The organism is Metalysinibacillus jejuensis (assembly GCF_003057615.1).
Taxonomy (GTDB): Bacteria; Bacillota; Bacilli; order Bacillales_A; family Planococcaceae; genus Metalysinibacillus; species Metalysinibacillus jejuensis.
The window spans coordinates 57672-100641 of the sequence record NZ_QAFW01000004.1 but is presented as its reverse complement, the minus strand read 5'-3'; the positions used below and the strand labels follow the sequence as shown (position 1 = coordinate 100641).

Sequence of the window (42970 nt, the reverse complement as noted above, 5' to 3'; positions counted from 1 at the left end):
AAATGAAGGCATTCGCCTATTGGCATTAGCATAGAAACAAAAACTCTTGGAACAAGAGGGTTAGCTCGGTCAGTTTTCGTTGGCTAGTAAAAGCAACGATAAGTCGAGAAGCCCCCACTTCAATTAGACCGCAAGGTCAATAAGTGGTGGGTAGTTCACAGATAACGGACTCACTTATGAAGAGCCAACCTTAGTTATTTTTAGTGATAGTGTACAATCAGCATGTGGTGTAGCAGGGGCATCAGTCGGTCCATTTTATTGTCCAGGAGATCATAAATTGTATATTGACCTAAGTTTTTATAAAGAGTTGAAAGAGCGTTTTAAAGCACCTGGTGATTTCGCAATGGCTTATGTCGTAGCGCATGAAGTAGGGCACCACGTACAAACATTATTAGGGACATCACAAAAAGTCCATGCATTGCGCAGTAAAGTGGATGAAACATCTTATAACGCAGCTACAGTAAAATTAGAATTACAAGCAGATTATTATGCGGGTGTTTGGGCACACCACCAAAAAAATGCAGGCTACCTTGATGTAGGAGACCTAAACGAAGCATTAACGGCAGCGAATGCTATTGGTGATGATACATTGCAAATGCAGGCGCGCGGCTACGTTGTACCAGAAAGCTTTACACACGGTACTTCTGAGCAACGTAAGCGCTGGTTTAAAAATGGCTATAAAAACGGTACAATTCAAGGTGGCGATACGTTTAATGCTAAAGAGTTATAAGTTTTTCTTTTACAAAACGTTAGCACTAGTAGTAAAATAAACGACAGAAAATAAGAAAAGTGAGATGACAGACATGGGTCGTAAGTGGAATAATATTAAAGAGAAAAAAGCGGCGAAAGACCAAAGTACTAGCCGTGTAAATGCTAAGTTTGGTCGTGAGATTTACGTAGCAGCAAAATCAGGCGAACCAGATCCGGAAGCCAATCGAGCACTTAAAGTAGTGTTAGAGCGTGCTAAAACGTATTCTGTACCGAAACATATTATTGAGAAAGCTATCGAAAAAGCTAAAGGTGGCGGCGAAGAAAACTTCGATGAATTACGTTATGAGGGCTTTGGACCAGCTGGTACTATGATCATTGTGGATGCCTTAACAAACAATGTTAACCGTACTGCATCGGAAGTGCGTGCGGCTTTCGGTAAAAATAGTGGGAATATGGGTGTAAGTGGTTCAGTTGCTTATATGTTTGATGCAACAGCTGTATTTGGATTAGAAGGCAAATCTGCAGATGAAGTATTAGAAATTTTACTAGAAGCTGACGTAGATGCACGCGATGTCTTTGAAGAAGATGACCACGTCATTGTGTATGCAGAACCAGATCAATTTTTCGCAACACAAGAAGCGTTAAAGGCAGCAGGAATCGCTGATTTTACCGTAGCTGAATTAACAATGCTACCACAAACTGAAGTAGCTTTAGCAGGCGAAGATGCAGAGAAGTTCGAAAAGCTAATTGATGCATTAGAAGATCTTGAAGATGTGCAATCGGTATATCATAACGCAGATTTAGCATAATACAAAAAGCCAACATTTCACTTCAAAGAAATGTTGGCTTTTTCTATGCCGATTTTCTTTATAGTAAAAGATGAAATATGTTTTATCGCTAGAAAAAGTGAATGAACTAGCAAAAAAATCAATAAAAGTATTGCTTATTCATTGTGCTAATGGATAATAGAAGTATATTGCAAAAGTAGTATAAAACATCAGGGGGAGGCGAGGAATATGGGATACATTAATAGTATAAGGGGAAAACTTACGATTTTATGCCTAGCTTTACTCCTCATACCGAGTGCTATTATGGCTATCGTTAGTTATACGCAAGCTAAGAGCAGCTTAAATACATTAGGGGAAACAGTATTGAAAAATAGCGTTGAAACATCTATGCAACTACTATCTAGCGTCAAACGTGATTTTTACGCGGGTAACTTAACGTTAGAAGAAGCACAAGAGGAGGTCAAAACCTTATTGCTAGGTGCAAAACAAAATGATGGTAAGAGAGAAATCACACACCCAGCTGATTTAGGAGAGACAGGTTATTTATATATTGTTGATGCTAATGGTGTGTTACTTATGCACCCGACACGTGAAGGAGAAAGTTTATGGGAAGAGAAGGATACGGACGGTGAATATTTTATTCGAGAAGTTATTGAGCAAGGCGAACAAGGAGGGTTTACAAAATATCACTTTGCACTTCCTTTTTCAACAACGATTGCACAAAAAGTCGTCTACTCTAAGACGGATAGTGAGTGGGGTTGGACGATAGCAGCTGGTACATACATGCAGGATTTTAACGCGCCTGCAAAAAGTATTTTACAAAAAATTATACTGATGCTTGTCATTGCTATCATAGTAGGTATTATCGTTGTCTCCATCGTGGCACGACATATTTCGAGCCCGCTAGCACGTTTAACGGAACGTGTACGAGAAGTTGCGAGAGGCAATTTAACGATGCCACTAGAAGATTTACAAAGAGCAGATGAGGTTGGCTCATTAAATCGTAACTTTAATCAAATGGTAGCTCATTTGAAAGCGTTAATTACGGAGGTCGAAGGTGCAATTTCAGTAATTAAAGACACATCAACGAATTTATCAGCAGTATCTGAAGAAACAACAGCATACGGTGATGAAATCGTGAGAGCAATTACCGAAGTTTCAACGCGTGCTGAACAGCAAGCGGTGAGCGCCGAAAACACCCAAGAGACATCGCAACAATTTGCCAATGAATTGAAAATATTGCAAGATCGCAATACGGTTATGTATGCTTCTTCTAATGAGATGAAGCAGTCCAATGAAAAAGGTGTAACGAGTTTACAAGAGCTAAAAACAAAATCCGACGAGACGTTTACAATTATGGAGCGCATGCGTTTAGTATTTACTCATTTAACAGATAAAATGCAAGAAATTGAGACGATTGTCGGGACAATTAGCGATATTTCTGACCAAACGAACTTGCTAGCATTAAATGCTTCAATCGAAGCAGCGCGCGCGGGTGAACATGGCAAAGGTTTTGCGGTAGTAGCGGAAGAAGTACGTAAGTTAGCTGATCAAACGGTATCCGCTACAGATTCTGTGCGTACGACGCTACGCGGTATTACAGAAGAGACATCTTTAGTCACTAATGAAATGACAAAAACGTATCAAATTGTACAACAACAAAACCAATCTGTGGCATACACAGAGCTAGCTTTTGAAGAATTAGAGCAGGCGGTAACACATATTGTAGAATCTATTGATGCAGTCATTGCGAGTGTCGGTGCCATTGATCAATCTAAAACTATTATGACGAGTGCAATTGCTACAGTAGCTGATATGAGTGAGTTAAATGCAGCAGCCGCAGAAGAAGTGACAGCTTCTGTGGAAGAACAACAACATGCAATTGCTATTGTCACGACTTCGGCAAATGAATTAAGTGATGAAATTATTGCATTAAATGAAGCGATCGCTCGCTTCCGCATACGTTGATAGTAAAGCGCCCTATTTATGAGGGCGTTTTTTTACTGGCGTTAGTGTATGACCCGCTTTTTTATTGCAAGCGCAAGGCTTTCGTATGATAATAGAAAAGTACAAATATTCAAGAAAAGAGAGTGGCAACTATGAAAACCTTCGAACAATTTCCATATGAACGTCCAAATTTAACGCAAATAGCAAGCGAACACAAAGCATTGCTAACACAATTTAACGATGCCGAGACGAAAGAACAACAGAGTGAGGTCATCACAAAGTGGAATGAGATTGCTGCAACGTATCAAACAAATGCAACGCTTGTCTATATTCGTGCAAGTGTTGATACATTAGACGAATTTTACAAAGCAGAGCGTGATTTTTTAGACGAATTTGGCCCACGTTTTGAAGCATTACAAAGCGAGTATTATGCAGCACTTGTGGCTTCTAAATTCCGTAAAGAACTGGAGCAAGAGTGGGGTACGCAATTATTTGCTTTAGCGCAAAATGCAGTAGATGCTTTTTCGCCAGCTATTTTACCACTCTTACAACAAGAAAATAAATTAACGTCGGCTTATCAAGAATTAGTAGCATCTGCTCAAATACCATTTAACGGCGAAACATTAACGTTAGCGCAATTAGGTCCGTTTTTAGAATCTACAGATCGTAGTGTTCGTAAGCAAGCAACGGAGGCACGCTTTGGTTTTTATGCAGAGCATCAACAACAGTTTGATACCATTTATGATGATTTAGTAAAGTTACGTCATGAAATTGCTACAACATTAGGGTATAAAAACTTTGTAGAACTTGGCTATATTCGTATGGATCGTGTCGATTATGATGCGGCAATGGTTAAAAAATTCCGTGATCAAGTGCGTGATGAAATCGTGCCTGTAGCAACTGAGCTTTATAAGCGCCAAGCCCAACGCATTGGAGTAGATAGCCTAAAATTTTATGATGAAGGTTTAAATTTCTTAACAGGCAACGCAACACCTCAAGGAGACGCTGACTGGATTGTTAACAATGCACAAAAAATGTATAGTGAGCTTTCTAAAGAAACAGAGCAATTCTTTACGATGATGATTGAGCGCAATTTAATGGATTTAGTTGCGAAAAAAGGTAAAGAAGGCGGCGGTTATTGTACGTTTATAGAAGACTATGACGTGCCGTTTATTTTCTCTAATTTTAATGGGACTTCTGGTGATATTGATGTATTAACGCATGAAGCGGGTCATGCTTTCCAAGTATACTCAAGCCGTAATGTTGGCATACCTGAATACATTTGGCCAACCCATGAAGCATGTGAAATTCATTCGATGAGTATGGAGTTCTTTACGTGGCCATGGATGGAACTATTCTTTAAAGAACAAACAGAAAAATATAAATTTGGTCATTTAAGTAGTGCATTATTATTTTTACCGTACGGTGTAGCAGTGGATGAGTTCCAACATGCGATTTATGAAAATCCAACGATGACACCTGCACAGCGTAATGCAAAGTGGCGTGAAATCGAAAAAATATATTTACCACATCGTGATTATGATGGGATAGCTTATTTAGAGGAAGGTGCTTTTTGGCAGCGTCAGCAACATATTTATGCCAGCCCATTTTATTATATTGATTACACATTAGCGCAAATCTGTGCACTTCAATTTTGGAAAAAATCACGTGAAGATTTTGCACTTGCTTGGCAAGATTATGTTAAACTATGTAAATTAGGAGGCACGCAGTCCTTTACGCAACTTGTAGCGGCAGCGGATTTAAATTCACCATTTGAAGAAGGTACAGTAGCTGCTGTAATTGAGACAGTTAACGCTTATCTTAATCAAGTTGAGGATGATAAATTGTAAGAAGAAAGAAGGTGGATTGGTGACTAGAAAAGTATGGTTTCAAGTAGGTATTGGTATTTTACTTCTGCTATTAATTATTAAGTACTTTATCGAAGTAAATTGGATTTTCTCTCCACTTGTCACAATTCTTAAAACCATTTTTGTACCCTTATTATTAGGTGGCGTATTATATTATGTAACAGAACCGATGCAACGTTTTCTAGAGAAGCATAAGTTTACACGTGGCTGGAGTACAATTACGATTTTATTAACAATTTTAGCATTTGTTACGGCTTTCTTAATGATTGTTGGGACACCTATTGCAAATCAAGTAAATGAACTTGTAAAAAATGCACCTAAAATTGGTAGACAATTAGAAGACGGTGTAAATTATTATTTGCGTAATAAAGATAACTTACCACCGCAATTGTTAGAAGTCATTGATAATCTTACTAATTCTGTACAAGATATTGCTGTAGTAGCAAGCACATGGTTAGTGAGCTTTTTACAATCGGTCGTACAAGTTTCTTTATTAGCTATTCTTGTACCATTCTTTTTAATTTTTATGCTAAAAGATCACGAGAAATTTGCACCGAGTATTTACGGCTTATTCCAAGGGGAACGTCGCCAATGGGTAAAGAAAACATTAAGTGATACTGATAATGTATTACGAAGCTATATCCAAGGGCAACTATTAATTAGTTTTTTATTGGCGAGCATTATGTTTATCGGTTATTTAATCATAGGGCTAGATTATGCATTGCTACTCGTTATTTTTGCATTTTTTATGAACGTCATACCTTTTATCGGTCCTTGGATCGCTTTCACACCGGCTTTGATTGTTGCTTTAATTCAAGACCCGATGTTAGCCATTTGGGTATCGGTTGTAACGCTCGTAGCACAGCAAACAGACAGCAACTTTATTACGCCTAAAATTATGGGTAAGTCACTCGATATTCATCCGCTGACGGTAATTACCATTATTTTGGCATCAGGCAAAATTGCTGGGTTTGTAGGTATTGTTATCGCTGTACCATTTTATGCAGTGATGAAAGTACTTGTGAAAAATATTTATGATTCGCGTCAAGCAATTAAAAAAGCTGCAACTAAATCAATTTAATGAAAAGATGTTCGAAGTCATATTCGAGCATCTTTTTTTGGGCTATACTGTAGAGAGATTGTAGAAAAGGAGTTGGCAACGTGCTAACATTTGAACAAAAACAAGCGATTATTGAATCGTTTCCTGAATTAACTAAAAAAGAAATTTCATTAAAACGTGTAAATTATCATTTTGAGGAGAGTCTTTACGAAAAGAAAATTGTCGTAGAAAAATTACATCCGAATGGTAATGGCTTTGTCTTTGTAGGAGATATGCCAAAATATAGCGAACAAGCCGTTAAAAGTATGGTAAACATTCGTGACTATGATGAAGAGGCGCTGCGTGAAATTATTGCAGCAGCTATCGCTTATTTGTCAGAAGACACAAATGTCGAGGAAGACTGGGAAAATGTAAGTGGTGATAAAATCAAATTATTATTTGAACAACGCTCATGGGTTGTTTATTATAATGATAACTTTGAAGAAGCTTTCGGTACGTATGAAGAGGCAAAGGCTTATCTTTATGAGGAAGGCTTTAAAAAACAATAAGGAGGCAGCCTTATGAACGGTAAGAAAATGGCATCGATTATCATTACCCTCGCAATTTTAGTAGCGGTTGGTTGTGCATTAAGTATTTATTTATTCTTTAAATATTACGAGCCTAAGCCTGTACAAATTAACACAAGTGCTGATACAACGTATTACATCAGCTCAACACCCTCACATTTATTGTGAAGGTGTTTTTTTATGTAGGTCGATATAAGGAGTAACTGAACTCAAGGGTGTGACAGGATAAAAGTGATTGCTTCTCATCAACAATTTACTGCCAAAATTTAAAGGTCGAGCCTAGCGCTCGACCTTTTTTCTTCAGAGAATCTTAATAATTATCAACAGCTAACATTAAGATTTACCTCGTATAGTAAGTAATGAAAGCGAGGCGTACATACATGATAGAAGTACAAAATATTGCGCATACCTTTTTAATTGGTAAAAAGGGTGCAGAACAACCTATTCACGTATTAAAAGCAATTAGTTTTACGATTAAGCCAAAGGAAATCGTAGCTATAGTTGGTAAGAGTGGCTCTGGTAAGTCCACATTACTGCAAGTGATGGCAGGTTTTATGAAGGCTGATACAGGTAGCGTAAAAATTAATGGTAAGGAAACAACAGGCTTAAATGAGGCGGAGCACGCAGCTTTTCGCTTAACAAACTTTGGTTTTGTTTTTCAAAATTTTCAGCTCATGCCGGGTTTAACTGCGGCTGAAAATATTGAGTTACCCTTAAAACTACAAGGCATACCAGCAAGTGAACGCAAATCCCGTGTTGAAGCGCTTATGCAACGTATCGGATTAGCAGAAGTCGCCGCACATTATCCTAATGAGTTATCAGGGGGTCAGCAGCAACGTGTCAGTATCGGGCGCGCACTCATTACAAACCCGCCAATTATTTTAGCGGATGAGCCGACAGGTAGCCTAGACTCCGAAACCGAACAAGAAATTCTTCAGCTCATTGCAGATTTAAATAAAGCGTTTGGTATTACATTTGTAATTATTACGCATGATGACGAGGTTGCGAGCTTTGCGCATCGCAGATTAAAAATGCATGACGGACAATTAAAGGAGGAAGCCTAATGTTACTGAAAGACCAATTGGACTTTGTGAAACAGCATATTGTAAAAAATAAAATGCGTGTATTTATGACCATTCTTGCGGCAACGATTGGCTGTGCCTTTTTAATTGTGCTTGCCTCTGTTGGTTTTGGGCTTCAACAAACCGTTAAAAATGAAATTTTATCAGACGAAGCTGTGACCCGTATCCAGCTTTATGATGATAGTTTAACAAAAGAGCGAGCAGCATCACTTAAAGACGAAGATAATGTTAAAGCGGTTGTACAAAAAACACATTTGCCAATGGCTTTAAAATCTGAGCTTGATGACCGCGAGGCACATAGTGAAGGCAAGTTTTATGACATGACTGCTTTCCAAAAGGTAAATGGCAAGTTAGCACAAGGTAGTTATCCAAAGGCAGCAGATGAAATTGTCGTTGGCTACCATTATGCACAGCGCTTAATGAATGAGGCAGATCAAGAAGCCTATAACGAAAAAGTAGAAGCGGCGAATAAAAAGCAAGAAAATTATATGGGTGAAGACGAAGGGTTTAAAGGTAATATTGTTGGGCAAACCGTAACACTTACTGTCGAAAATGATGAAGAACAACAAGTGGTTAAACCATTTAAAGTAGTAGGTATACTACAAGCGCCAAGCTATGAGTGGATGATTGATAATCAAGTTATATTTAGCGATAAAGCTATTAACTTCTTTGCAGGCTTACAACCTGATCCTTTCCCAAGTGAGTATATTATTCACATGGACTCAATGGAAAACGTTAAGCCTTTACTAACAAAACTGAAAAAAGAAGGCTTAGGTGTATACTCTGTTATTGAGCAGATGGACCAAATTAATGTGTTCTTTGCCGTATTTAAGGCAGGGCTATTATTTGTCGGCACCATTGCCGTATTAATTGCTTCTATTGGTATTTTTAATACGATGACGATGGCAGTAACTGAGCGTACACGCGAAATTGGTGTATTAAAGGCTATTGGCGCAAGCCCTAAATTAATTCAACGTTTATTTTTAATGGAAAGTGCTTTTATTGGCATTGTTGGCACAGTAATTGCGGTAATTATTTCGTATGTGATTAGCGTTACGGTTAACTTTGCACTACCGATTGTCTTAGAGATGGCAACGGGTGAAGATATCGGCGAGCGTGAAATGATTTTTTCTGCTATTCCGTGGCAACTTGTCGTTATTGCCTCTGCTATTAGTATTGGTGTGGCAATGATTTCTGGTTGGCGTCCTGCACGCAAAGCTACAAAGATTGATGTCATTCAAGCATTGCGTCAAGAAGTATAAAAAAATCGAGCGGCCGCTTATGGTCGCTCGATTTTTAATTCCTTCGCTAGGAAGGGTTGTGCATGTAGTAGTTGAGTGAAACGCTCGTAACGCTCAAATTGCTCAGCACTTGGCTTTTTACCTGTATAGTAAGCACGGATTAAAATGTTCTTAGGTGTATGTGCCATGTCGATAAATTCTAGCAGCTGTGTTTCGTAGCCAACGAGCGATAAAATTTCGGCCCGAATACTGTCTGTCGCTAAGGCAGCAAAGCGTTCCTTAACAAGTCCATGTTGTAACATTATATCTAACGCAGGTGCTTGCAACTGACGATTAAGTTCGTGCTGACAGCAAGGTACACTTAAAATAACACTTGCACCCCAGCGTACAGCGCGCGCTAATGCCATATCCGTTGCTACATCACAGGCATGCAAGGTTACGACCATATCAACAGCGGTTTCGTCGTTATAATCATTAATATCACCAACTAAAAATTCAAGGTGCTCATAGTTTAAATCTCTCGCAATTTGCGCGCATTCTTCGATAACTTCCTTTTTTAAATCAAGCCCGGTAACATGAATGTCTAGGCCTTTTTCAATTTTTAAATAGTGGTAGAGTGCAAAAGTTAAATAGGATTTGCCAGAGCCGAAATCTAAAATACGGATCGTACGGTCTTTAGGTAAATAGCTAAGGCTGTCATCAATCATTTCAACGAAGCGATTAATTTGTTTAAACTTATCAAACTTTGCTTGCTTCACTTTACCATCAGCTGTTTGTACGCCAAGACGTACTAAAAAAGGATAGGCGGTGTTTTCCTCAAGTACATACTGCTTTTTGCGGTTATGTGTAAGGCTGGCATTCGTTACTTGTTCCGCATTTTGTTTCCAAAGTACTTTGTTTTTCTTTGAAAGCTGAATGTGCACACTTTCCTCTGTAAAGCGTAATTGTGCCTGACGGAAATCAGCAAAAATGGCTTCTAGTTTTGCGGGGAAGTCAGCTAATACAATATTATCATGCTTTAAAATACGTTCGTATTGGTATTCAACTTGAATATGATAACGCTCTTTTACCATCACCGGTTTTAACTTGATACGCTTTACTTCATTTGAGCGCATACGTGGCTGGCTAATCGTCGCGTGGATTAATTGTTCATTTAAGATGCGTTCGTTTAATGCCTCAAGCATTTGTGCAAACTCCATAACATGTTCGCCCCTTTCATAATGGGGTTAATTGTAACATATGTTAAGATGAAATTATATTAGAGGGGGGCTGTTAGAATGAAAGACATTGAGACTTTACAAGAGTATGCCATTATCGTAGGTGTACAATTACAAAAAGACCATCACTTTACATATGGCATGCAAGAACTTGAAAATTTAGCACATGCATTAAATGTAGAAGTTGTCGGTGAGGTGACGCAAAACTTAGATCGCATTAATCCTGGTTATTATGTAGGGACAGGTAAAATAGATGAAATTAAAGCTTTATATGAAGAAGCAGGGGCTAATATTGTTATTTTTAATGATGAGTTAACACCGTCTCAAATTCGTAATTTAGAAGAAGCGTTAGCTTGTAAAGTTATCGATCGTACGATGTTAATTTTAGATATTTTTGCGCGTCGTGCACAGACAAAAGAAGCTCAGCTTCAAGTACAACTTGCACAGCTCCAATATATGCTGCCACGGCTTGTTGGTTTGCGTGCATCCCTTAGTCGTCAAGGTGGCGGTACAGGCGGCGGCTTTAAAAACCGTGGTGCTGGGGAAACTAAGTTAGAGCTTGACCGTCGTAAAATTGAAGATCAAATTAGTAAAATAAAAAAAGAGCTAGCGCAAGTCGTAGCCCAGCGAGATACGCAGCGTAAACAACGTACGCGTAATGCTTTACCTGTAGTATCCCTAGTTGGTTATACGAATGCAGGAAAATCTACTGTGATGAATCAATTACTAGCGCTTACAGGTCAACAAACGCATAAACAAGTAATGGAAAAAGATATGCTTTTCGCTACGCTTGAAACTTCGGTTCGCCAAATTGAGCTGGAGGATAAAAAATCTTTTTTATTAACAGATACAGTAGGGTTTGTTAGTAAATTACCTCACCATTTAGTAAAAGCTTTCCGTTCGACATTAGAGGAAGCTCGTAATGCAGATTTGCTCTTACACGTAGTCGATGTTTCTCACGAAGAATACCGTTATATGATGGAAGTAACAGACGACACATTAAAAGCTGTTGGCGTAGAAGGCATTCCTACTGTACATGTTTATAATAAATGTGATTTAACCGATAAACCTTATCCTGTAGTGAGCGGCGATCATATTTGGTTAGCAGCTAAACAAGGCGAAGGTTTAACGGAGCTATTAACGATAATTCGTCAGCATGTTTTTGCGAACTATGTAAAATGTGAAGTAGTAATTCCGTACGATCGTGGTGATTTAGTAGCCTACTTAAACGAAAACGCTGCTGTTACAGCCACAGATTATGAAGAGGCGGGCACGAAGTTACGCGTTGAGCTTAACGAGCAGGATGCGAAACGCTTTAGCGAATATATGAGTTGAAATAGAAAAACGATAATTGCGCATGCGTAGTTATCGTTTTTTATATTTATGAATATAATATAATAAAGAATGAAAAGGAATAAATTTATTGATTTTATTGAATTTAAACGATATTCAGACTAATTTTAAATTATTGCAAAATATCATTTATTCCGATAAAATAAAACTTTATTACACATGTAAGATGGATTGGATGTAGGTATTTTTATGTTGAGCAAAGACGATATTGTCAAAAGTGTGCCGCAAAAAGGCTTTTTAGGCCATCCTAAAGGGTTATCGACACTATTTTTCACAGAGTTTTGGGAACGCTTTTCGTATTATGGAATGCGCGCAATTTTAATTTTCTTTATGTATTACGAATTAAATGAGGGGGGACTAGGTTTAGATAGAGGTACAGCGAACTCTATTATGGCGCTATATGGTTCCCTCGTATACATGTCAGGTATTATTGGAGGTTGGGTAGCTGACCGCTTATTAGGTACACGTAAGACAATTTTTTACGGTGGTATTTTAATTATGATTGGTCATATTCTACTAGCGTTGCCAGGTGGAGTAGAGATGCTATTTACATCAATGGCCTTTATTATTATCGGTACAGGTTTACTAAAGCCTAACGTATCAAGTATTGTTGGTGATATTTATGCAGATGGCGATTATCGTCGTGATGCAGGTTTCTCTATTTTTTACACAGGGATTAACGCGGGTTCGTTTTTAGCCCCATTAATCGTTGGTACAATTGGTCAAACATACAGTTTCCATTTAGGCTTCGGTATCGCAGCTGTCGGTATGTTCTTTGGTCTTGTAATTTTTAAATTAACGGAGAAAAAATACTTAGGCATAGCGGGTACACAAGTGAACAATCCGCTTCAGCCTGAAGAACGTAAAAAAACAGTAATGATGGCACTAGGTGGTACAGTAGTTATTGCCTTAGCTGCATATGCACTTCACACGCAAGGTTTACTAACTGTAAATACATTCGGTTTAGTTGTTACAACGCTCGGTATTTTAATACCTACGATGTTCTTTATTGTAATGTATCGCAGTGAGAAAACGACAAAGGATGAAAAATCACGCGTGCTTGCGTATATCCCGTTATTTATTTCGGCGGTAATTTTTTGGGCTATTCAAGAGCAAGGGGCAACGATACTAGCGACATATGCTAATGATCGAACGAACTTAAACTTCCTAGGCATTACGTTAAAGTCGTCTTGGTTCCAATCACTTAACCCATTATTTATTATTACGCTCGCACCAATGTTTGCGATGCTGTGGGTGAAATGGGGAGAAAAACAACCCTCAACACCTCGTAAGTTTGCGTACGCCTTATTTTTTGCGGGGCTGTCATTTATTATCATGATGATTCCTTCATCATTATCAGGTGGCACAACCTTAGTGAGTCCGATGTGGTTAGTAGTGAGTTTCCTACTCGTTGTTATTGGAGAGTTATTGCTATCACCAGTAGGCTTATCAGCAACGACACAATTAGCGCCTAAAGCCTTTGCTGCTCAGACAATGAGTCTTTGGTTTTTAACAAGCGCTGCTGCACAAGCGATTAACGCACAATTAGCGAAAGTATATGAAGTTGTATCTGAATTTTTATATTTCGGTATTATTGGCGGGATTGCCATCGCTTTCGGGATAATAATTTTAATCATTTCACCTATCGTTTCTAAAGCGATGCGTGGGGTAAAATAAAAAGATGCTTAGCTGGCTCCATGTCGGCTAAGCATTTTTTTTGGCTAAAAAGGGGAATATGACGTGTAACACTAACAAATTGTATATAATAGTCTTACAATTACTTAGAGGGGATTGATTGAATGATAGAACCGTTGACCGAATTGCGTCCAAAGATTATGAAAATATTTGAACACTTACATGCTAACCCTGAAGTTAGCTTTGAAGAATATAATACAACTGTTTATATTGAGCGTGTGTTGCAAGAAGCAGGTTACACGCCTCATCGCTTTAAAAACTGTACCGGCTTATACGTAGATGTAGGAAGCGGGGCGCCATTTATAGGTTTACGTGCGGATATGGATGCCCTTTGGCAAGAAGTAGATGGTGTTTTTAAAGCTAATCACTCCTGCGGCCACGATGGGCATATGACAATGGCTTTAGGCTCTTTGTTATTACTAAAGGAATTGCCGCAAAATTGGCAAGGCACGATTCGCGTTATTTTTCAGCCTGCGGAGGAAAAAGGCTTAGGGGCGCTTGCAGTATTAAAAGAAGGCGTCATTGACGATTTAACTTATTTATTTGGTGTACATGTGCGTCCTGTAGAAGAGTTAAGTGATGGTACTTATTGCGGGGCGTTATACCACGGCGCATCTGTTACGATAGAAGGTAATATTGTAGGGGAGGATGCTCATGCTGCGCGTCCACATCTTGGGCAAAATGCGATAGAAGTAGGCGCGGCCATTATAGAAGACTTACGCTCTACCTATACGAACCCTATGGTGCCTACGTCCGTAAAGATGACGAGATTTCAAGCTGGTGGCACAGCAGCTAATATTATACCTGGTCGTGCTGAATTTACACTAGACGTGCGTGCTCAAGAAAATAGTGTAATGAAGGAACTTAAAAGCAATATCCAGCGCGTGATGGATTCTGAAGAGTTACTCTACCACGTGAAAATTAATACACATATCGCCTCGGATATTGTAGCTGCAGAAGTTAACCCTATTGCTATGCATTTAATGGAACAAGCCATTATTGATAGTGTAGGGGAGGCTAATCTTCGCCCACCTGTGCACACACCAGGCGGAGAAGACTTTCACCATTATGCGGTGCAACGTCCTGCACTAAAAACAACGATGCTTGGCTTAGGTTGTGGGCTAGAGCCAGGCTTGCACCACCCCCACATGAAGTTTAACCAAGCAAGGTTAATTACAGGGATAGAAATTTTAACACGTGTCTTATTAAAGGCATTACAACAAGCAAATCAGGAGGGGTAAGTATGTTACAACAAGTTGAAGTAAAAGAGTTAACGACAGCAGAAGAGCTCGAACAATTACAAGCACTAGATAAAGAGATTTGGGAAGAAGCCGTTTTACCAACGCACCAAACATTAGGCGCCATTCGCAACGGCGGCATTTTACTAGGTGCCTATTATAAAGGCGAGTTAGTAGGCTTTAGTTATAGCTTTATAGGCTTCAACGAAGGACAAATGTATGTGACATCACATAAGCTAGGTGTAAAGCAAGTTTATCGAGAACATGGTATTGGTGAACTATTAAAACATACACAAAAGGAAATTGCGAAAGAGCGTGGCTATGATGAAATTCGTTGGGTGATTGATCCACTCGTTTCTACGAATGCACTGCTCGGCTTTAAAAAGTTAGGTGCCATTAGCCAAACGTATGTGAATGATTATTACGGTGAATTGCATGATTATTTTAACAGTGGCTTACCGTCAGACCGTATTATAGTAGAGTGGTGGGTACAGCGCGAACGTGCAACAGACGTGATAGAAGAATTAACTGAAAATGCTAAGCCTATTGTACCGTGGGAAGTAACGATAGCTGGTTTGCCAGCGATAACACGCTTTGATACAGAGCAACACTATACTGAAGATGCTTATACTGTAGCTATTCCTCACTATTTTCATAAATTAAAAATCGAAAGCCCACAATTAGCGGAAGATTGGCGCTATAAAATACGTGCGATTTTAACAACGTTATTTGCACAAGGTTATGCCATTGTAGATGTGCTACGTGGTGAGCAACATGTTAATCACTATGTAATTGCAAAGCGCTCGCTATTAGCTTTATAAGGAGTAAGTAATAATGAAATTGCAACAAGTTAAAATATATCATTTAAAAATGCCAATGAACTTTACGTTTACTACAAGTTTTGGCTCAATGGATGAAAAGGAACTATTAGTCATCGAAGCGACAGATGAGGACGGCACAGTTGGCTACGGCGAATGTGTCGCCTTTGTCGCGCCTTGGTATACAGAAGAAACTGTTAAAACTAGCCTCCATATGTTAGAAGACTTTTTAATCCCTATGCTTCTTGGCAAAGTATTGCATCATCCTGATGAGGTCAGTGAATTGTTTTCTAGCATTCGCATGAATAATATGGCGAAAGCTAGTATTGAAGGCGCAATATGGGATATTTATTGCCAACAAACAAAGCAGTCTTTAGCTCAAGCGCTCGGTGGTGAAAAAACGTGTATTGATGTAGGTATTGCCATCGGTTTACAACCAACAAAGGAAGCGTTATTGCAAGCGGTCAAACATGCGATTGATCAAGGGTACGGTCGCATTAAAGTTAAAATTAAACCGGGTGCTGATATCGAAGTAATCAAAACGATTCGTCAAGTATACAAAGACGTACCTTTAATGGCCGATGCGAATGCAGCCTACACACTAGATGATATTGAACATTTACAGCAGCTTGATGCTTATCAATTACTTATGATTGAGCAACCATTAGCTTATGACGATATTGTAGAGCATGCTACGTTGCAACGCGCTTTAAAAACACCGATTTGTTTAGATGAAAGTATACATTCTTTAGCGGATGTTAAACGTGCAGTCATGCTCGGAAGTTGCCAAATTATTAATGTGAAAATTGGGCGGGTAGGTGGATTAACAGAAGCGCGTAAAATTCATGACTACTGCTATGAAAAAAATATTCCTATTTGGTGCGGGGGCATGTTAGAAGCGGGTATTGGCCGGGCACATAATGTCGCGCTAACCTCATTACCGCAGTTCACACTACCAGGTGATAATTCAGGTTCAGCTCATTACTGGGCACAAGATATTATTACACCAGAAGTAGAGATGAAGGACGGAAAAATAACGGTGCCAACAACGCCAGGCATAGGTTATCACATTAATAAAGAAGCACTTGCTAAGTATACGATCAGTACGAAAACCTATAAATAAACGGAAATGATTTCATCTACAGTTACGGTTGAGGTATAGCCTTTTCCGTAGGGGCGAAGTCAACCGTCCTCATATACCACCACGCTAAAATAGGAGGTCTGTAAGACCGTTTGCACTATTGGGTAGGTATAAGTGTAAAGGTTGCTTGCGAAGTAAGTAACCCGCCTTTTGAAGTGAGGGTAGTTGACAAAATATCTTACTCAATGCAAAAGAATCATTATTTGTGCAGGGAAATCATTTTTTATTTCACAAAATATGATAATGATTCTCATTTGTTATTGACCTAAGTGAGAAACATGCTATAATTGAAATCGTAAGTAATGATAATCATTTTCACTTGAAGTGTCATTACATACTAAAATGAATCTACCGGGGATTATAATGAAAATAAGATATCTATTACCAATTACGATTGTATTAGCGATTATATCTTTATTTGTCGGTGCTTATGATATTGCACCTAAAGATTTATTAAACTTACAATCAGAAGAAGCACAGATTTTTTATATTAGCCGAATCCCACGCTTAATGGCCATTTTATTAGCGGGTGCAGGTATGAGTATTGCCGGACTCATTATGCAAAGTTTGAGTCGTAATAAGTTCGTATCACCGACAACGGCCGGTACACTTGATGCGACGAGACTAGGTATATTAATGGCAATGATGTTTTTTACCAACGCAACGTATTTCCAAAAAATATCGTTTGCTTTTATTTTTGCATTAGCAGGTACATTTTTATTTATGCAAATATTAAATCGCATTAAATTTAAAGACGCTGTTTTTATTCCGTTAATCGGTTTAATGTTTGGTAATATTTTGTCATCTATTACGACGTTCTTCGCTTATCGCGCGGATATTATTCAAAATATTTCTGCTTGGTTAATGGGAGATTTCTCGTTAATTATGCAAGGACGTTACGAATTGCTTTACATTAGTTTGCCTGTAATTATTTTGTCATACATTTATGCACAACGTTTTACAGTAGCAGGCATGGGTGAAGATTTTGCTAAGAACTTAGGGTTATCGTATAAGAGCATTGTCAATCTTGGGTTAACACTAGTAGCGTTAGTATCGACTACAGTAGTGCTAACTGTAGGTATGATACCTTTCTTAGGCTTAATTATTCCTAACATTGTTTCAATTTTTAAAGGGGATAACTTAAGTAAAACGATTCCGCATACTGCACTACTCGGTATGTCGTTCTTACTTGCATGTGATATTTTAGGGCGCGTCATTAAGTACCCTTACGAGATACCAATCAATTTAACGGTTGGGGTTATCGGAAGTGCTATCTTCCTAATTATGTTGTTTAGGGGGAGAGCTTATGCGTAATCGAGATAAAGCAAATCAACTACGAATGGTAGCATTAATTGCTTTAGCCATCATCTCTATCTTATTGTATATTTTTTATGGCTTGAATGGCAGCTATGATTATGCATTGCCACGACGCACAATAAAAGTAGTAGCTATGGCCTTTACGGGCGTAGCGATTGCGTATTCGACGGTTATTTTCCAAACGATTACACATAACCGTATTTTAACGCCGAGCGTTATGGGATTAGACTCCTTGTATATGCTTATCCAAACATGTATTTATTTCTTCTTTGGCGGCGTTTCGATGTTCGTCATGAATAAATACTTAAACTTTACAATAGCGGTAGTAGCAATGGTTGTCTTTGCCTTATTATTTTACCGATTATTATTTAAAGAAGGAAAACGTCCTATCTACTTCTTATTATTAGTAGGTATGATCACAGGTACGTTTTTAGGTAGCATTACAACATTTATGCAAGTCATCATTGATCCTAACGAATATTTAAGCTTACAAAATAAAATGTTTGCAAGCTTTAATAACGTAAATGGGGATCTTGTATGGTTTGCTGGTGCGATTATTGTAGTGACGCTAATTTATGGCTGGCGCTTAATGAACTCACTAGATGTCATGACGCTCGGGCGTGAAAATGCAATTAACCTCGGTGTTCAGTATGACAAGCTCGTTAAGACGATGCTTGTACTATCATCAGTATTAATTGCCGTTTCTACAGCCTTAGTTGGTCCAATTACATTTTTCGGTTTAATTGTAGCCAACTTATCGTATCAATTTTTTGAAACGTATAAGCATAAAACATTAATCGTAGGTGCTGGGCTAATGAGTATTGTAGCGCTTGTAGGCGGCCAGTTTATCGTAGAGCGTCTCTTCACATTTAATACAACACTTAGCGTTATTATTAACTTTATCGGTGGTATTTACTTTATTTACTTATTATTGAAAGAAAGTAGGTCAGCAAAATGATTCAAGTAAAAGAGCTTACGAAAAAATACGGTAGCAAATCTGTAGTAGAGAACGTTACAGTAGATATTCAACCGGGCATGATTACATCTTTTATTGGCCCAAACGGCGCTGGTAAATCTACATTACTATCAATGGTGAGTAGACTGCTTAACGCAGATACAGGTGAAGTATTACTAGATAAGGCGGATGTTCGTCGTTGGAAATCTGATGAATTTGCTAAACGTGTTTCGATTTTAAAACAATCTAACTATATGAATGTGCGTTTAACGATTCGTGAGTTAGTAGCATTCGGTCGTTTTCCTTATACGAAGGGACGTCTTAATGACGAAGATAATGTTAAAGTAGATGAAGCGCTCGCATATATGAACTTAGAAGATTTACAACATAACTTTTTAGATGAGTTATCAGGCGGTCAACGACAACGTGCATTTATTGCGATGGTTATTGCGCAAGATACAGAGTATATTTTACTCGACGAACCACTAAACAACTTAGATATGAAACACTCTGTACAAATTATGAAAATTTTACGTAAGCTCGTAGATGAGTTAGGTAAAACAGTCGTTATTGTTTTACATGACATTAACTTTGCCTCTGTCTATTCAGATCGCATCGTAGCACTAAAAGATGGGCGCGTTGTAAAAGATGGTCCTACACATGACATCATTAACTCAGAGGCACTAAAGGATATTTACGACATGGATATCCCTGTGCAAGAGCAAAATGGTTGTCGTATCTGTGTATACTTTAATTCTTAACTTAAAAGGAGATTATATTTACAATGAAAAATTGGAAGATTTTAACGCTATTAATGGCGATGATGGTATTAGTACTAGCAGCTTGTGGTAATAAAGAAGAAAAAGCAGCAGAAGATACTTCAAAGGAAGCTGACAAACCAGCAGCAGAAACAACAGAAGAAGACGCAGGCGTTTACCCATTAACAATTGCACAACCAGAAGGATTTAAAGAAGTAACATTAGACAAAATGCCAGAAAAAGTAGCGGTATTTGATTACGGTTTCCTTGATACATTAGATACATTAGGTGTTGAAGTAGCAGCTGTTTCTAAAAAAGTATTACCTGCTTATTTAAACAAATATGCGGATGATAAATACGAAGATTTAGGTGCTTTAAAAGAACCAGACTTCGAAAAAATTGCAATTATGAAACCAGACGTAATCTTTATCTCAGGTCGTCAAGGTGATGCATACGAAGAATTAAGCAAAATTGCACCAACAGTTTACATTGGTTTAGACAATACAGACTACGTTAACTCTTTCAAAGCTAACTCTGAATTAGCAGGTAAAATCTTTGGTAAAGAAGATATCGTAACTGAAAAATTAGCAGAGTTTGACGAAGCAGTAGCAGCATTACAAGAAAAAGCAAAAGCAACAGACAAAAAAGCATTAGTAACATTAGGTTCAGCTGGTGAATTATTCGCTTACGGTCCTGGCGGTCGTTTTGGTGTAGTACATGATGTTTACGGTGTACCAGCAGTAGACGAAAACATTAAAGTAGAAGGTCATGGTGACTCAGTATCATTTGAGTACATTTTAGATAAAAACCCAGATATTTTATTCGTTATCGACCGTGATGCAGCGATTGGTGAAGAATCAAAAACTGCAGAAGCAATCGAGAATAAAATTGTCAGCAAAACAACAGCTGCACAAAACGAAGACATTTATTACTTAGACCCAACAATCTGGTACTTATCAGGTGGCGGTTTAGTATCTGAATTAGAAAAGGTAAAATCAATCGATCAAGCATTTTAATTAAAACGTTAGGCATTCCTCTTTTGGGAATGCCTATTTTTGTAGTAAAAAAACAGGTATACTAAAAAGGAGTAAGGAGGTAATCGGATGAAGCGACTAGCTTATGCAGGCGGTATAGTAGGTATCATACTCTTTCTTTTAGTATGGTTAAATTTACAAAGTGATTTTATAAATACATTAGATCAATTGGCTTCTTCTTGGTTTAAAGATAATGCGGTATTAGGGGTATTTCATTATATTGGAGAGCCAGCATTTGTAGTAGTGGTAGTAGCTTTATTAATGTTATTTTTATGGTTAAAGCGAGATTATCGTGCGATGCTTTTTGTATTGTTGGCGAATGCTGGTGGCATGGTTGCTAATCAAGGCTTTAAATTTCTAATTGCACGTCCACGCCCTGAACGGTTAGAGCAACTTACTTCATTTAGTTTTCCTTCTGGGCATTCAATGGGAGGTATTATTTATTTATTTACGTTAGCGTATGTTTTTTCACACTATACAACCTCTCAAAAACGTGCCTATATAGTATGGTTAGGTGCAGCAGTGCTTAGCCTATTAATAGGGCTGTCGCGTATTGCAGAGAGTCGTCATTTCGGCTCAGATGTCATAGGTGGCTTTAGCTTAGGATTTGCTTGGTTTATGCTAAGTGTATTTTGGTACGAGTACCGTGAGCGTGTAATTAAACGTCAATAAAAAATGAGGCATTGCGAATTTACGCAATGCCTCATTTTTTTAGTTTACACGAATACCGTGTTCATCTGCTTTTGTTAAAATTACTTGATGCTTAGGGAAAGCTTGTTGCATTTTTTCAGCAAACGCTTCTGCACCTTCTGTTGGCACTAAAGAAATCATGGTCGGTCCTGCACCGCTTAGGGCAGTACCGTAAGCACCGTATTCTTTAGCCGTCTTTTTAATAGCAGCAAAGTTAGGAATTAAAGTAGCGCGGTAAGGCTCGTGAAATTTATCAAGCTCCATATAGCGTCCTGCACGCTCAAAATCTTTTGCCATTAAGGAAGCTGCTAGCATATTTGCATTAGCACTCGCCGTAACAGCATAGCTACGCGCAAGTTTTTCAGGCAGTACAGAGCGAGCATCGGCTGTTTTTAACTCCACATCAGGAATATACACAACGAAAGCTGCGTCAATACCATTAATATGAAGGGTATCTGTCGTATCTTCAGTTTGCATACTAGAAATGGTTAAGCCACCTAATACAGAGGCTGTAGCATTATCAGGATGACCTTCTATAGCTGAAGAGAGGTCAAGTTTGTCTTGTGTGCTTAACTGTAGTTCACATACTTGGTTAGCGAGCTCAATACCTGCTACGATTACAGCTGCGCTACTACCTAGCCCGCGCGCTAACGGTAACTCGCTTGCCATTTCTACACGACAAGCAGGCAAAGTGGCTTGGTATAACTCAGCCGTTTTTTTAGCAATTTTATAGAGCAGATGTTCATCAATTGTAAAGTCTGAAGGACCATTACTGTCGAGATGAATAATTTCCCACTCATCTTGCAAGCTTACGTCCAGCGTTAAATACAATGCTAACCCAAGCCCAATTGAATCAAAACCGGGGCCTAAGTTAGCCGTACTACCTGGCACAGTGATGCGCCATTTACTCATAGTACACCCTCAATGTAAGCACGAATTTCAGCTTCATCGTTTTTCAATGATTTAACCTCAACTGTTGATACGTCCATTGCTGTGTCAGGATCTTTTAAGCCGTTACCTGTAAAGACTGTAACAACTTGTGCGCCTTTTTCGATTTTACCTGCTTTAACAGATTTAATCACGCCTGCTAATGATGCTGCTGAACCTGGCTCTACGAAGATACCTTCTTTACCAGCGATCATTTTATAAGCTTCAATGATTTCTGCGTCTGTTACTGAATCAATAATACCGCCAGACTCGTCACGAGCAGCTTCAGCTAATGACCAGCTCGCTGGGTTACCGATACGGATGGCTGTAGCTACAGTTTCAGGTTGTGCAATCGGTTGACCTGTTACGATAGCAGCAGCACCTTCAGCCTCAAAGCCATACATTTTTGGAGTGCCACATTGTTTAGCTTCATTATATTCTTTAAAGCCCTTCCAATAAGCTGTGATATTACCAGCGTTACCAACAGGGATACACAAATAGTCTGGTGCTTTACCAAGTGCATCAACAATTTCAAATGATGCGGTTTTTTGACCTTCAATACGGTAAGGGTTTACTGAGTTAACAAGTGCAACAGGTGATGTTTCACTTACTTGACGTACGATGTTAAGTGCATCGTCAAAGTTGCCATCAATCTCAATAATTTTAGCGCCATACATTGCAGCTTGTGCTAATTTACCAAGCGCTACTTTACCTTTAGGGATAACGACGATTGATTGGATACCAGCGCGTGTAGCATAAGCCGCCGCTGCCGCAGATGTATTACCAGTTGATGCACATATTACACATTTACTACCGTCTTCAATAGCTTTTGCTACTGCAAAAACCATACCGCGGTCTTTAAATGAACCTGTTGGGTTAGCGCCCTCGATTTTTCCGTACAGTTCGATGCCTAACTCTTTTGATAAATTAACTAAATGAATTAACGGAGTGTTACCTTCATTTAAAGTTAGTGCTGGTGTATTTTCTGTTACTGGTAAGTAGTTTTTATATTCTTCGATTAAACCTTTCCACATAGCTAACGAGCTCCTTAATGTTCTTTTGTGATGAACAGTTGTTTTTGTATACAGGACATTTTAACGTAAAAAATCCCTATATACAATAGGATACAACAAATTGTCGAAACAATGTGTTAAATTCGCGTGACTTTTGTAAGATAACGGCATTGTAACTACAAAAAAATAGGCGTATAGTGTAAAACATAATGACAAGACAGGAGAGTTAACATGGAAAATGGAACAATATCTAAACGTAAGTTACTAGGTGTTGCGGGGCTAGGTTGGATGTTTGATGCAATGGACGTCGGCATTTTATCTTTTGTCATTGCAGCGCTTGCAGCAGACTGGGCTTTAACTCCTACTGAAATGGGCTGGATTGGTAGTGTCAACTCCATCGGTATGGCCATTGGAGCCGTCGTCTTTGGCGTATTGGCTGATAAAGTAGGACGTAAACACATTTTTATGGCTACATTAATTTTGTTTTCTGTAGCGAGCGGTTTATCTGCATTTACATCAACGCTTGCACTATTTTTAGTATTGCGCTTCTTCGTAGGCATGGGGCTAGGTGGCGAGTTGCCAGTTGCTTCAACACTTGTATCTGAAAGTGTCGATGCTAAAGAGCGTGGCAAGATGGTTGTATTACTCGAAAGCTTTTGGGCAGGTGGTTGGCTTGTTGCCGCATTGATTTCGTATTTCGTTATTCCTACGTATGGGTGGAGAGTTGCGCTCATTTTAACAGCTTTACCAGCATTTTATGCCATTTATTTGCGCTGGAACTTACCAGACTCACCGCAATTTACAAAAAAGGCTAATCCTAATCGAAGTGCGTGGCAGAACATTAAGGAAGTGTGGTCAAAAGATCATGCACGCTCTACATTTGTTTTGTGGGTAGTATGGTTTGCAGTAGTATTTTCTTATTATGGTATGTTTTTATGGCTACCAAGCGTTATGATGGGCAAAGGCTTTGATTTAATCTCGAGCTTTAAGTATGTGTTAATTATGACGCTTGCACAATTACCGGGCTACTTCACTGCTGCATGGCTCATTGAAAGAGCAGGACGAAAATTTGTGTTAGCTACTTATTTAATTGGGACAGCAATTAGTGCTGTAGTGTTTGGTAATGCAACAACAGCAGTGACGCTCCTTATTGCAGGTATGTTTTTATCCTTCTTTAATTTAGGAGCTTGGGGGGCGCTATATGCTTATACGCCAGAACAATACCCAACGGTCATTCGTGGTACAGGTGCAGGTCTTGCAGCAGCGAGTGGGCGTATCGGTGGCATATTCGGACCGTTGCTTGTAGGATCAATGCTTGCTAAAGGTTATGATATTAGCGTAGTATTTACATTGTTTTGTGGCGCTATTTTACTAGGTGTACTCGTATTAGTAGTTTTCGGTAAAGAAACAAAGCAAATTGAACTGACCTAACAGAGCAAGAGCGCTTTTCTTACTAGAGAAGCGCTTTTGCTCTCTTTATGTCTAATTTATTAAATTATCAGAAAAGTCGTTGTTTTCAGATTGTTAAGGTGGTACGTTAATAAGAAGATAAAATTTGGAATGGAAAAGGCGGGACAATAGGCGTGACTTTATGTGAACATATTAAAGGTAAATATTTGCGTTTATCAAAAGGTCAAAAAATTGTAGCGCAATATGTGATTAATCATCCTCATATGGTAGTGCAAAATAGTATTGCTAGCTTAAGTAAAGAAATAGGTGTTAGCGAATCAACAATTGTACGTTTTTGTTATGCTATTGAGGTAAATGGTTTTGTAGCATTGCAAGAGCGCTTAAGAGAAGATCTTAAAAATCCTGAAGAACAAAAAATAGAAAGTGTTCTTTGGTAGTCATTGATTTCAATTGCATCTAAATATGATAAAATAAAAATGAAATGTAGATAATCATTTAGGAGGCAATAAAATGACGAAAGTTTTAGTTTTTGGACACCAAAATCCAGATACAGATTCAATTTCTTCAGCAATTGTACACGCATATTTAAAACAGCAGCTAGGTGTAGATGCGGAGGCAGTACGCTTAGGTGAAGTAAACGGCGAAACACAATATGCTTTAGATAAATTTGGCTTCGAGGCACCGCGCTTAGTTGAGCGTGTAGCAGCAGAAACAAAGCAAGTAATGTTAGTAGACCACAATGAATTTCAACAATCTGCTGTAGATATTGAGGACGTTACAATTTTAGAAGTAGTAGATCATCACCGCATTGCAAACTTTGTAACGGCGGACCCTCTTTATATGCGCGTTGAGCCAGTAGGTTGTACAGCGACGATTTTAAATAAATTATTTAAAGAGCATGACATTGAAATTCCAGCAAATATTGCAGGACTAATGTTATCAGCTATTATTTCGGATACATTATTATTTAAATCACCAACATGTACAGAGCAAGATGTTAAAGCAGCTAATGAGTTAGCTGTTATTGCAGGTGTAGATGCAGCAGAGTATGGCTTAGCAATGCTAAAAGCAGGAGCAGACTTAAGCAAAAAAACAACTGAAGAACTATTAACGCTTGACGCTAAAGAGTTTACTTTCGGTGCACATAAAGCAATCGTGGCCCAAGTAAACGCTGTAGATGTTAATGATGTGTTAGTACGTCAACCGGAAGTTGAAAAGCTAGGAGCAGCATTAATCGAAAAAGAAGGTTTAGGTTTATACTTCTTTGTTGTAACCGATATATTAAACAATAACTCAGAAGCTATTGTGTTAGGTGATGCGCAAGCTCAAGCAGCTCAAGCATTTAATGCACAACTTAACAATTCAAGAATTGTACTGCCAGGTGTAGTATCACGAAAAAAACAAATCGTTCCAGTATTAACGGAAGGTTTACAATAAAGCTAAGAGCGCTACGCGAGTCGTAGTGCTTTTTTTAGGCAGAAAAATTGCTATTTGAATCTCCCGCTCGTTACAATGATGAAGATAATAAGGGAGGCTATAAAATATGAAAATTGAAGTATGGTCGGATTATGTATGTCCATTTTGCTATATTGGTAAAAAACAATTAGAGGATGCGATACGTGCAAAAAATCTTGAAGATGATGTCGAGGTTGTATTTAAAAGTTATATGCTAGATCCTACAACACCGACTGACTCTGAAGTGGCTGTAGTAGATAGTTTGTCGCGTAAATACCAAGTAACACCTGATAAAGCGCAGGGGATGATCGATGGCATCGTAGCGCGTGCCAATGAAGTCGGACTAGCGTATGATTTTTCGGAGTTAAAAGAAGAGAACACGCTAAAGGCACATCGTCTTGTGAAGTTTGCTGAAACGAAGGGCAAGGCAAATGAACTCAATGAGCTACTGCTTAACCGTCACTTCGTTGGCGGTCAACGCATCGGTCAAGATGAAGTATTAGTAACATTAGCTAAAGAAGTAGGATTGGATGAGGCAGAAGTTAAAGCTTTACTAGCAAGTAATGACTTTGCGGATGCTGTGCAAGCTGATATTGCAGAAAGCCGCGAATTAGGTGTGCAAGGTGTACCTTTCTTTGTTATTAATCGCAAATATGGTATTTCTGGTGCGCAACCTAAAGAAGTATTCGAACAAGCGCTTCAGCAAGTAGCTGAAGAAGAAGGCATTAAGCCGGGGCTTAAGATGCAAGGAAATTCGAGTGCTGGAGTTTGCACCGACGACGGTTGTAATTTATAATTTCAGTCAAAAGTCTGAGTTAAACGCATTGACAATTCAATGCGTTTTTCTTATGATAGTAATATATCTTGAATTCGAGATAACTGAAAACTAAGGGAGATTAAATAAAATGAACGTATTAGTAGTTAAAGCGAATAACCGACCATCATCACAAGCTGTTTCAAGCAAAATGTTTGAAGCATTTATGGAAAATATCGAGGTAGAAAACGTAACTGTATTTGACCTATTTGAAGAGTATACACCGTATTTTGGTCAAGATTTCTTTGCGATTTTCGGTAAGTTACAAAATGGCGAAACACTAACGGATGAAGAACAAGCAATGCTTGCAGCACAACAAAAGGTCCAAAAGTTATTTACAGAAGCAGATATTATCGTATATGCATTCCCACTATGGAACTTAACAATCCCAGCTAAATTGCAAACATTTATTGATTATGTATTCCAAGCTGGTTTCACATTTAAATATAATGAACAAGGTCAAATGGTCTCTTTACAACCGAATAAAAAAGTTGTGTTATTAAATGCTCGTGGCGGCGTTTATTCAACTGAAGAAGCTAATTCAATGGAGATGGCTGTTAATTATATGCGCAATGTAGTGACAGGTATTTTTGGTCAAGAAATTATGGCGGAAGTTATTATTGAAGGTCATAATGCTGCGCCACAAAACGCAGAGCAAATTATTGCGGATGGTTTAGCGCGTGTTGCAGAAGTTGCAAAAGAAGTAAATCGAATCGCTGTTAAAGCGTAATATAAAGACAAAGGCGATTTAGAAGGTTTTTAAACTTTCTAAATCGCCTTTTTAAATTTAAAAATGTAGATCCTCGTAGTGAGAATCTACATTATACAACTTATAAGCTAATTGCTTTTACTTCGTCAATATTTGTTAACTCTGCAACAAATGTTAAGTCATCTGCTGTTACTTCATTATCTACTGATAACATCATAACAGCCTTACCGCCAACTTGTGCACGACCTACTTGCATCGTAGCGATATTAATATCTTTTTCAGCTAATTTAGTAGCTACGCGACCGATAGCACCTGGCTTATCTGTATTGCGGATATATAATAGGTGACCCTCTGGTGTTACGTCAACGACATAGTCTTCAACTTTAACGATACGTGCACCAAGTCCATTTAATAATGTACCTGCTACAGAGTGTACTTCATTAGCTGTTTTAATTTCGATAGTAATTAAGCTAGTAAAGCCTTTTGCTGTTGTTGTTTTATGTTCGTTAATTTTAACGCCAATACGCTCTGTTAAGTAACGTGCGTTAACATCATTTACATGGTTACCATGATTTTTAGATAGTAAGCCTTTTAATGCGTTTGATGTTAATGGACGTACGTCATAGTTAGCAACATCTCCTGCGTAAGAAAGGTTAATTTCTTTTACTGGTTCAGTTGTTAATTGTGTAACGAATGTACCTAGTTTTTCTGCAAGCTCAAAGAATGGCTCTACTTGCGCAAGTAATTCTTTAGGAATTGAAGGCATGTTTACTGGGTTAGTTACTGTGCCCGTTGTAAAGAATTTAATAATATCATTTGATACGTCAACAGCTACTGACTCTTGTGCTTCAATCGTAGATGCACCAAGGTGAGGTGTTGCGATTACTTGTGGTAATGTTAATAATTTATTATCTGTTGCTGGCTCTTCAATGAATACGTCAAGTGCAGCACCTGCTACTTTACCTTCTTTAATTGCATCATATAAATCATCTTCGTTTACGATACCGCCGCGCGCACAGTTAATGATGCGTACGCCGTCCTTCATAATAGCAAAGCGCTCTTTATTAATGATGTTGCGTGTTTCAGGTAGTAATGGTGTGTGCACTGTTACAAAATCAGCAGCAGCAACAACTTCGTCAACTGTACCTTTTGTTACGCCAAGTTCTTTAGCACGTTCTTCTGTAAGGAATGGGTCATATGCAATAACTTTCATACGTTGACCTTTAGCGCGGTAGGCAACTTCGGCACCGATACGGCCCATGCCGATAACGCCTAATGTTTTGTTTTTAAGTTCTACACCAACATAAGATTTACGATCCCATTTGCCATTTTTTAATGAGTTATAAGCTTGAGGGATGTAACGTGCAAGGGAAGTCATCATAGCGATTGTATGCTCAGCTGCAGAGTTAGTGTTGCCGTCTGGTGCGTTTACAACGATTACACCGTGTTCTGTTGCTGCTTGTAAGTCGATATTATCAACACCAACACCAGCACGTCCGATTAATTTTAAGTTTTTAGCTGCTTTAATAACTTCAGGTGTAACTGTTGTTTGGCTACGTACTAATAATACGTGGAAGTCACCAATTTTAGCGATTAACTCTTCTTGCGTTAAACCTGTATCCACTACTACGTTTAAGTTTAATTCTTTTTCTTGGCGTAAAGGAAAAATACCATCCTCGCTTAATGGGTCTGCGATTAAAATGTTAATTTGATCAAGTGTTGTCATGATTATTAGCTCCTTAAAATATAATAGGGTGAACTACCGAATGTTGGCTTCCTAAAGTAAACTTAGGCAAACTCCCGCGTTCTAAAAGGTTTGGTGGCTACAGACTACATGTTGGTGAAAATAAAAAGCCTTTCACTCCTTACAGCACAAAAAGATATTGTGTTGTAAGGGGCGAAAGGCTATAAATGTCTAGTCCGCGGTACCACCCTTAAATCACTAACATAATGTTAGTCTTGGCTATATGCGTAACGTGCATGAGCGTACAAGCATTTCCTCTTGTCTACAGTTAGAGTGGAACGAATTTAAGAAAATCACTAATTTACACCAACCATTAGCTCTCTTTAGATTTTACATAAGTCGCATGTCTCTAGCATTGTATTTTTTACGTGTATATCTGTGTTGTTGAACTAAAACCATCATACGCCCTATTGTTCAGTTTTGTCAACGATAAAAGTGAAAATAATATTGAAAATCGTTTTAGGAAAAGCATTAAATGGTTAAAAGCGAATGAAATAACTTTAAATTTTTTTATTGTTCGTGTTTTTAGAGAGGACATACAGCGGGTGGTAGTTGAGCAAAAACGGTGTTTTCCGAAATGAAAAACGCTTTCATAGAGAAAAAAGAAGGAACGTAAAAAGAATATACTGATAATTTAGTGTACTAGAAAGAAGAAGAGTATGTATGAAAAAGTACGAAAAAGAAGGGAATTGCTACTTAAAGTCGAATATATGACTATATTATGAATTTTAGGAGTGTATAAAATGAAAACATACGAAACGATTGAATTAACTTTATTTGAGCGTAGTGCTACATTAACGCTTAACCGTCCTATGGTCATGAATGCGATGAACGCTACGATGATGAAAGAGCTTTCCGATTGTTTTGCAACTTTAAAAAAAGAACCGGCAATTCAAGTATTACTCATTAAAGGAGCAGGAAAAGCTTTCTCTGCTGGTGGCGATATAAAAGCGATGCTAAACACGGAAGAAGCATTTGATATGGAAGAAATGATGCGCTATTTAAAAGTTATGGTCGAAGCCTACTATACATTACCTATGATTACAGTAGCGGCCGTACAAGGCGCAGCAGCAGGACTTGGATTTAGTTTGGCACTCGGTGCAGATATTATTTTTGCGGATGAAGAGAGTAAGCTTGCGATGAATTTTATTGGCATCGGGCTTGTGCCGGATGGTGGCGGGCACTTCTTTATGACAGAGCGTTTAGGAGCTATGAAGGCAAAGCAATTAATATGGCAAGGTGAAATAATGGAGGCTAAAAAAGCGCAAGAGCTAGGTTTAGTCGATTATTTAGCCCCTAAAGGTGATGTCTTAGCGATGGCTGATCAAATGATTGGACAATTATTAGCTTCGCCGATTTTATCAATGATAGAGACTAAAAAAATTATTCATGCACAAAAATTACCGATGTTGCAAGATGTGCTGACACGTGAAGCAGCAGCACAGTCTCGCATGCGTAAAACAGCAGATCACTTAGAAGGTATACAAGCATTTGTAGAGAAGCGTCAACCTAAGTTTGAAGGGAAGTAAGTTTGCGCTGTGCATAATGCTAAGTAATTACAACGTGTGCATTTATTACGATCAGGGTTAGCAGTAAAGTCGGCTTCGCTTAATGGCTCATTAGTTAAAATATCTGCCATTAATGCTTTCATATAGTGTGTACTTTGCTCAAATAAATAAAAAATATTGTCTAGCATTTTGTCATTGACCTGAAATGATTGCACCGTTGCAGAAGCTAAATATTCAAGATGTAAGTGTATCTTTTCGTAAGCAATATTATAGTAGGTATGCACATAATGCGCATATAACATTAATTGTTCGCGATCATCTGGTGACGGTTTACCTGTTTTCCAGTCTACGATATGCCAATCGTCTTGTTGATCTACGTAAAGCAAATCAAGTACAACATAAATCTTTATCCCGTCATGACGCAAATAGCTAAAGTCCTCTAATTGTTTAAATGTCACACTTTCGTGCAAGATACGATGCATCGTTTTGCTAGCAAAGAAGTTTTCGAAATACGTACGCAACATAGCGTTATAAAAATGGAGCTGTTGTGAATCAAGCGTGTTAAAATAGTGAATTTCTTGAAAGATGGGATGTTTACCTGGTTGCTCGAACCATAGATGTTGATAAGTAGTTGAATTACGATAAATGGTATTTAAAAAATCGCGTGCATTCTTTTCTAAATATTCAAGTTGTAGTAAATCGTTAGTTTGAAAATACGTTTGAATCGTCTTAGCTAACAAATCATGGACAATTTGCCCAATTGCGAGCGGTAATGTTTGCATCTTCTTTAAGCGGTAAGCTTGTTTTTGAGTAGCGTCACTCGTGCGTAACCAGCCATTGTGACTAGCGTAGTACGTGTAATAATATTGACGTTGGCACGCCCCGAATGTTTTATGCCGCGAGTAAGACCAAGAAAACTCAGGAAACGGTTTAATTTCAAATGCCATTTACGTGATGCCCCCTTTTTATTATGTTAAGATAATAGAAACGCAAGAAATTGCGTGCCTTACCATTTATTATAAGACAGGAGCGATTGAAATGGAAAAAAGAGTAGTTGTTATGACATTTAAAGAAAATAGTCATGCATACGAGACGTTTTCGAAGTTAAAAGCATTGCATTTAGAAGGTAAAGTAGAAATTGAGCAACTTGCGGTCATAGAAAATGTAAAAGATAAAGGTTTCGAAGTGAAAGATGCCGCAGATTTAACAGGTAGTGACCGCTTCTTTGCTGGTGGTTTAATCGGTGCATTTGTTGGTATTATTGGTGGGCCACTTGGCATGTTACTTGGTTGGACGACTGGCTCTATTATCGGTAATATTAGCGATATTGGCGAAGTCAAGGGAGCGATGTCAACGTTCCAACAGACAGCAAATGTTTTAACAGAAGGAACAGTTGGTGTGATTGCTATAGCATCTGAATACTCTGAGCGTGTAATTGATGACGCGGTAAAAACTGAATTAGATGGTGAAGTGGTACGCTTCTCGGCAGCAGCTGTGCAACAGGAAATTGACGATGCACATAAAGCGGAGCGAGAGTTACGACGCGAGGCACGTAAACATTGGTTAAAAGATAAATTTACGCACGATGAAGAACCTACTACAGATAAATAAAAAAGAGGTCGGGACAAAACCTACCTTATAAATGAAAAGCCCTTGAAATTTTACATCATGTAAAATTTCAAGGGCTTTAATTTTGGTGTTAAAACGGCATCTTCTAAAGAAAGTTACACAAACAGTTCTTTTTGTTGAACAAAATTGATTATAGACTTACCATCTGCCACCGCTTAAGGTGTAAGGTTTTTTAAAGATAATCACTAATAATGACAGCTTAAAGTGCTTGCAAACTCAAAGCACTAAGTATCTTTTTAATTCATCTGCATTATTTTAATATAATTTTTGGTTGCTAGCGTATCGTTCTTTATGTCCGCTTCCTATGCAAAAGCAAAGAAGGTGAATAATTTAGATTACAGTATTGAAGATACGAATACCAATATTTTAAACACCCTAATTTTTATTACACGTGGAATAAAATAAGTTTACCACGCGGTGACACTACACGATGCGTCGTTTCTGCAATGCCGAGTTCTTGCAGTTTTTGTTCACCAATTGTTTTAGCCACGTCATCGTTTTCAGCCTCAAAGTTTTCATCTACAACCAGTTCCCCTGTTGGTTTAAATGATGTGATTTTGTATAAATCCATGTGAATCATCCTTTCTCCCATAATACTTATAGTATACGCTATTTGGCGAAAAAAATAAGTAAAGCTTCCTTGACATCACTTTGAATGTAAAGTAACCTTTACGTAAAGTTAACTTTACATTAGGAGGTGATGACGTGAAAGAAAGTAAGGGGATATTTACTGCACTAGGTATGATATTTTTAGTGTTTGCTGTATTTACGACAGTCATCGAGTTGACGACAAGTGGTTTTAGAGTGGGTGTGCTAATGCCGTATAGCATGGCTTTTATGTGTTTAGTGCTCGCGCAAATTGGTGAGCATTTAGATAGTACGGATGAACGCAGTAAAACAATTAAACGCACGAGTGCTAGTTATAGTTTTTATGCTACCGTTGTAGTCATGCTAGTACTATCACTACTCGTTAATACGGATGTACTAAAAGTTAGTGCATCCGCTTTACTGCAAATTTTACTACCAGCTACAATTTTTATTTTATATGTGTCATTGTTAGTAGTAACGAAGAAGATGTGAGGTGGCACAGTGGAAAATTTCATTAAAGAAAAGCGTGCGATAAAAGGTTGGACTCAAGACGATTTAGCAGAGCTTGTAGATGTGTCGCGTCAAACGATTATTTCGATTGAAAAGGGGCGTTACAATCCCTCGCTCCTGCTCGCTTATCGTATAGCTAAATTATTTGATTGCACCATTGAAGAATTATTTAATTTTGAGGAGGAAGCTTAATGAGAGAGGGCTTTGATGTTATACCTTTTGTCATTGGTGGCGTAATAGGAGTTGTGTTGTCACTTATAACCGTTTATTTCATTAAGCGTAAGGGCGAGCGTGAAAAACGTTATGATGAGCGTTATATCGTGATGCAATATCAATCGCGCTCACTTGCTTGGGGTGTAACAGCATTAACACTTGTTGTGGTGTTTGCTGTACTTTATATTGTAGAAGGATTTTCGTTAGCAACATTTCTTGTACTTGCAACATATATTATTCATTTAGCCGTGCAGTGGTTATATTATCAAAAGTTAAAAAGTAGGGGGTAATACGGATGTATGAAAATTTTGATTGGCTGGCCTTTTTACTTGGGTTACCATTAGCCCTTTTACTTATGGTGTTTATTTATCCTTTGCAACGCCGCGCATTAAAAAAGCAACGTGCATTAGATGAGCGTTACGTTACCATTCATACGCAAGGACGTTCTTTTGCTTGGGTTGTGACTGCAGTAGCTATAGCCTTGGCTTGGCTAGTAGTGTTGCTTATTGAACCGATTGGTACAGCCTTTTTTGTGTTAACTTTTTTATGGGTGGTGCATTTTACTAGTTGGTTAATTGGTGCTGCTATTGCAAGTAAACGAAATTAAATGAAACGTGATGGACAATACTATCGTACAAATAGTAAAGGAGTGAAACGGTATGACATTAGCAATAGCGAATGTAACAAAACGCTTTGGTGATTTTACAGCAGTGGATAATTTAAATTTAACAATTGAGCAAGGTTCGATGTATGGATTTTTAGGTGCTAATGGAGCGGGTAAAACAACGACTTTCCGTATGATTTTAGGTTTGTTGACGCCAAACGAAGGCCATGTATTATGGAACGGCAAACCGATCTCCTATGCAACGAGCCCGCAAATTGGTTATTTACCAGAAGAGCGAGGGCTCTACCCTAAAATGAAGGTAGAGGATCAATTAATTTTTTTAGGACAGCTACGTGGTATGAGTAAAGGTGATGCAAAACGTGCTATCGCTCATTGGTTAGCGCGCTTTGAAGTACCGCAGTATGCATCAAAGCGTGTTGAAGAACTTTCGAAGGGTAATCAACAAAAAATTCAAGTGATTGCTTCATTAATGCATGACCCAAAACTATTAATTTTAGATGAACCTTTTTCAGGCTTAGACCCAGTGAATGTGGAAATGCTGAAAGATGCCATTATTGATTTTCGTAATAATGGTGCAACGATCGTGTTTTCAAGTCACCGTATGGATCATGTCGAAGAACTTTGTGAGCAACTGTCGATTATGTCGCATGGCAAGCAACTTGTACAAGGTTCATTGCGTGAGGTGAAGCGTAACTTTGGCAAAAAAAATGTACGTATTAAATCAGATTTTGATTTAACAAATTTAGCTAACATAGCTGGTGTTAATGAAATGAAAACATCACTCGAAGGCGCAGTGTTCCAAATTGATGATGAGGCGGTAGCGAATACGTTATTAACAAATGCGTTAGCACAAGGACCAATTCGCCACTTTGAAATTGAAGAGCCGTCCTTGCAAGATATCTTTATCGCAAAGGTGGGGAAAGAGCATGCGTGAGTTTTGGATAATTTTTAAACAAGCTTTTATGACCAAGGCTAAAACGAAGTCCTTTGTGATTACAACCATTATTATGATGTTAGGCATTGTGTTGATGACGAATATTACGACTGTTATTGATAAGGTAAGTGACTTAACGGGTAGTGGTGAGGCAGATACGCTTACTTTACTTATAGAAGATGATGCACTGTACCAAAATATCGCCCAACATCTTAATGATAAATCGTATGACTTTACGATAAAACGCGCTAAGCAGGACGAACAAGCGTTAATTGATGAGGTAAAGAAAGATAAGTTAGATGCTTTTGCGAAGGTCGAACTAACGACAGATGAGCAACTTGTAGCAACTTATCAAACCTCAAGTATGATGGATGACAAGGGCGCTATGTTACAAGAAATTTTGCAGGCCATTCAAACGGAAAAACAAGCAGAGAAGCTGTCGTTAACACAAACGGAAGTACAAACATTATTTGCACCTGTACAGTTTGAAGAAAAAAATATTTCAGCTTCTGCTAAGTCCGAGGCAGAGCTTGGTCAGGCGCGCGTATTAGTTTATGTACTAATGTTTTTAATTTATTTTGCTGTTATTTTATATTCAGGTATGATTGCAACAGAAGTAGCAACGGAAAAATCTTCACGCGTGATGGAAATTTTAATTTCTAGTGTGTCCCCTGTAAAGCATATGTTTGCTAAAGTGATTGGTATTGGAATGTTAGGTATTGTCCAAATGATTTTACTTGGGCTTACAGGTTTTATTGCAGTACGTACTTCCAGTGCAACAGGTGATATCGGCGAGTTTATGAAGTTTAGTGATGTTAATCCGATGACGTTAGTATACGGTGTTATCTTCTTTTTACTCGGCTACTTTTTATATGCCACACTTGCAGCATTGCTCGGTTCGTTAGTAAGCCGGATTGAGGACGTACAACAAATGATTATGCCGATGACAATTTTAATCGTCATTGCCTTTATTATTGCAATGTCAGGATTAGGGAACCCAGAGCTTGCTTATTTAAAATGGGCTTCTTACTTCCCGTTCTTTACACCGTTAGTAATGTTTATGCGCGTAGGTTTATTAGATTTACCGATGTGGGAGCCATTGCTTGCGATTGCCATTATGCTTATTACGATTGGCATATTAGGTTGGTTCGGTGCACGCGTTTACCGCGGTGGCGTATTAATGTACGGGCCGTCTCGTTCATTAAAAGATATCAAAAAAGCGATTCAGCTCGGAAAAGAATAAATTAGGGATGCTTGCGTATAATAATGCGCGAGTGTCTTTTTTTTTAGTATAATGAGGGATGAGGTGAAAATAATGGTACGTTTTTTACATATTTCCGATTTACATATTGATCGTCCGTTTAAAGGTGTGACGGACCTATCCTTACACGCGCTTCAAGTTGTTCGACAAAGCACGTTTTTAGCATGGCAAAAAATTGTACAATATGCCATTGAACAACAGCCCGATTTTATTTTATTAGTAGGGGATAACTATGACGGAGCATCGCGTAGTCTGCGTGCTCAGCAAGCGCTGCAACAAGGATTTGAACAACTACAAGCACATAATATACCTGTCATCGTCAGCTACGGGGCACATGATTATACTGACGGAGTTTGGTCGCGTTTTTCGTATCCTGATAATGTCATTAGTATGCCATCAAAAACGACGACAATTACTTTGCCCATCGAGGGCGGGGTTAAAATTACAGGATGTAGTTATCAACGTCCCCAAATGCCTACAGCGTTATGGGATACTTATCCACAAGTGGATAAAAAACATATTCATATTGCGATGTTATATGGTGAAGTAACCGAACAACAACTTAAGGCGAAAGGCTATGACTATACCGCGTTAGGAGGGCAACATGAGTCGCGTGTAGTTACACAGCAACCTTACAGTGCTTACAGTGGTACGCCGCAAAGTACGAGTGCCTTAGAAACCGGATCACGTGGCTTTCTTGATGTGACAGTCACTAAAGGGGAGTGTGTGACAAAATTTATACCTATCGCGCCGCTCGTTTACCTTCGCGAGGAAATTGACGCTAGTACGATACGCTATGCCAATGATTTAATGGTGTTGAGCCATAATGTATGTATGCGTATTCGCGATAAATACCAAGCTGCTTTTGTGCACCTTACGTTAACGAACCTAACGGAAGAGGGCAGTAAATTATGGCATAGTACAACAGAAGTTGAGTGGTTAAAAGTATTAAGGGAAATGGAAAGTGAACAGTTGCCATTCGTATGGCTAGCTAAAATGGAAGCTGTAACGAACGCGCCACGTCCAACAACCAATGCAGCACAACAAGTAATTGAGACGATGCACAGCTGGAAGGAAGACGATTGGCAACATGTGCTCGCATCGCTCTACCAAAATGGAACAGCATCACGTCTATTACAAGAAACACCAATTGACGTTTCGACATTACTCCGTGAAGCGGAACAGCTATTTTTACGTAAGATGCAAGAAAGTTGAGGTGGAAAAATTGTACATTAAAGCATTGCATATTTATGGTTTTGGCAAGCATGAAAATAAAAAGTTGTATTTTGATAAAGGCTTAAGTGTAATTTATGGCGGTAACGAAGCTGGGAAAACAACGATTCAACAATTTATTTTACAAATTTTTTACGGCTTTCCTACTAAAAAAGAAGAAGTAAGGCGTTATGAGCCTAAAGTGGCTACACAATATGGCGGTAAAATTACTATCGTTCATGAGACCTATGGCGAATGTGAAATTGAGCGTGTGCGTGGCAATGCAGTTGAAGGAGATGTCACGATTACGCTTGATAATAAAACGCGTAAAGATGCCAGCTTTCTTCCGCAATTATTATACGGCTACTCACGTGCAAGTTTAGCCGCTATTTTTGCTTTTTCTGTGGAAGAATTACAAGGTATGGAGCGCCTATCTGAAGAGGAGCTATCGCGTGTACTTCTAGCATCAGGTACAACAGACATTGAAAAATTAATGGCGATGGCTAAACAGTTAACATCGCAAGAAACACAACATTCTTCGTATAGCGTACAAGCCCATCTTCATAAAATTACTGAGTTAGAACAGCGTAGTAAACAGCTTCATCACGCATTACAAAGCTATGATGTCGAAGTGCAAACTTTACAAGAAGTAGAGCGTGCGATTACAAACTTGCGACAACAGAAAATAGAAGCTAACCAACAGTGGCAGTATTACCGCACATTATTGCAACAGTTGCCACTAATTATTGAACGAAGCCGTATTGAAGAAACTCTCGCACAAGCTGAAGTACTTCCATTTGTACGTCATGAGATGGAAGAGTTTATACAAACGAAAGCAATGATTTTAGAGGACGAACGTAAGTTGCACCAATTGCAACAGGAAAAAACGCAAGAGCAACAGGCATTGGTATTTGATATTGCACGCTTTAGTGCTACGACAGATATGTTGACACACGAAACACCTTGGCATCAAAATCAGCAAAAAATCGCAATGCTTCAAGATGAGATTGAACAAATTGAACGCGAAAATGCGAAACAGTTTCGCTTGCTTGGTATAAATACCATCGAAGAGCAAGAAGTGATGCTAAAGCAAAATGTTTCAATTGAAAAGGAAGAGCAGTTTCAACAAGTGCTGCGCCAAATGAAAGAAATTGATGCGCAACTATCTTTGCAACTACATACTTTAAATGATGTGCATAAAGAGTTAGAAGCTTTAGAAGGTACGACAGATACGGAAGGAATTCGCATTCGCCGTAAAGAAGAACGTGAACAGCGTATTAAACAAATGCAGTTTATTAAATTTTTTGCTGCTATTGCAGCTATATTATTTTTATTAATGTCGTGGTTTTGGCAAAATGTTTATACTTTTGTAGCAGGTGTCGCTTGTATTCTAGTATTTTTATACATCGTGCAATTACGTTTGCGCATGACGTCTGAGCGCTTTGTAGAAGAGCAAATAGAAAATTATAAGCAACGCTATCATAAAATTAAAGAGGATATAAGCGAGCTTGAACAACAACACGATCAACAAGAAATCTTACTGCAACAATTTATTCAATCTTTTTATACTAAGCCGTTAACAGACCGCTCATTGATGAAAGAATTATTCGTACGTGTGCGCAAATTACAGGAAGATGCACAAATTATCGCAGTAAAAAAAGAACGTTTACAGGATAGTTTAATGAGGCAAGAGCAAATACTTCAAGATGTGCAACAGTTGTTACAAAACGATGTAGACGTAGATCAAGCCTTTTCTCTTGTTCATCGCTTACGTGAACAATTACAACCGCAATATGAAGCTTATCAACAAGCAACAAAGCGTATTGAAACTATCGATAAAGAGGTAAGCCGTTTAACAGAGCGCTTAGCTCTACAGCATCAGGCTCAAAAAGATTACTTTACTAAGATGCAAGTAGTTGATGAAGAGATGTTATATGATGCCTTTGCCGAATGGCAACTCGTAGAGCAACGCAAAGAACGTTTGCAGATTTTACAAGAACAAATTACAATAGCGCCACCTACAACAGTAGATGATCAAGAAATTATAGCGAGAACCGAACACTATTTATATGAAGAACAAGAGATTGAAAAGCGACTAGAAGAAAAAATTACAGAGCAACAACAGTTACAACAAACGTTGCGTGCTAAAGAGCAAGATGAAAGTTACGGAGAAGTCATGCAACATTATGAGCAAACAAAGGAAAGTTTTAGGCAGGCCGTGATGGACTGGGCTAAAACGCAGACCGTCATCACAGCGATTGAACAAACGTTTACACAATTGCGTGAGCGTAAACTACCGCAAGTGCTAACGTTTGCTAGTGAATACTTTCATTTATTAACGCAAAAACAATATGCAAAGTTAATTGTGAATGAAGATGGTTATTTTGAAGTTGAAGCTACGGGCGGGCAACGTTACCGAATTGTAGAGTTATCACAAGCTACAAAACAACAAGCTTACACGGCTTTGCGTTTTGCCTTAGCGAAGACGCTCGAAAAAACAGCACCGCTACCATTTATTATGGACGATCCTTTCGTGCATTTCGATCGAAACCGTTTTATGTACATGGTACAATTAATACGTGCAATTAGTAAGGATAGACAAGTCATTTACTTCACATGCCAGTCAGTGGATAGTTGGCAAAAGGATGAAGTACAGCAATTATAGAGGGAGTGATACAATGGCTGGCATTACAACGTTACGAGTAGGCGAAGCGGTTAATCAGTATTTATTAATTAAACAAGCTACCTCAGGAATTACTACGGTAGGTAAACCTTTTATGTCGCTCGTTTTACAAGATAAAAGTGGGGACATTGAAGCAAAGCTTTGGGACACAAAAGAAGAACAAGAAGAGATGTATCGTGCAGGTGTCATCGTTCAAGTAGGAGGAGAAATCCAAGACTATCGTGGACGAAAGCAGTTGCGTCTAAAAGCAATTCGCGTAGCTAAGGAAGACGAAGGCATTACGGTTAGTGATTTAGTGCCTTCTGCTGCACAACCAAAAGAGCAACTGTATGAACAAGTTGTTCGTTATTTATTTGATATTAAAAATCCTAATATTATGCGTATTACGCGCTCGATTTTAGAAAAACATAAAGAAGCGTTTTTAGTGTATCCAGCGGCGATGCGCAACCATCATGATTATGCTTCTGGCTTAATTGATCATGTCGTATCCATGTTAAATTTAAGTAAAGCAATTTGTGATTTATATCCGACTTTACACCGTGATCTTTTATATGCGGGTGTTATTTTACATGATGTTGGCAAAGTTACAGAGCTTACGGGTCCAGTAGGGACAAGTTATACTGTAGAAGGTAATTTAATTGGGCATATTTCGATTATGGTATCGGAAATTGCTGAGGCTGCAAAAGAGCTAAATATCGAAGGCGAAGAAGTGATGTTGTTACAACATATGGTATTATCTCATCATGGGAAAGAAGAGTGGGGTAGTCCTAAAAAGCCAATGTTAGCTGAAGCGGAAATGCTTCATTATATTGACAATATTGATGCGAAAATGAATATGCTAAATCGCGCATTAGGTCAAACTGAAGCGGGCACATTTACAGAGCGTTTATTTGCTCTAGATAATCGCTCGTTTTATAAGCCAATGATAGATTAAGCTGAAGTATAGCACAAGCAGGTTACGACAAGAAAGTACTTGTAAAAAAAGGCTGTCACATGTCCGTGAAAACGGAGGATGTGAAACAGCCTTTTTACATATTATTTTTTATCTGATTTTTCTTCTTTTGGTTCTTCTTTAGGTTGTTCTTTGTCATCTTCAGCTTCATCAGCTGCTGGCTCTTCATCTTGTGCGTAAAGTTTTAACGCTTCTTTTAATAATGGATCTTCTGTTTTGAAGTTAGCTTCTTTAATTAATTTACCTACAACTTCATCTAATACCATTTGAGCTTCACCCGTTTGGCCCATTTTTTGCACTAAGCCTTCACGAATTTCTTTTTCTTTCTCTTCAAATTTAGGGTAATCTTTTACTTCGCGTCGATCGGTAATTTCAATTACGTGGAAGCCGAAGTCAGAAGCGACAGGTTCACTTAATGTATTTAATTCAAGGTCGTAAGCTGCATCATTGAATGACTCTCGCATTGTGCCTTGTGAGAACCAACCAAGCTCGCCGCCTTTATCTTTTGAACCTGGATCAGTTGAATATTTTTTAGCAACATCTGCGAACGATGCACCATCTTTAATTTCTTTAATCGCTTTTTTAGCTGTTTCTTCGTCTTCTACTAAAATATGACGACCGTTTAATTCCTCTTTACCTTGCTCGTAAATCTTTTTCACTTCATCTTCAGAAACAGCATGCTCCATTAATGCTTTTTCTTGTAGAAGTTGAACACGTAAAGATTCTTTAAAGCCTTCAGCAGTTAAACCGCTAGATGCTAATGCAGCGTTTAACTCATCACCGTATTGTTCTTTAATCGGTGCAAAAGCTTCGTCAATTTCCTCTTTTGTTACTTCATATTTATCAGCTAATACTTTTTCTGTTAACATTTGTTTTAAAACAAATGGGCCTGTTAATTTTTTTGACATTTCATTGAAGTCACTTGCTGTAATATCACCTAAATCTTTTGATGTTACAATTTTTTCGTTATCGCCACTGCTACAAGCAGCTAAAGCTACTACCGAGGCAGCAAGTGTCAACGTTAATGCTTTTTTCTTCATAAATAAATTCTCTCCCCACTATTGAGTTCATGCAAGTTACACTATATCATAAACGAAAATAAAACAAAAATAGTTCCATCCAAAAAAAAGAAGTTGCATTTGGCAACTTCTTTTTGAATGCTTATCCTGCTGTAATGACTTCGAGATAAAAAGAAAACAGTAAAATCGTAATTAAAATATTAACAGTACGATAAATTTTCGGTTGTTTTTCTTCGGGAATCTCTCTACGTTCACATAGCGCAAACGTCATACGGTTAATTTGGA

Annotated in this window: 42 protein-coding genes and 1 pseudogene (1 of these 43 running past the window's edge); 35 read left to right on the top strand and 8 right to left on the bottom strand. The window is 38.3% G+C overall.

The window, feature by feature from the left end; genetic code table 11:
* Positions 1-154 precede the first annotated feature (154 nt).
* The 9 genes and pseudogenes from ypfJ to DDE80_RS03000 form a co-directional block, all read left to right on the top strand.
* Positions 155-730: pseudogene (ypfJ, locus tag DDE80_RS03035) on the top strand (KPN_02809 family neutral zinc metallopeptidase); the annotation flags it as partial.
* A 73-nt stretch (positions 731-803) separates the two neighbouring features.
* The gene (locus DDE80_RS03030; RefSeq protein WP_108306212.1) at positions 804-1520 is read left to right on the top strand and encodes a YebC/PmpR family DNA-binding transcriptional regulator; all 717 of its coding nucleotides are present in this window, start codon (positions 804-806) and stop codon (positions 1518-1520) included.
* Positions 1521-1727: 207 nt separating this feature from the next.
* Entirely contained in the window at positions 1728-3467 is a 1740-nt protein-coding gene (locus DDE80_RS03025; protein ID WP_108306211.1) for a methyl-accepting chemotaxis protein, read from the top strand.
* 131 nt (positions 3468-3598) lie between these two features.
* Positions 3599-5296 (top strand): M3 family oligoendopeptidase, encoded by a 1698-nt coding sequence (locus DDE80_RS03020; RefSeq protein WP_108306210.1) that lies wholly within the window; start codon positions 3599-3601, stop codon positions 5294-5296.
* Positions 5297-5315: 19 nt separating this feature from the next.
* A complete protein-coding gene (locus DDE80_RS03015) occupies positions 5316-6395 on the top strand; it encodes an AI-2E family transporter (RefSeq protein ID WP_108306209.1) in 1080 nt (359 codons plus the stop codon).
* 80 nt (positions 6396-6475) lie between these two features.
* The gene (locus DDE80_RS03010; protein WP_108306208.1) at positions 6476-6922 is read left to right on the top strand and encodes a hypothetical protein; all 447 of its coding nucleotides are present in this window, start codon (positions 6476-6478) and stop codon (positions 6920-6922) included.
* Between the two features lie 12 nt (positions 6923-6934).
* Positions 6935-7108, top strand: coding sequence for a hypothetical protein (locus DDE80_RS15100; protein WP_161952256.1), 174 nt, complete (start codon positions 6935-6937; stop codon positions 7106-7108).
* A 212-nt stretch (positions 7109-7320) separates the two neighbouring features.
* On the top strand, positions 7321-8004 hold the full coding sequence (locus DDE80_RS03005) for an ABC transporter ATP-binding protein (protein WP_108306207.1): 684 nt from the start codon (positions 7321-7323) through the stop codon (positions 8002-8004).
* A complete protein-coding gene (locus tag DDE80_RS03000; protein ID WP_108306206.1) occupies positions 8004-9284 on the top strand; it encodes an ABC transporter permease in 1281 nt (426 codons plus the stop codon). The genes DDE80_RS03005 and DDE80_RS03000 overlap by 1 nt, the downstream gene beginning before the upstream one ends.
* Positions 9285-9301: 17 nt before the next feature.
* On the opposite strand, the gene DDE80_RS02995 is transcribed toward DDE80_RS03000, so the two are convergent.
* Positions 9302-10462: a class I SAM-dependent methyltransferase gene (locus tag DDE80_RS02995; RefSeq protein ID WP_108306205.1), complete on the bottom strand. Its 1161-nt coding sequence runs from the start codon at positions 10460-10462 to the stop codon at positions 9302-9304.
* Between the two features lie 78 nt (positions 10463-10540).
* On the opposite strand from DDE80_RS02995, the gene hflX reads away from it, so the two are divergent.
* The 10 genes from hflX (at position 10541) to DDE80_RS02945 (ending at position 21461) form a co-directional block, all read left to right on the top strand.
* Positions 10541-11815 (top strand): GTPase HflX, encoded by a 1275-nt coding sequence (hflX, locus tag DDE80_RS02990; protein WP_108306204.1) that lies wholly within the window; start codon positions 10541-10543, stop codon positions 11813-11815.
* Positions 11816-12022: 207 nt separating this feature from the next.
* Positions 12023-13510 carry a peptide MFS transporter gene (locus DDE80_RS02985; RefSeq protein ID WP_108306203.1) on the top strand — a complete coding sequence of 496 codons (1488 nt, stop codon included), beginning with the start codon at positions 12023-12025 and terminating at the stop codon, positions 13508-13510.
* A 122-nt stretch (positions 13511-13632) separates the two neighbouring features.
* Complete coding sequence (locus tag DDE80_RS02980; protein WP_108306202.1) at positions 13633-14769, top strand: M20 peptidase aminoacylase family protein; 1137 nt, start codon at positions 13633-13635, stop codon at positions 14767-14769.
* Positions 14770-14771: 2 nt separating this feature from the next.
* Complete coding sequence (locus DDE80_RS02975) at positions 14772-15587, top strand: GNAT family N-acetyltransferase (protein WP_108306201.1); 816 nt, start codon at positions 14772-14774, stop codon at positions 15585-15587.
* A gap of 13 nt (positions 15588-15600) precedes the next feature.
* On the top strand, positions 15601-16707 hold the full coding sequence (gene menC / locus DDE80_RS02970; protein ID WP_108306200.1) for an o-succinylbenzoate synthase: 1107 nt from the start codon (positions 15601-15603) through the stop codon (positions 16705-16707).
* A gap of 381 nt (positions 16708-17088) precedes the next feature.
* Positions 17089-18039 carry an ABC transporter permease gene (locus DDE80_RS02965; protein WP_108306199.1) on the top strand — a complete coding sequence of 317 codons (951 nt, stop codon included), beginning with the start codon at positions 17089-17091 and terminating at the stop codon, positions 18037-18039.
* Positions 18032-19000, top strand: a complete 969-nt coding sequence (locus DDE80_RS02960) for an iron chelate uptake ABC transporter family permease subunit (RefSeq protein ID WP_108306198.1) — start codon at positions 18032-18034, stop codon at positions 18998-19000. Before DDE80_RS02965 ends, DDE80_RS02960 begins: the two co-directional genes overlap by 8 nt.
* On the top strand, positions 18997-19758 hold the full coding sequence (locus DDE80_RS02955) for an iron ABC transporter ATP-binding protein (protein ID WP_108306197.1): 762 nt from the start codon (positions 18997-18999) through the stop codon (positions 19756-19758). Before DDE80_RS02960 ends, DDE80_RS02955 begins: the two co-directional genes overlap by 4 nt.
* A gap of 23 nt (positions 19759-19781) precedes the next feature.
* A complete protein-coding gene (locus DDE80_RS02950) occupies positions 19782-20771 on the top strand; it encodes a siderophore ABC transporter substrate-binding protein (RefSeq protein WP_108306196.1) in 990 nt (329 codons plus the stop codon).
* Between the two features lie 87 nt (positions 20772-20858).
* Entirely contained in the window at positions 20859-21461 is a 603-nt protein-coding gene (locus DDE80_RS02945; RefSeq protein ID WP_108306195.1) for a phosphatase PAP2 family protein, read from the top strand.
* 39 nt (positions 21462-21500) lie between these two features.
* Here DDE80_RS02945 and thrB read toward each other — a convergent pair whose 3' ends face one another.
* Together thrB and thrC are read right to left on the bottom strand one after the other, a co-directional pair.
* On the bottom strand, positions 21501-22391 hold the full coding sequence (gene thrB / locus DDE80_RS02940; protein WP_108306194.1) for a homoserine kinase: 891 nt from the start codon (positions 22389-22391) through the stop codon (positions 21501-21503).
* Positions 22388-23440, bottom strand: a complete 1053-nt coding sequence (thrC, locus tag DDE80_RS02935) for a threonine synthase (protein ID WP_108306193.1) — start codon at positions 23438-23440, stop codon at positions 22388-22390. The genes thrB and thrC overlap by 4 nt, the downstream gene beginning before the upstream one ends.
* 210 nt (positions 23441-23650) lie before the next feature.
* Here thrC and DDE80_RS02930 point away from each other — a divergent pair, with 210 nt between their 5' ends.
* The 5 genes from DDE80_RS02930 (at position 23651) to DDE80_RS02910 (ending at position 27828) form a co-directional block, all read left to right on the top strand.
* Positions 23651-24850 (top strand): MFS transporter, encoded by a 1200-nt coding sequence (locus DDE80_RS02930; protein WP_108306192.1) that lies wholly within the window; start codon positions 23651-23653, stop codon positions 24848-24850.
* A gap of 152 nt (positions 24851-25002) precedes the next feature.
* A complete protein-coding gene (locus tag DDE80_RS02925; RefSeq protein WP_161952255.1) occupies positions 25003-25266 on the top strand; it encodes a MurR/RpiR family transcriptional regulator in 264 nt (87 codons plus the stop codon).
* Between the two features lie 73 nt (positions 25267-25339).
* The gene (locus DDE80_RS02920) at positions 25340-26266 is read left to right on the top strand and encodes a manganese-dependent inorganic pyrophosphatase (protein ID WP_108306190.1); all 927 of its coding nucleotides are present in this window, start codon (positions 25340-25342) and stop codon (positions 26264-26266) included.
* A gap of 106 nt (positions 26267-26372) precedes the next feature.
* Positions 26373-27080, top strand: coding sequence for a DsbA family oxidoreductase (locus DDE80_RS02915; RefSeq protein WP_108306189.1), 708 nt, complete (start codon positions 26373-26375; stop codon positions 27078-27080).
* Between the two features lie 109 nt (positions 27081-27189).
* Entirely contained in the window at positions 27190-27828 is a 639-nt protein-coding gene (locus tag DDE80_RS02910) for an FMN-dependent NADH-azoreductase (RefSeq protein ID WP_108306188.1), read from the top strand.
* Positions 27829-27928: 100 nt separating this feature from the next.
* Here the strand turns inward: DDE80_RS02910 and serA are convergent, their stop codons facing one another.
* A complete protein-coding gene (gene serA / locus DDE80_RS02905) occupies positions 27929-29533 on the bottom strand; it encodes a phosphoglycerate dehydrogenase (RefSeq protein ID WP_108306187.1) in 1605 nt (534 codons plus the stop codon).
* A 761-nt stretch (positions 29534-30294) separates the two neighbouring features.
* Between serA and DDE80_RS02900 the strand changes: the two genes are divergently transcribed.
* The gene (locus DDE80_RS02900) at positions 30295-31080 is read left to right on the top strand and encodes an enoyl-CoA hydratase (protein WP_108306186.1); all 786 of its coding nucleotides are present in this window, start codon (positions 30295-30297) and stop codon (positions 31078-31080) included.
* On the opposite strand, the gene DDE80_RS02895 is transcribed toward DDE80_RS02900, so the two are convergent.
* A complete protein-coding gene (locus tag DDE80_RS02895) occupies positions 31056-32006 on the bottom strand; it encodes a PD-(D/E)XK nuclease family protein (RefSeq protein ID WP_108306185.1) in 951 nt (316 codons plus the stop codon). The genes DDE80_RS02900 and DDE80_RS02895 overlap by 25 nt on opposite strands.
* 91 nt (positions 32007-32097) lie before the next feature.
* Between DDE80_RS02895 and DDE80_RS02890 the strand changes: the two genes are divergently transcribed.
* On the top strand, positions 32098-32670 hold the full coding sequence (locus DDE80_RS02890) for a DUF1269 domain-containing protein (protein WP_108306184.1): 573 nt from the start codon (positions 32098-32100) through the stop codon (positions 32668-32670).
* A 403-nt stretch (positions 32671-33073) separates the two neighbouring features.
* Here DDE80_RS02890 and DDE80_RS02885 read toward each other — a convergent pair whose 3' ends face one another.
* A complete protein-coding gene (locus tag DDE80_RS02885; RefSeq protein ID WP_036144137.1) occupies positions 33074-33259 on the bottom strand; it encodes a YhzD family protein in 186 nt (61 codons plus the stop codon).
* 134 nt (positions 33260-33393) lie between these two features.
* On the opposite strand from DDE80_RS02885, the gene DDE80_RS02880 reads away from it, so the two are divergent.
* The 9 genes from DDE80_RS02880 to yhaM all read left to right on the top strand — a co-directional run bounded on the left by DDE80_RS02880 (position 33394) and on the right by yhaM (position 41648).
* Positions 33394-33768, top strand: a complete 375-nt coding sequence (locus tag DDE80_RS02880) for a hypothetical protein (protein ID WP_108306183.1) — start codon at positions 33394-33396, stop codon at positions 33766-33768.
* 9 nt (positions 33769-33777) lie between these two features.
* Positions 33778-33978, top strand: a complete 201-nt coding sequence (locus tag DDE80_RS02875) for a helix-turn-helix transcriptional regulator (protein WP_108306182.1) — start codon at positions 33778-33780, stop codon at positions 33976-33978.
* Positions 33978-34289, top strand: coding sequence for a hypothetical protein (locus tag DDE80_RS02870; RefSeq protein ID WP_108306181.1), 312 nt, complete (start codon positions 33978-33980; stop codon positions 34287-34289). Before DDE80_RS02875 ends, DDE80_RS02870 begins: the two co-directional genes overlap by 1 nt.
* Positions 34290-34294: 5 nt before the next feature.
* The gene (locus tag DDE80_RS02865) at positions 34295-34606 is read left to right on the top strand and encodes a hypothetical protein (RefSeq protein ID WP_108306180.1); all 312 of its coding nucleotides are present in this window, start codon (positions 34295-34297) and stop codon (positions 34604-34606) included.
* A 52-nt stretch (positions 34607-34658) separates the two neighbouring features.
* Positions 34659-35558, top strand: a complete 900-nt coding sequence (locus DDE80_RS02860; protein WP_108306179.1) for an ABC transporter ATP-binding protein — start codon at positions 34659-34661, stop codon at positions 35556-35558.
* Positions 35551-36801 (top strand): ABC transporter permease, encoded by a 1251-nt coding sequence (locus DDE80_RS02855; protein ID WP_108306178.1) that lies wholly within the window; start codon positions 35551-35553, stop codon positions 36799-36801. Before DDE80_RS02860 ends, DDE80_RS02855 begins: the two co-directional genes overlap by 8 nt.
* A gap of 72 nt (positions 36802-36873) precedes the next feature.
* Positions 36874-38034: a metallophosphoesterase family protein gene (locus DDE80_RS02850; protein ID WP_161952254.1), complete on the top strand. Its 1161-nt coding sequence runs from the start codon at positions 36874-36876 to the stop codon at positions 38032-38034.
* A 10-nt stretch (positions 38035-38044) separates the two neighbouring features.
* Positions 38045-40696 (top strand): ATP-binding protein, encoded by a 2652-nt coding sequence (locus DDE80_RS02845; RefSeq protein WP_161952253.1) that lies wholly within the window; start codon positions 38045-38047, stop codon positions 40694-40696.
* A gap of 13 nt (positions 40697-40709) precedes the next feature.
* The gene (gene yhaM / locus DDE80_RS02840; protein ID WP_108306175.1) at positions 40710-41648 is read left to right on the top strand and encodes a 3'-5' exoribonuclease YhaM; all 939 of its coding nucleotides are present in this window, start codon (positions 40710-40712) and stop codon (positions 41646-41648) included.
* 101 nt (positions 41649-41749) lie between these two features.
* Here yhaM and DDE80_RS02835 read toward each other — a convergent pair whose 3' ends face one another.
* Together DDE80_RS02835 and DDE80_RS02830 are read right to left on the bottom strand one after the other, a co-directional pair.
* Positions 41750-42706: a peptidylprolyl isomerase gene (locus tag DDE80_RS02835; RefSeq protein WP_108306174.1), complete on the bottom strand. Its 957-nt coding sequence runs from the start codon at positions 42704-42706 to the stop codon at positions 41750-41752.
* Positions 42707-42827: 121 nt separating this feature from the next.
* Positions 42828-42970: the 3' portion of a hypothetical protein gene (locus DDE80_RS02830; protein ID WP_108306173.1), read on the bottom strand. It continues 43 nt past the right edge of the window; the window shows 143 of its 186 coding nt (coding positions 44-186); its start codon lies beyond the right edge, outside the window; the stop codon is at positions 42828-42830.

Coding starts and splice junctions, on each gene's coding strand:
- DDE80_RS03030 (WP_108306212.1), top strand. CDS start 804: ATGGGTCGTAAGTGGAATAATATTAAAGAGAAAAAAGCGGCGAAAGAC.
- DDE80_RS03025 (WP_108306211.1), top strand. CDS start 1,728: ATGGGATACATTAATAGTATAAGGGGAAAACTTACGATTTTATGCCTA.
- DDE80_RS03020 (WP_108306210.1), top strand. CDS start 3,599: ATGAAAACCTTCGAACAATTTCCATATGAACGTCCAAATTTAACGCAA.
- DDE80_RS15100 (WP_161952256.1), top strand. CDS start 6,935: ATGAACGGTAAGAAAATGGCATCGATTATCATTACCCTCGCAATTTTA.
- DDE80_RS03005 (WP_108306207.1), top strand. CDS start 7,321: ATGATAGAAGTACAAAATATTGCGCATACCTTTTTAATTGGTAAAAAG.
- DDE80_RS03000 (WP_108306206.1), top strand. CDS start 8,004: ATGTTACTGAAAGACCAATTGGACTTTGTGAAACAGCATATTGTAAAA.
- DDE80_RS02995 (WP_108306205.1), bottom strand. CDS start 10,462: ATGGAGTTTGCACAAATGCTTGAGGCATTAAACGAACGCATCTTAAAT.
- hflX (WP_108306204.1), top strand. CDS start 10,541: ATGAAAGACATTGAGACTTTACAAGAGTATGCCATTATCGTAGGTGTA.
- DDE80_RS02985 (WP_108306203.1), top strand. CDS start 12,023: ATGTTGAGCAAAGACGATATTGTCAAAAGTGTGCCGCAAAAAGGCTTT.
- DDE80_RS02980 (WP_108306202.1), top strand. CDS start 13,633: ATGATAGAACCGTTGACCGAATTGCGTCCAAAGATTATGAAAATATTT.
- DDE80_RS02975 (WP_108306201.1), top strand. CDS start 14,772: ATGTTACAACAAGTTGAAGTAAAAGAGTTAACGACAGCAGAAGAGCTC.
- menC (WP_108306200.1), top strand. CDS start 15,601: ATGAAATTGCAACAAGTTAAAATATATCATTTAAAAATGCCAATGAAC.
- DDE80_RS02965 (WP_108306199.1), top strand. CDS start 17,089: ATGAAAATAAGATATCTATTACCAATTACGATTGTATTAGCGATTATA.
- DDE80_RS02960 (WP_108306198.1), top strand. CDS start 18,032: ATGCGTAATCGAGATAAAGCAAATCAACTACGAATGGTAGCATTAATT.
- DDE80_RS02955 (WP_108306197.1), top strand. CDS start 18,997: ATGATTCAAGTAAAAGAGCTTACGAAAAAATACGGTAGCAAATCTGTA.
- DDE80_RS02950 (WP_108306196.1), top strand. CDS start 19,782: ATGAAAAATTGGAAGATTTTAACGCTATTAATGGCGATGATGGTATTA.
- DDE80_RS02945 (WP_108306195.1), top strand. CDS start 20,859: ATGAAGCGACTAGCTTATGCAGGCGGTATAGTAGGTATCATACTCTTT.
- thrB (WP_108306194.1), bottom strand. CDS start 22,391: ATGAGTAAATGGCGCATCACTGTGCCAGGTAGTACGGCTAACTTAGGC.
- thrC (WP_108306193.1), bottom strand. CDS start 23,440: ATGTGGAAAGGTTTAATCGAAGAATATAAAAACTACTTACCAGTAACA.
- DDE80_RS02930 (WP_108306192.1), top strand. CDS start 23,651: ATGGAAAATGGAACAATATCTAAACGTAAGTTACTAGGTGTTGCGGGG.
- DDE80_RS02920 (WP_108306190.1), top strand. CDS start 25,340: ATGACGAAAGTTTTAGTTTTTGGACACCAAAATCCAGATACAGATTCA.
- DDE80_RS02915 (WP_108306189.1), top strand. CDS start 26,373: ATGAAAATTGAAGTATGGTCGGATTATGTATGTCCATTTTGCTATATT.
- DDE80_RS02910 (WP_108306188.1), top strand. CDS start 27,190: ATGAACGTATTAGTAGTTAAAGCGAATAACCGACCATCATCACAAGCT.
- serA (WP_108306187.1), bottom strand. CDS start 29,533: ATGACAACACTTGATCAAATTAACATTTTAATCGCAGACCCATTAAGC.
- DDE80_RS02900 (WP_108306186.1), top strand. CDS start 30,295: ATGAAAACATACGAAACGATTGAATTAACTTTATTTGAGCGTAGTGCT.
- DDE80_RS02895 (WP_108306185.1), bottom strand. CDS start 32,006: ATGGCATTTGAAATTAAACCGTTTCCTGAGTTTTCTTGGTCTTACTCG.
- DDE80_RS02890 (WP_108306184.1), top strand. CDS start 32,098: ATGGAAAAAAGAGTAGTTGTTATGACATTTAAAGAAAATAGTCATGCA.
- DDE80_RS02885 (WP_036144137.1), bottom strand. CDS start 33,259: ATGGATTTATACAAAATCACATCATTTAAACCAACAGGGGAACTGGTT.
- DDE80_RS02870 (WP_108306181.1), top strand. CDS start 33,978: ATGAGAGAGGGCTTTGATGTTATACCTTTTGTCATTGGTGGCGTAATA.
- DDE80_RS02865 (WP_108306180.1), top strand. CDS start 34,295: ATGTATGAAAATTTTGATTGGCTGGCCTTTTTACTTGGGTTACCATTA.
- DDE80_RS02860 (WP_108306179.1), top strand. CDS start 34,659: ATGACATTAGCAATAGCGAATGTAACAAAACGCTTTGGTGATTTTACA.
- DDE80_RS02855 (WP_108306178.1), top strand. CDS start 35,551: ATGCGTGAGTTTTGGATAATTTTTAAACAAGCTTTTATGACCAAGGCT.
- DDE80_RS02850 (WP_161952254.1), top strand. CDS start 36,874: ATGGTACGTTTTTTACATATTTCCGATTTACATATTGATCGTCCGTTT.
- yhaM (WP_108306175.1), top strand. CDS start 40,710: ATGGCTGGCATTACAACGTTACGAGTAGGCGAAGCGGTTAATCAGTAT.
- DDE80_RS02835 (WP_108306174.1), bottom strand. CDS start 42,706: ATGAAGAAAAAAGCATTAACGTTGACACTTGCTGCCTCGGTAGTAGCT.